Raw genomic sequence first — 57671 nt, forward strand, 5'->3', positions numbered from 1 at the left:
CGCTTTAGGCAGTTCATAAATAAAAAATGAGTTAGACTTACTGTATTTCTCCGCTAAAGACCGTATTGTAATCGAAAAACCCAAACCCAATTCAACAGAAGCAAAAATCCCGTCCCAAGTGCCAACTTGAATTGACCTTGGTAATTGAATATTCTCGAATTGAACCCACTGTTCAAATTTTCTTTTATAGATACATTTTTGCGATACTACAATCAAATCATTTTTACAAATCAATTCTAACTTTCGAGGATCTGGCAATTGTTGACCTGTAATTAAAACAAGTTCATCGTCTATACAAATTTCATGAACAAGTTCATTATTTTTTATAGGGCCATCTACAAAGGAATTAGTCAGTACTACTCCTCGACTGTTTCTGACAAATAAATCTACTTCCAATTCATGTTCCAATTGATTGATTCTAGCTGTCACGTTCGATTGTGCATAATTCAGGTGTTCTGCAGCCTTAGTAATATTTCCAAAAGAGGCTACTGTTTTAAATATTGCTAAATCTTTTATATCCATGTCACACCTCATTGAAATACAAATTATTTAATAGTTCATCCCAAAACCTGCTAACTATAAGCAGTTCTAATTACTCTTTTTTCAGAAACTTTACCGTTATTTTTAAAATAGCAATTCTTAGACTTCTTAACATTATTCTTTTCTTGATTTAACACACAAATTCTGCTCTGTTTCCTTATTTTTTATGCAAAAGGCATTTTGCTTGTCGAATTTTTTACATTCCTTATCCCTTTGCCCACTTTTACAGCAGCCTTGTTTTTCCATTACCGATAAGCATTGCTCAGGTGAGAGCATGTAATCCATTTGATCGATTACCAATGACAGGTAGTGGATTATTACCGCCTGGGTCTTTAAAATCGATTTTAGATATTATCTCCTCCGATATCCTTTCTTCAATCATAGCTTGCTTTATCTTCTTTATATCCGGCATTATAGAACTCCTCTTTTTCTTTTACTGTACGCAGTTTAACAGGTACAAATATGTCAAGCTGCTTATATCCAAGTCCACGGTTCATTTTCTCGCCTACAATCATATGGCACATTGCCCTGTGTCCTTCACGCTCGTCAAGTTCAAATCCACCATTGTCAATCCAAGCTTTAATTCCGGTATATACCCTGCCACTGATATCATCATCACCACCGATAGATACTGTATTTGCGTACAGACCACCTTCAAACTCAATTATTTCGTAGCCGTTTGTATCTTTTTCTGTTATCCAGTCTTCAACGGCAAACAGGCAAATAGCCACATTCCTCTGCCATCCAGTTGAACTTACCACATCTTTCTCATTTGTCAAACATGTTTTGTAGATGAATACTAATTTGTGTGGGTCAATAGTTCCATCTTCTTCAACTCTACCCACTATGACTTTTTCAACAATACTTTCAAATACATATCTATCAAATTTATCTAGTATTTGATTCTGCTCTAAAGTCTTCCTAAAATCTTTCAATCTTCTTTTTACAAGCCATCAATATCAGTCCAGAATTATTCAATGATTCGCTATTCTAAATTTTCAAACATCGGTTCAATATACTCTTTAATAAGTTCTATTCTATCCTTGACCTTTGGCACAAAAAGAGAAGCAATAGAAACTACCATTTTTTTCTTTGTATTGACATAAATAATATTTCCTCCATCTCCCATAGCTGCATAGCCATGCTCTTTATCATTACTAATCCACCACAAATATCCATATGGCAGATTGAGTTTTTCCCATCGGCTATGTTCCTTTGTACTCTCGTCTATCCATCTTGTTGATACAATTTGTTTTCCATTCCACATTCCCCCATCTAAGTATAATTGACCTATTTTTGCCATATCCGTAGGAGAGAGAGTAAGACCCCATCCTCCTGTATTTACTCCAGTTGAGTCAGCAACCCAGCCGCTGATATTTTTAGCTTTATTAAATGCGAGTTGTTCCTCTTTACTATGAAAAATCACATTGCTCTCAACAGTAATTCCCAGTGGCGAGAATAAATTTTCTGTTGCGAAATCAAATACAGATTGCCCAGTTGCTTTTACAAGAATGCCCGACAAAATATCTGGTCCTATGAGGGGAGTGTATCTAAATTTCCCTATCTGCCCCCTACCTCCTAATAAATCAAGTGTAAATTTTACCCAGTCATCACTCGTGAAATACTTTATGTAGGGTGCAAACTTATATTTATACGGGGCCGTCATTGTCAGCAAATTCTTAAGTGTAACATTCTGTATTGTTTTTTCTCTTCTTTTAACTATGTAATCTGGGAAAAAATCCGATACTTTCTGGTTGATACTTTTGATGTACCCTTTGTCCGTGGCAATCCCAATCAATATGGAAATAATACTTTTTGTTACTGAATAAACATGGATTCGGCTAGTAGCAGTGCAATCATTAAAGTAATTTTCATATAGTGTTTTACCGTCTTTTAGTACAACCATGCCTGCAATATTGCTATAATCATTGTTTATTTTCTTTTCCAACTCTGTCACTTTTTCTTGATTCATATAAATTTCTCCTTTATCATTTATTGTCTTTTTAGCTCAATCGTCTTTTCTTAGTTCATACTGTGAAAGTTGAGTAGTCTTGGTTTCTTGGTCTAAATATTTGACGCTTTCTTTTTAACAGGATAATAAATTTCAGTTATAAGTTCACTTTCTTTTGAAACTTGAGAAGGGTCAGTTACATATACTTCATAAAGGGCGTTGTTACATTCATAGCCTTCTTTTTCTGCCCATTCGCGTTGTTTAGTGTATACAGAAGATAGATTAGAATAAGAGCCATACAGAACTGTTTTTAAGCATAGTCCTGGGTAAAAATCTCTTGTACCTGTAACATACTCTTTTACCGGAATAGCAAATTCAGTATCTAAACCAAATAGACTAAATTCTTCACTGTGAAAAAGCACCATTGGTGGAGCAAGTATAGTTAATTTGTCATCTTGAATTTTCTTAAATAATTTACTAAAGCAATTACCATATTCTTCAGCAAATTCGTATTCATGAACCATTTTTCGAAAAGATAGAAGATACATCTTTGGTACTTCTACAAGTTGAACATCAATACTTTCCAGATATGACATAATTGATTTGCCTTGTTTCAAATTTGATATATCATTATTTAATTGGTCTAAAGTTTTTTTAAATTCCTGTACTTGTTTCTCAATTTCTTTTTTCTTTTTGGTAAGTGCTAAGTAAAGTTTTTCGTCCAGTAATTCTTCTGATTTGAGGATTGTTTTAATTTCCTCTAAAGAAAAATTGTATGATTTTAGGCGGTTGATAAATAACATCGTTTCTAATTGTTCAACAGAATAATATCTATAACCATTTTCAGGGTTGATTTCAACAGGTAGAATTAGATCTATTTCAGCATAATAACGAAGGGTCTTTGTAGACACTTTACATATATTTGAAAACTCTCCAATAGATAACATAGATTATCCTCCTTTCAGTGTATCCTATACGCTTACCTTTATCTTACACCTTACCCTAAGGGTAAAGTCAATATAATAAATAAGACTTACTTGTATTGGTATAATCATAATAAGCAATCTTAGATAGCTTATCCTTTCTAGCGTCAACATAGGTTTCTGGAATATAACCAGCTCCACTGGTAGTAAAGATTCCAGACCCGGTACAAGTTCACTTACAAAACAGCAGAGCCAGAACCTATAAAGGTTGTAATCACAGTAATCAGTGCAAGAAGTCCACTTACAATTTTTTGTGTAATTTTGTTTTCATAGTCATTTCTTCTCACTCTATATTTAATTTGGGGTACAAAAAAAGACGCTTCCTTTTACAGAAACGTCTAATATTTTCTAGGTAAAATAATATCATTTACCTAACTATTCTATTTCCATTTGTTGTGTTTCCACACTCTAAGTCTATAACCACCGAAACATTTATATAGTCTCGAATCTCCTTATTTCGTATTTTATCACCCTCACTTGTGAATAACACATGTTTGAAAAAGTACCTAAAATTAAGGATTTTCAGCCTTAGTGTCTTTGTAACAACACTACAGTCTCGACATGCCTTGAGGTGACAATAATGATGTCGTGTAAAAACACTAGTCCCTTGGCAGAACTGTTAATTTCTTATTGCATCTGCGACTAACTCAATTAACTTTAAAGCCTGACTCCCATCAATATCATATAAACCAAAAAATTCAGTAATCTCTATTCCTATCACCCTAGAATCAGTAAGAATTTCTCTTAAAAGGGTTTTTACTTCTTCAATAGAAAGACCTTCTTCACTAGGTGAGTAAACAGCATACATTTCTTTTTTTGCAATAGCATCTAAATCCAAGTGTATTAATATACTACTATCTTCTGGAATACTATCAAGTACTTTTTTTGCTATTAACTCTATTCCTTTCTCCCTAATTTCCCATAGACTATGCATAGTAACATCTTTATTAATTTCAGTCTCTTGTTGATAACCTAAAATTGTAACGTTGCTACCACTAAATCCATTCAACGTATTAAAAAAATGATTAGATTCTAAAAGAAACCATAATCCAGAACCTGCAGCACCTATACATCAGTCTGATGATGGTTTGTATACATCAATATGAGCATCAATTACAACAAGGTGAGTTTTATCCCCATATCTCCTATGTACGCTTTGCATTGTACCTGCCACAATACTGCAATCGCCACCTAAAATCAGAACTAAGTCATCATTCTCAAACCAATTTTCTGACTGTTTATATATTTCTCCCCATACAATACGTGGTCCCGGCCAATTTCTAATAGGCGGAATATTATGTCTTGGTATATAGCTAGGGATATTCACGTCCCCAAGATCTAAAACTTCAATTCCTTGTTTCTCGAATAATTCAATTATACCTGCTTGTCTAAGAATTTTAGGAGTCATTTCTGTTCCTGTGTATAATCCTCCAGAATTACTAGGTACCCCAGCTAACTTTATTTTCAATAATATCATCCTTTCATCCTAATTATTGAATTTCAACATTTATCATAGATAAATTTCCTACTTAGGTGGGCATTTAAAATATCCTGACAGTTAAATCTTCCTTCAGTGTCATGTAGATAAATTTTCTCTTTTTCTTTAGGACTTATATGATTTGTAGAGTTATCTTTCATTTTTTCCTTTAAATGTTTTCCATTTTAAGATTTCAATTACACTAATCTTCTTATTTTAAAGTACATTAGCTGTCTTCGTTCAATTATCCTTAGTTACATCAATTTTATTACATATAAATCTACTAATTCAATTTACCTGACAAGAAAATTATACCACGTTTTCTATATTATCCTAAGGGATTTCTGTTTTAATACCGTATTATTCAGCTTTAAAAGAGCATTGTTCATATTTTAAATCTTAATCTCTTATTTCAAATTTTCTGATCATAATAACCCTCCTCTAAAAATAGATTTTCTTCACTAAACACAGAGGAGTAATAATTCATTTTTAGGCTCTCAAAACCCCGACTTTCATAAAGCACCCCTATGTCATCTATGTTTTTGCTGTTTTTCAACCCTAAACAGATGACATTTTCAATCTAATTCTAACTCATTTTTACCCCTGAAACCATAATATATTGTGTTCAAAGTGCTCTATTTATCGTTTTGACCACAATGCGTTATCTCATTATCATACACTCCACATTCCTTGAGAGTATAATAATGATGTCATTTGGACCTGATTATTCCTTGGTGGTTGTATATATTCAAAATATAAAACATCTTTGCTGTATTAAGATACTCTTTATAGAATATCTTAATTATCCTTTAACTTTATCCCTAATATACCCCACAGCTCCATTACTGAAGTTTGTCTTATTGTTTAAGGCTATATCCTTTGACCAAACAATAATTAATTATATGATTTAAAAATTCTGTTCCTTTATAAGTATCAAAAGTCTATTACAAAGAATATTTATTAGGATTGGGGTTAATATATAAATATAAAAAGCCATATAAGGAGTATGCTATGACAAAGGAAATCATGGAGATAGTTTTTAGAAGTTTCTGTGCTTATATTATTCTATTAATCTTAGGTAGAATAATCGGAAGAAAATTGATATCGAGGATAACATTATTTGATTTTATAGTTGGAGTTCTTCTTGGATCTACTGCAGTAAGAATAGCTTTGGGTTCAAAAGAATCACCATTTTTAGCTACAATTTCAGTAATTGTTATTACTATATTGGTCGTTATTACAGATTATATAAATATTAAAAGTATTAATTTTAGGAAATTAGTTAATGGCAAGCCAATCATGCTTGTGAGTAATGGTAAGCTATTAGATTATAATCTAAAAAAAGCAAGAGTTACTATAAATGAATTATTGGCACAATTAAGAGAGAAAGGAATATTTAATATAAATGATGTAGATATTGCATTCATTGAGACTGATGGAGAATTGACTGTATTGCCAAAAGCCGATAGACAACCTGTAACAACCGGTGATTTAAATATTTCAACTAATTATGTTGGGTTAATGATCGACATAATTATTGATGGTAAAATAATGTATAATAATTTAAAGTACACTAATCATGATGAACAATGGGTTAGAAAACAACTCAAGACTTATAATATTACTGATGCAGAGGATGTTTTCTATGCCGGTTTAAATTCTACGGGAGTTTTATATGTTTCAAAAAAGACAAAGCAATAAAAAGTAGAAAGTGTCTTGTCTATTCATATTTTTCATGCCACTACTCCTAAAAAACCTGCCGAACTATAACTCACTAATATAGTTCTACAGGTTTTCTACTTTCCACTATCAAATAGAACTAAAGCAAACATTTGCTTTTTTTAGTAGCTATTTGAAAGTACTAGATCCTTTTTTCTAAAACACTTAATATCTCCTTGTAATAAATTTTGCAGCCATTCTTTTGCCAATCTTCATAAACTCATACCATAATACAAATGCCCCCGTAACGCCAAACACTGCAAAAAATTGTCTGCCAGTAAGAGGTGTGAACTTTAATATTCCACTGTCCTTATTACCCTGCCTTATTTGCCCTTCAAACCACTATTCATCTTTAGAACTATACTCTCAGTCGTAGAATGTTACCAATCGAATTTCGCTATCACTCATTTTCTTGGAAATTCCTAACATAAGACGTACATCTACTTCTTCAGTTGCTTCACTCCTTCACAAGTAGTGTTATGGATTCAACGTGTATTGTGCGTTCTAGATAGTAGGTACTTTTTAAAAGCTTACTCGGTAATCTGTATTATTTCTTTTTAGCAGTTTGATGTTTTTTATAATAATAAATACCGCCGATACAAACAATTAAACCAGTAATTGCCGGTTTTAATATGGACATTCCAGCTTCTCCACTAAATACAACGCTCCACATAATCTTTAGTACAGCAGCTGTAATAACAACTCCTAGAAGCAGTTTCAAGTTATTTTTCCAAGCAGCTATAATAAGAGCAATAAAGAATATTGGAACAGATAAACTCATTATAATTTTGGGAGCTATCCATACCCCCTTTAAATATTCCATTTCATAGGCAAGAAATGTCATTACCTGAGAGCTACTTGTTTCAGGTGCAGGAAACCAAAACATGCTAGTAAACAAGGCAAATATTGAACCGAATATTCCAGTTAAGTTCTTCTTACAAGCGAATAATATAATCGGAATGATAAACAAAGGCCTTATATACCAACTCAATACATTATGATGTCTAGCATATGCCCAGTTGAAAAATATATCATTTGTTAGAAATAATATTACAAATATCACTGTAGCGACTGCAAAAATTATTCCCAATATATAATCCATTTTTTTAGTCATAATTAATACCTCCTTAATTTTTATATTGGTTTTATTCCATTAAAAACAATGTTAAGCAGTGAATCAACTAGTTTATTAGTATCTTCATTATAATGGGTATGGTTAATATCACCAAATTTGTTTAGCATGTATTCATTTACTGTTTTATTAAGAGATTGCAACATCATACTTAAAGCTAAGGTATCAACCTTACTACTAACTTCGCCTTTTAATTTTGCATGATCAACCATTTGAACAAATAAGGTTTCTGATTGTTTTTCTCCTTCCTTAATAACTGCCGACTTTACAGTTTCATTATTCTCTTTTGAAAATTGTTCTCCTAAAGCAGCATATTGTGGATACTCTTTAGAAAATTCAATACCTTTGATGAACAGTAACCGAATTTGTTCCAGTAGAGTTAATGTTTTAAATTGATCTAAAATTATAGTAAAAAAACTAACTTTTTTTTCAATCACTAGAGTCATTATATAGATATATAGGTCAAGTTTGTCTGTAAAGTACTGATAAAAGCTCCCCTTAGCAATATTTGATTTCTTGCATATTTGATTAATACTAGCTATGTCATAATTAGCAGAGGAGAATACTTCTATAGCTACTGATATAATTAAGTTTCTTTTGTCCTCTGATAAATTGAAAAATGCTGGGTTTGGCATTATTTAACCTCCTTTCGTATTTTTGCGACCATCTAGTCACATGGTTTAAATTTATTATATGACCACATGGTCACAATGTCAATATAATTTTCAAAATAATATCATAGACAATAACACTAAATGATAAATAAATCACTTAGAGCTTCTGGCACAAAAATCCTCTGGAGAATGTCTCATCCAGAGAATTATAAAACTTATTTTACTCCAAAACCGTTCACGCCTGACTAATTTGTCCCTGATATAGACGTTGTATATTGGCTAATGTTGACGGAATAAAAGTCCGATACAATAAATATATTAGCTGAGAACTAGTTTTTTCAATAGCTCCCATTCTCCGGCACCGGCCAGTCTCTGCTGCTAGAGGCTCATTTGGCTGTATTTTCTAAAAAATATATTATCGTCATATTTGTTTTCTTTCATATATAATTTCTTCGCATTAAAGGCAATTCATTCCAGTTACGATTTGCTTCACTCTTTAAAAAACGCTTTACTATAAACCACAGTTCCCGCAATGTCATCAAAACTTCCATCTTCAAGTTCCAATGCTATATACGATTCATCTAGTAAGCCCTCTACTTTTTTCTATTCTGTATCCTAAACCTTATGGTTGTTATCTAATCTATCTCCACAATCCTACCTAATTTTTCACAAGAAAGCACCCTCGATATCTACCGAAGGTTTTGGTCTTATCAATTCTATTATAGGAGTGATAGAATACACACACTCCTATTTTTCTATTTAGTCATAATAGTCAATTTCTTGCTTTGCCACAATCTCCGAGTGAAATTATATCTTAGTCTTGTTTTTCGCTATAAACAAGCTTTTATATTTGACCCATTATATGCTTTAACTAAAATATGTCCATTATAAACTTCAATTTTATCCACCATACTCTTCACTACACCTTCATTGTAAGTACTGTCACAAATTATCTCTGAAAGTTGTTCTTTTAGCCACTCTTCATTTAGCGTAAGGGATAAGGCACACTTGTCCTTGTCCTTTTCAATTCTAGTGGTACATCTCCATAAAACTTTACCACACTCGGTTCTTCTACGACTTTTCTTCTTTGACAGGTTATATCCTTCTCAGCTCTTTCATATCAATCTCTTTTCTCAATTAAGGATACAAGAAAGCCGTGAGCATATTTCAACTCACGGCTTTCGCTAATTTTTATTCTATTTTATCTCTCAGCCCGTTGCAACAGGCATACAACCTCACAATGTGCCGTATGCGGAAACATATCCATACATTTAACTTTTTCAACCTTATATCCATGTTGCTCTAGTTCTACTAAATCTCTAACTAAGGTTTTAGGATTGCAGGAAACATATACAATTTTCTCTGCATCAAATCCTATTATATCTTTTAAGGCTTGAGGGTGGATACCTGATCTTGGAGGATCTAATACGATAATATCCGGCTTATCTTTAAGCTCCTTTACCTTTTCCTTTACATCCCCTGCTATAAACTTACAGTTATCTAACCCATTTAACTTTGCATTTTCATTGGCAGCACGTACAGCATCCTCTATAATCTCTATACCTATTACCTTTTTAGCCTTTTGTGCCGTTATTTGTCCAATAGTTCCCGTCCCACAATATAGATCGAATAGAGTTTTATCATCTGCATCTCCTACAAAATCTCGTACTATGGAATACAGCTTTTCTGCTCCCAGACTATTTGTTTGAAAGAAGGAAAAGGCAGAGATTCTAAACTTTAAGCCTAATAGTTCTTCTACTATATAATCTCTTCCAAATAAAATTCTCGTTTCATCGCTTTGAACAACATCAGCTAGGTTATCATTTAATGTATGCAGAAAACCTACTAGTTCTCCTTCTAAATCTAGTCCCTTTATTTCATCCACTAGATCTGTAAAATCTAAATCTATTTTGGTTGTAGTTACAAGGTTTATAAGTAGCTCTTTTGTATAGTGTGCTTTTCTTACAACTAAATGTCGTAAATAACCTTCATGGGATCTAGTATTATAATAAGGAATATTTTTCTCCTTAAAGTAATTAAGCATAATATTTAATATATTTCTGAAGTCCTTATCCATTATGCCACACTCATTTACAGTTACAATGTCATAATGTCTACCCTTTTTATGCATTCCAAGTGTTAATGGGCCTCCTTTTTCCTCATCTCCAAAGGAAAACTCCATTTTATTTCTATATTCAAAAGCATTAGGACTCACCTCTACAGGTAAGTATTCATAATCTTTTATATCTGCTTCATCAAATAATCTTTTTACTTGCATATCTTTCATTTTTGTTTGATTTTCATAGGCTATGCTTTGATAAAGACATCCGCCACAATTACCAAAATGAGCACAGGTTGTTTGATCCTCTAATGGAGATTTCTCTACAACCTCATATATTTGGCCTTCTACATTGTTATTTTTAGTTTTAGTTATAAATACCTTTAATTTCTGCCCCTTTATTGCACTTTTAACTGTTACTTTTGTTCCTTCGAAATATCCATAACCCTTTCCACCAAATTCATTTTCTTCTATAGTCAAATCTATTATTTGTTTTCTCTTCAGCACGAAATTCACTCCTATGTATTCTATTAAATTATTTAAGTTCTTTTATCTGTTCTAATTCTTCTTCAGTAAGTTCTCTATACTCTCCTAAGTCTAGATTATTATCAAGCTCTAATGGCCCCATCGAAAGTCTTTTTAAATATATAACTGTCTTATCTACTGCCTGAAACATTCTTTTTACTTGATGAAACTTTCCTTCATATATAGTTAACTCTATTTCAGATATTTCATCAGAATTTAATATTTTAAGCTCTGCTGGCAAGGTTTTATAATCCTCATCTATAAATACACCTTCCTTAAACCTTTCTCCATCTTCTTCTGTAACTACACCTTCAACTTTAGCATAATAGGTTTTAGGTACTTGTTTTTTGGGAGAAAGTAATTGATGAGCTAGCTGTCCATCGTTAGTAAGTAGTAATAGTCCTTCTGTATCCTTATCTAATCTGCCTACTGGAAATACATCAAATGGTCTATAGGATTCATCTAATAAATCTACCACTGTTTCATCTCTATTATCTTCAGTAGCTGATATTACTCCTTGAGGTTTGTTCATCATAATATAGATAAATTCACGATAATTTACAACTTCATTACCTACAATAATTTCGCTATTTTCAGGATCTATATGTAAACTACTATCTTTAATTATCTTACCATCTACCTTCACTAATCCATCTTTACAAATTTTTCTAATATCTCTGCGACTACCATAGCCTAAATTTGCTAATACTTTATCTATTCGTTGAGTTTTAGCCATAATTATCCTCCACATTATTCTTTGTTATATAGATACAATATATTATTTGTTCTTCAAAATATTATATCCTACTTTGTGTTTTATCACAATTTACCGATAAAAAAATTCGTCTAGTGCTATCCTAAATAGTTAAAAACTTTATACTTTTTTATACAAACAAAAAAGACTCCCTAAGGAGCCTGATTTATCTTTTCTTTAATTTAATTTTTTGACTTACCATTGAGTATGAAAGAAACATCATCATAAATATAAGAAAATATGTACTTGTATTATAGTTCATTGAGTATAAGTTTACTAGAGCAACAATACCACCACTAACAGTAATAGGTATACCCATATATACTCCTTCAAATTCGGTTACATTATATCTTGCTAAGCGATAAGCTCCTGCAATTGGAAATAAAATAATAATAGCCATTCCTATTACTCCATAATTAATTAAGTGGCTGGCCCAAATTAAAATAGCCGGAGCAACACCAAATGAAATTAAATCACATAGCGAGTCCAATTCTTTTCCTAAGTCACTTTCTGCATCAAACTTTCTTGCTAATTTACCATCAAAACGATCCATTAAAGCAGCTAATAAAATAAGTAATGCGGCTAAAAAGTAATTTTCTGCTAATATATTAATAATTGATAAAACTCCCAAGGACAAATTGAACAAAGTAAACATATTAGGTATATGGGATTTAACTCTCATTATATCTCCCCTATCTATTTTTATATTACTATAATTCCATAATTAGCAAATATATATTTATATAATAGCCGTTCGTTGCAGATATTTTAAAATAATTATATCATACCTCCTGATTGTGTTAGTATATTTTTAACAAGCCTTTCTACCATTTTACTTTATTTTACTCAAAATTGATAGTGACAAATTATAAAAACTTGGTTTAATTTGTTATATCAAAGTTCTTCTATATAAAATAGACTTTAATTTATGATTATTATTTGAATATATTTTTTCTATAGGTTTAACATATTAATATATAGTTGGACTACTTTTAACCCTAATTGACGATACATAGCCACTATGATAGAATTAAGAAAAATACACATATTATTGCACCAAAATTACATATAGGAGGAATCACTATGCCATTAATTACAAGTACAGAGCTTTTTAAAAAAGCATACGAAGGCAATTATGCAATTGGAGCATTTAATGTTAACAACATGGAAATAATACAAGGAATTGTTGAAGCAGCTAAAGAGGAAAGGTCGCCATTAATCCTTCAAGTTTCTGCTGGTGCTAGAAAATACGCAAATCCAATCTACTTAAAAAAGTTAGTAGAGGCTGCTATTGAAGACTCTAACTTACCTATTGTATTACACTTAGATCATGGAGAAGATTTTGAAGTTTGCAAGCAATGTATAGATGATGGTTTTACATCTGTTATGATCGATGCATCCCATTATGAATTTGAAAAAAATATTGAAATTACTAAAAAAGTTGTTGAGTATGCGCATAGTAAAGGTGTTGTGGTAGAGGCTGAGCTTGGAAGATTAGCAGGTGTAGAAGATGCTGTAAATGTAAGTGAAAAAGATGCAACATATACTGTTCCTGAGCAAGCAGCTGAATTTGTTGAAAAAACTGGTGTAGATTCGTTAGCTATAGCAATTGGTACAAGTCATGGTGCTTATAAATTTAAAGGTGAGCCTTCATTAGATTTTGAAAGATTAAAGCAAATTCAAAAATTATTACCTAACTTCCCACTAGTATTACATGGTGCATCTACTGTATTACCTGAATTTGTTTCTCTATGCAATGAATACGGTGGAAATATTCCAGGTGCACAAGGTGTTCCAGAAGAAATGATTCGTCAAGCAGCACAACTAGGAGTATGTAAGGTAAATATAGATACAGATTTACGTCTTGCTATGACTGCAGCAATTAGAAAAGATTTAATAGATAATCCAAATAACTTTGATCCAAGAAAATACTTAGGTGCAGGTAGAACTGCAATTAAAGAAATGGTTCAGCATAAGATTAAAAATGTATTAGGATCTAACAACGCAATTTAATATAATAAAAAGGTGGCTATTAATAGCTACCTTTTTATTTCTATCATTTCAAACTCAGCATAATCACAGGATGTTAAGTAGTAATTAATTCCGTTATGGATTCCCTTTAGACCAGCACCATAGGATGTTTCTCCATGTAAGTGCCCATATATTACATGTCTTACATTATATTTCTCTAAGACTTCAGTAAATAAAGAGGGCTCTAACTTATCATTTGTAGGTGGATAATGGAGCATAACAATGATATTATCATATCCACTTTTTTTAGCAGTATTTAAAGACATCTCTAAACGACTAACTTCTCTTAAATATATTTTTTCGTCATGATTGGTAAACTTATAATGATTAGGGCAGTTCCAACCCCTTGTTCCACATATTGCATATTCTCTATATGTAAAGAAATTATTTTGTATAAAGCTCATAGAATCAAATAATGAATTCAATCTTGTTATTGAACCCCACCAATAGTCATGGTTTCCTCTAATTAAATACTTTTTACCAGGCAAATCTGCAATCCACTCTAAATCTATCATTGCCTCTTCTAAAGTCATCGCCCAAGATATATCTCCAGGAATAAGAACAGCATCATCATTATTAACTTTTTTTAACCAACTATCTCTTATCTTATTTGAATGGTCATTCCACTGAGCCCCAAATATATCCATAGGTTTATCAGAATAACCACTTAAATGTAAATCTCCTATAGCATAAATCGCCATATTATCACCCTATTCCCTATTACAATAATATATTATTAAGGTTCTTGATTTTCAATAAAAACATGTACTTCTTTAGCAAAATTTCTTAATTCTCTAATATCACCCTGATCCCATAGCTCATTAAATTTTTCTTGTAGCTCCGTTGCCTCTGTTATTCGTCCCATAGCATACAGGGAATAAATATCTCTTAAAATATTAGAAACAGTATTAGATTTTATTTCAAACATTTTTTGTGCCTGACGTATTTCATGCCTAATTTTAGACATCTCTTTGTCTAACATAAATGCCGCATCTGCTGCTTTTATTAGTCTTTCATTAATATGTTCTGGTATATTATGCTTGTACTTATATCTTAAGGAATGTTCTATTGTACCCCAAAAATTCATTGCCAAGGTTCTAATTTGTACTTCTGCTAATATTTTTTTAGGTCCCATGGCTGTTTGAATAGGATATCTAATAACAATATGATAACTTCTATACCCACTAGGCTTAAAATTATTAATGTAGTCTTTTTCATATACAATTTCTAAGTCATTTCCATCACGTTCACGAATATAGTCTACAACAGTATATATATCTTCGACAAACTGACACATTATACGGATACCAGCTATATCTTCAATTCCTTCTTCTATATTATCTATTTCCACATCTAGTTTTTTTGCTTTTTCTAATATACTAGAAACCTTTTTTACTCTTCCTGTTACAAATTCAATTGGTGAATACTCTCCAATAGTTCTTAATTCGCTGCGAATACTTTTAAACTTTACTTTTAATTCTTCTACCGCATTTTCATATGGAATTAAAAACTTCTTCCAATCTACTTGTTGATTCATAGTACCACCCCACTACTTAGATTTCCAATAATTTTTCTTAAATATTTATATCCTTGATTTATTTCCTTGATTTATTTCCTTTTATATTATATCATTATTTCTAATTTTAGCCTATTTATCTATATTAAAGTTACATTATTTTAAGAAAAAAATAAAATTTAAATATAGCTATCCACTTTCTAGCATAGCTATATAGGCACTACCTAGGCCATTACTACTATCCTATCTATTTAAAAACACCCAAAGATTTCAAAGTGTATAGTTTCCTATATATTAATAAAGTAGACCTTTCATTTGAAAGGTCTACTTTATTAATATATTAGATTATAATTTTAAGTGTTTTAAAATTCTATAGTCCTTTTTTAGCTATATAGTTAGCTAAATCAACAATTCTATTAGAATAACCCCACTCATTATCATACCATGAAATAACTTTTAACATTTTGTCTCCTACCATCATGGTTGATAGAGCATCAACAATTGATGATCTAGGATCTTTTTTAAAGTCAATAGATACTAGAGGTTCTTCAGTATAGCCTAAAACTCCTTCCATGGAACCTTCAGCTGCTTCTTTAAGCTTTTGATTTACTTCTTCTGCAGTTGTATCTTTGTTTAATTCAACTACTAAGTCAACTACAGATACAACAGGAATAGGTACTCTCATAGCCATACCATTTAGTTTACCTTCTAAAGAAGGAATAACCTTAGCTACAGCCTTAGCTGCGCCAGTTGTAGTTGGTATAATAGATTCAGCGGCTGCTCTCGCTCTTCTTAGGTCTTTATGAGGTAAATCTAATATTCTTTGATCATTAGTATAGGCATGAACAGTTGTCATTAAACCACTCTTAATGCCAAAGTTATCTTCTAATACTTTAGCTACTGGAGCTAAACAGTTTGTTGTACAAGATGCGTTGGATAAAATATGGTGTTTTTCTGGGTCATACTGTCCTTCATTTACCCCCATAACAATGGTTAAATCTTCTCCGGACTTTGCTGGTGCAGATATAATTACTTTCTTTGCTCCGCCTTGTAAATGTTTGGAAGCATCTTCCTTTGTTAAAAATATTCCTGTAGATTCGATAACTATGTCTACTCCCATTTCCCTCCATGGAATTTCGGCAGGATCACGGAAAGCTGTGAACTGTATCTTCTTTTCTCCGACATAAAGTGCATCTTCTGTAGCTCTAACCTCTTCATTCATTTTTCCATATAATGAGTCATATTTAAATATATGTGCATGTTTTTCCGGACCACTGGTGCTGTTAATAGCAACAACTTCAACATCCCAATTATACTCTAAGGATGCCTTCAATACTGCTTTACCAATTCTCCCAAAACCATTAATTCCTATTTTTGTCTTCATATGTATCCTCCTTATTGTGTTAAATTTCAAACCAATTATACATCATTAATACTAATTATAACATACTTTTTAAGAAAATAATCAATATATGATTAATAAATAGTACTTTTAAAAGTATAATTTCAAAATAATGAAAAACTGTTTCTTTATTATTTAATAGGGTAAAATAGTAATAGAAATTTTCTATAGTGCATATATTATCTATAAAAAAAGACTATACTTTGGAGGTTATATTATGGAAAATAAAAAAATTAGTATTGAATACTGTACTGGCTGAGGCTATGTACCGAAAGCCATGGAATTGGCTGAACATCTTTTAAGAACATATAAAAATGAAATAGAATCACTTACTATTATTCCTTCGTCTGGTGGGGTTTTTGAAGTTATATCTGATGATAAATTAATTTTCTCTAAAAAGGAAATGAAACGCTTTCCTGAAATTGATGACATCGATAAGAACCTCTAATATTGATAACATATTTACTTTTTTAGGGCAACAAAAAAAGCAGCTTGGCTACTTTTTTGTATTTTATCCAATTATTAAATACTTATTCAAAAATTGTGGAAGGTTCTCTTTCTCAGAGCTTATAGTTATTACAAAATTAATATTATATTTCAACTCAATATTATCAAGTTTGCAGAAAAATTCCTCCATCTTATCTAGTTCTCTATTAGTTATGTTATATAATCCATCGATATAAATTGTTTCTATATCATAATTGGATGCGATAATACCACATATAAAACCATAAAAACTTTCTTCATCCTGAATTTCATATTCTCCTATATTAATAAATCTAATTTTATAGTCTACTTGCAACATACGTGTATTACGATGATCAATATAGATTAAATGCCCCCTTGCTTTTTTCACATCTTCGTTAGCTATTTGACTTAATATCCTAGTTTTTCCTCCACCTGCAGGGCCAACTATAAGCTTTATCATAAGACAAAACCTCCTAGAAATATTTTTATATATTTTAAATATTCTATAAATTCTTTCTTTTCCCTGCATAATAAAAATATTATTTTAGTGCTTTTCCACCTAAATAATTTGCTTTCTTCCCTTGATATCTTTCTTCTGTAATCATTTCATCATGAATTTCATCGCGAATTTTCCACCAGCTCCTATTCCAATTAACAAATAAACTATTCTCCTCTGGTGCTCTGCCTATTAACCGTTGAACAACGATTTTAGGAGATAAATGTTCTAAAAATGTAATAACCCTCTCTTTATATTCTTCAACTGAAATAAGTTCTATTTCTCCTCTTTTGTATTCTGTTCCCATTATTGTATTTTCCATTATGTATAAAGCATGTAGCTTTACTTGTTCAACATTAAGTGCAGAAATAACTTTTGCATTCTCAATTACATCATCCATGTTATCCCAGGGTAAGTTAAGTATTAGGTGCGTACATATACCGAACCCATATTTTTTTATAGTTAATACGGCATCAATAAATTCACCTAGAGTATGGCCTCTATTTATTTTATTTAGTGTGTGATAATTAACAGTTTGAAGTCCTAGTTCAAATGATATTTCAATTCCTGTCCTTTCCCCTAATTCCTTTAAAAACTTTAAATACTCTTCCTCTATACAATCTGGCCTAGTTGAAATAGCGATTTCGACAATTCCTTCCATCACCGCTTCTTCCATATATACTTTGAAGACATCTATAGGCATATATGTATTTGAAAAGTTTTGAAAGTAGGCAATGTACTTGCTTGCTTTATACTTTTTCTTTATATGCTCCCTAGTTTTTGTCAATTGATCTTGAACTGAAAAGCAATTTGATAAGCTTTCGAATCCAGTACCTACATCAGCACAAAATGTACAACCGCCTTTACTCAGTTTACCATCACGGTTTGGGCAGGTTAATGGTAAATTAACTGGAAGCTTGTACACCTTTCCACCATACTTCTCTATTAAGTATTGTGAGTAGGTTCTATATAAAAGTTGATTTTTTTCCATTTATACTCTTCTCCCTTACTACTGTTTTAAGGTAATACAGCATAAGTAACAATATATTACCCACTAATTTTATTTTAACATTATACACTTCATTGTTAGCAAAATTCTATTTATTATTATCTGTTTTCTTATACATTTATAAATAATAATAGAGATTTCTATTTTTATAGAAACCTCTATTATTTAATACTATAATTTTAATAAGTCGAAACTACTTTTATTTCAATATTTTGCCCTAGCTTTTTAGTTAACTTAGAAATAATATTATTGTCCTCTGAAACCTCTGGAGATTCACCCAATACAATAATGGTAATGCCGTTTTTTTCACAGAAGTCAACAATGGTCTTAACAACCTCTGATGACCTCAATACTGTCATATCTGCTCCTACTGCCTTTGAAATTTCAAATAAGTAATCCAAGGCTTCTCCTTCCTGAGAGTTACCTAAAAAGTTCCACCCTGTAGGTGCAACATGGACAACAAAAAGATCTCCATCTCTTTGTTCCTTAATTTTAACCCCAGACTGAATTAACTTTTCACAGGTTTTTTGTTTTGTTACACATACCATTATATTGTTTTCATTGTTCATATCCCGGGCCCCCTTCTTATCAGTTATACCATTATTAAAAAATTCTCTGTGCGCCCTTAAATCTTACCTTCTATATTATACTATACTTTTAAGTATATTTCTTCTCAAATAAAAAAAAGACCCATATAAAGGTGCATAGTAATAGGGACAATTTAAAACCTAAACTATAAGCAGATATGGAAAAGAGAAAGAGCAGATGCCATTATGGCATCTGCTTCTTTGGGTTAAAGTCAAGTCTCGTCAGTTGAGAAAAAAAATTTATTCGCTCAGTGTTCCCAAAGTGCTTTTGGAATATATCGCAATCATACAAGAAATCAAAGCGGCACCTAAAACTACAATCCATGGTATTGAGTTAAACTGTTGAAACAGAATGCCATATAGTGCCTGACCAATAGGTTGGGCACACATGGAAAGTGCCAGCAGACAGGAAATCACCTTGCCAACAAGCTGTGGCGGCGTCTGTGCCTGCACAAATGAAAGTATTTGTACGCTGAACATAGTGGATGCTGTCATTAGAAAAAAGCTCATAGCAGAGATAATCAGATAGCTGATAAAGGGCGGACTTTGGAATAACAATGTCAGTCCCATAGGCAGCACGCCACAAGCACACATAAGCAAGAGTAAATGTGATTTTTTCACATCCAGCTTATTTCCCAAAAGTCCTGCTAAAATCCCCCCTGCAAGTCCGCCTGCTGCAAGTGCACCTTGGGAGTATCCAAACAAACGGTCACTCATTCCCAATGTTTTCGTTATCAATACCGGCAGACCAATGATCAGCATGGCACTTAAAAAAAGGTTGAATAAGACTAGCAAACCCATTACACGAAAAAGCACTGGTTTTTCTGTCCTAATAAACCGCAGGCTATCGGTTAAATCCTCACGTACAATAGCGAGTACACCCGTCTCGATGGGTTTTTTTTGGTGTGGAATGCGAATAAAAATTTCCATTACAGCAGACAATATAAAGCAAATACCGCTTATAAGCAAAATAGGCGAAAGTCCCCATGCACTAAACAGAATACCACCAATAATAGGACCTAACAGATTTGCCAGTGCATTCACCTGATTGATCACGGCATTGGCTGACATCAATCGTTCCATAGGAACAAGCAGCGGAATGCTCGCTTGTACTGCCGGCTGATATGCTCCCTGTATGCCGTAAAGCATCATAAGTATTACGATAAAAAGTGGTACAAGCGGAAACACTTCAAGTGCGGAACTAAACGCAAAAATTAAGACGGCTGTGAAAAAGTCCAGAACAACCATAATGTTTCGCTTGTTGACACGATCTGCCAGCACACCACCCAAAAGGGATAGGACGATCATTGGCAGAAAGGAACAGGCCGTCACCATGCCGAACAAAGCGGCAGATCCTGTTTGCCTTAATAAATAAATAGGCAGGGCAAATCGCAAAATAGAATTGCCAAACAGGGATATGATTTGGCCAATGACTACTAAGGTGAAATCTTTTTTAAATAAAGCTGTTTTCTTCATAATTATCATTCCTCCAAAAAACTTTCAATAAAATTATAGCACCTCCATGCGGTTTACCATTCTTGTCAGACCTAAAAAAATCACAAAGCCGATGGTCAATAGGAGTAGCATGGTTGCAAGCATAACGGTAATAGAGCTATCCAAAAAAAATGAGAACAGCTGTGAACAAGGGCTTACCAATATAACTGCAGACACAATAGTGATCGGAACGGATTTTTTCCAAAAACCAATTCGTAATGCAATCAAACCAATGGCTCCAGATAATAATGAGAGAATCAGCGTTGTAGTAAGCAAATGGGTAAAGGTCGTAATCGTAAACGGCTCTGAAATAATTTGGAACAGATTGGAGCAAATACCAAACAACGTGATTGCTGCCAAATTACACAGAAACATCATGCCGGTTGTAAACCAAAATACAAGACTGCATTTCGCCCACAATATGCGACTACGCTTTATGGGGTAAGAAAAAAGCAAAATAGCTCGCTTGCCTGTGTATTCGGTTACAATAAATCGGGCGTGCATTACTGTAGAGAGCACCGCAAAGGAAGCCATTGAAATAGTGGACATCATTGCGATTAAATTATTCCAGCCTGAGAACATGGCAACCTCCCTTGCTGGGAGAATATCCCCTTGCGATTCTACAATGGCAGGCATAAAGGCAAAGAGAAAGCAAAATGCCAAAGTCACGAGAAAAATACATCCGCTGGCTACTTGGTATCCTTTCAATTTATTTCTTCGCAGTTCTAATCCAATTAATTTCAACATAAAATCCCTCCATTCATAACTCCAATAAGATAGTTTTCTAAATCATTGGGATGCTGCTGTTTCAAAACAGACATGCGTTCTTCTAAAATCAGTTGTCCATGTGCTAAAATTCCTACACGGTCTGCGGTTTGCTCTATCTCGCTTAGAATATGACTGGATATGAGTAGCGTCATACCCCTAGCCTTTAACTGCCCAAACAGTTCACGCATTTCACGAATAGCAATTGGATCAAGTCCATTTATAGGTTCATCCAAAAGCAATACCTGTGGACGATGAATCAAGGCACGGGCAATCCCTAGACTCTGACGCATACCAAGTGAAAACTGTGCCACTGGTTTAGTGCCGGTGCCGTTTAGTCCAACCTGTTTTAGTGCGTCTTGAATATCACCCGAAGTGCCCATATATTCTAAATGGATAGACAGATTTTCAGATGCTGAAAGATGCTCGTAAAAGTAAGGTGTTTCAATAAAAATACCGGTTTGCCTTAGCAGCTGTGCTTTTTGGCTACAGCTATCCATACCCATAACCTCTGCACTGCCTTCAGTGGGCTCTAAAAGCCCTGCGATCAGCTTGAGCAAAGTGGTTTTACCTGCCCCGTTTGCTCCAAGAATACCATAGATCTCACCCTGATTTACACAAATACTACATCTTTTCAATACTTCTTCACCAGAAAATACTTTTGTAAGGCAGTTTGTATGTACTGCCAGTAACTTGTTCATGTTATATCCTCCTTTTTACATACCTACAGTTGGTATGTATAATGTTAAAAATAATCTGCTCTCTGTGAGCAGTTATTTTTGCAGGTCACTTGTGATTTTTATCTTCATATAACTTGGCATATTTGTAAAAGCGTTCCAGCATTCCTTCATCAACTAGATCAATCCCTAATCCCAACAGGATTTTTTGAAAAAACCGGCACTTACTAAGCATCTCCTTTGGAGAAACTGCAAAAATCATAGGGTTTAACCATACATTGGCAAGCAGCATCAAAATCTCTGCAAGCTCTTTGGGATATTCTGTCTGGATGGATCCGTCTGCAATACCCTGTTCAAGAACTGGCTGAATGTAAAACGGCGCCGCCTCATCAATGGAGCTTTGCAATTGAAGCGCCAGAAATTGTGGATTTTTTAGCAGATTTGGTGCAACAGAAAACATTTTATCTTGTGTTGAACTCTCCAGAGAAGAATCGAACATCTTCTGTAATTTCTGTAAGCCATTCAGCTTTTCATCATCACGAATAGCAGCCATGCGTGTCTCTGTTTCCCTATGAATATCTTCAGTGACTGCTAAAAAAATCTCTTCCTTAGACTTGAAATGGTGATATATGGCGCCCTTTGTCAGTCCACCCAAATCATTGATAATATCTTGAATAGAGGTATATTCATAGCCTTTTTCCATAAACAGTTTGAGAGATACTTCCTTAATCCTGTTTACAGTTTCCTCTGGATATTTATTTCTTGCCACAGAGCTTCACCTCCAATACATACTTTTGGTATGTATTCATATTAACAGGTATTTCGCCGCTTGTCAATGTAAAAATAAATTTTTAATCACCTCATGCACAGCCGCCTAATCCTTGAGTCCTTTTGTTTTATTAATCTATTTATCTACTAACAGTTCTAAAATATCTCTTTGTATTTCTCCAATCCTCCAAACTGATATTCCTTTAATGCCATAGTATTTAGCCAACAAAATTTTACTTTCTATACTTTCTTTATTTTCATACTTAATGATTACATCTTTACTTTCAGCGTTATCAACTACACTATATTCAAAGAATGGTGTCATAGTGCTAGGGTTAAAATTTATCCTACCTTTAATATCACTACTATTTAACCTATTGTAAACACTAGACATAGCAGGTGTATATATCTGATCCGATGGATAAATAGTACCATTACCTTTCCTAAATATCCATTGTGTAGCTCCTGCTACTTGTAGACCTAAAATGATCTTTTCTGGATTAACGCCTTCAGTAATTAAACTTTCCAGTGCCTCCTTCACCTTATAAATAGGTGCATGATCCGTTGGTGTTGTTGTATTATTTCTATCATAATAATCATAAGCCATTAGTATTATTTCATCAGCTACTTCAGCAATTCCACTATAATCGTAACCATCATAATATCCCATAACATTATTTGGCTGCACTGCAACGGACAAACTATAATTGTTAGATTTAAGTTCTTTATTTAATTCAATTAAAAACTCTAAGTATAGTTGTCTATATCCTTGTTCTCTATTACGTATATTTTCAAAATCTATTAGAACACCTGTAAAGTTATGATATCTTAAGCCCTCTACTATTTCTGTAATAGTAGTATGCCAGAAAGTTTTATTTTCTAAAAAAGGATATATTAAAGAAGTTCTAGCTTCTGTTATCATTAAGGTTTTATTCACACCTGCTTTTTCCACTAGGTGTAATGGTTCTTCAAAACCTGAAGGTCTTTTATAATCACTTTTACTATCAGCCATACTAAATATTATATCTCCATTTTCTAATGCCTCTAGAGAACCCCAGCCAAAAGCTATGTCATCAAATATGTCTCCGATTTCAAGCTCTTTTATCTGCTCAAAAGATTTAACTGCATAGAACCCTAGTTTTTTCAAGTCCTTCTTATTGTGTAAAAATCTATGTATTATTATAGCTGCCTCCGCCCTTGTAGCCGTATCATTAGGTCTAAATATATAGCCTTCATTTACCTTTGACCCCGTAATAATTCCTTTACTCCATGCTATATTAATAAAAGAAGCTGCCCAGGCAGGAATTTCCGACTTATCTTTAAACTCAAAGTCATCAAATTCTATTTGTTCACTATCTAAAATATCTAATGCTCTTACTACCATAATTGCCATCTCTTGCCTAGTAACTGGTCTAGACGGCTCAAAGTTTTCTATATAATCCTCAGGAATAATAATACCATTTCTTACAGCAGCTTCTATATACGGATATGACCATAAATTAGGATTAACATCTCTAAATCTTTGGACAATACCTTTATTTTCTATAGAGTATCCAGCTGCCACAACTAAGGCCTTTACAAATTCCTGTCTACTAATTTGCTTTTCAGGTCTGAAGCTATTATCCTCAGGATATCCTGTTATAATACCTAGATGTTGCAAAGTATATAATACTTCTTTAAAATCATTAATCCAATGATTTTCTATATCTTTAAGCATAACTATAGAAGTATTTCCATAAGCAAGTAAATTAGAAGTAACTAAAATGGAAAATATTATTATGTAAGATATAATCCGTTTCATATGATCCTCCTTATTAAGTACGTTTTTTCTAAATTATACCATATATTTTCAACGAAAACCAAGACAAAAAGACCCTATAATTTCACACTAAACTATAAGGTCTACTTTGTATAGTATTACTTAATTTGTATTCTCCTAGGAGCATGCTGGAGAATCTTGATAAATATGTGGTTGTGCTGTATCTGTACATGGAATGCATATTCGTTGCCCAATCATTATACGACTTGGATCGCTAATTTGTGGGTTTGAATCTACTAGTATTTGAAGTCCTGTATTATATCGCACTGCAATCCTGTACATAGTATCTCCTGGACGAACTATGTATATTCTTCCATTGGTACCACTAGGGGGCTCCGGCATAGGCTCGCCCATCATATTAGATAAGGTATACGAATTCCTATAATTATATGACATAGTGCACCTCCTTTTTTATTCACATTACTATTATATGCAACACTTCTATTTTAGTTATAAAAAATTTTCCTGAAATATTTCAGGAAAATAAATATTATTTCTCTATTAGCTTAAAGGAAACACTATATTCCTCTTGTTTAACAATTATTGCATATTGTTCATAATCAAGTTCAAAATTAAGTAGATGAGATAGTAAATCTATATTTTTTAGAAAATGAATGCTACATCTATTATTATCCTTACTAGTATTAAACCTTATAACTATACTTTTAACTTCGGATAATTGTATTCTAGACATATTTTCCTCTTTAATAAAAGGTAAAAATAAGTTTACCGTTCTATATTCTATTGGAATAAAAAGATCTACATCGCCATTTTCATCCTCTTGTCTGATTTCTCTAACTTCAAAGTCGCTTTTCAAAACAAAATTACTTTTTTTATACATTTTATTTTTCTATCCTTTGACTAATATCCTCTTTTTAAATTAACTACATTAATAAGTTCTTCTTCTTTTATATACCTTTCCATATTTTCAAATATAGTTTTAAACCTTCTTTCATCTCTCATTTCAGACATCCAAGAGTTATGTGGAGTAACAATTACATTTTCCATATTCCACAGAGGATTTTCTGCTGGCAAAGGTTCTTCCTCAAATACATCCAAAGCAGCTCCTAGTAGATTACCTCCCTTTAGGTGGTCTATCAGATCCTTTTCATTTATAATACTTCCTCTAGAAACATTAATAAGCACAGCATCTTCCTTCATCTTATTCAATTTATCTCGATTGATTAAATGATGAGTATCCTCGGTATAAGGTATAGTTAAAATAACTACATCGCTAATAGCCAAAACTTTATCTAATTCATCTATAGAGTAACACTTATTAAAGTAATTGGTTTCTGTTCCCTTTGTATTTATTCCAATTACATTCGCTTCGAAACCCTGAAATCTTTTGGCAGATTCTACAGCAATACTTCCCGTACCAATAAAAGCTATATTTTTTCCACAAAGCTCTAAAAGCTTAGTATTCATCTTCCACTTTTTGGCTCTTTGCTGATTATAAAGATCTACACTCTTTTTATATATTTCCAAGGTTTTAAGCACAACCCATTCTCCCATTGGAATGCTATATCCACCCCTATTATTAGTTAAAATAATATTGTTTTTTAATATAGTCTCAGCCGGAACCTGATCAACCCCTATGCTAGAGAGCTGAATCCATTTAAGATTTTTCATTTTAGTAATATCTAGCGTAGAAAAAGGATTATAGCACACAAAAACTTCTATATCCTCTATATCATCACTATACTCAATATTTTTTTCATCCTTTAATATAACTTCATAGCCTAAATTTCTAATAAGATCCATTTTTTCGTTCCCATAATTATATGTAAACAAAGCTTTCATATAGCCACCCCTATTCTAAATTATATATTCTTTAAATTATATAACCATTATACTCAAAACTAAACTGTATTCTATAATAATTAATATAAAAAAAGCAGCATAGACGCTTTCTCTAAAGTTTTATGCAGAATATATTAATTTCATAAAAAAACCTACTATTTAAGCAGGTTTTTCTATATTTTCTAATGGTACTAACCTCATAATTTATATGGAGTATTAGTACTATATTTATTTTTTACATAGGCTATTCATATGACTAACTATAGGAGAGTTTACTTTTTGTTTAATTAAATCTACTGCCTTGTTTAATTCTTCTATATTTAAATTAATATCTACTCCCATTCCCATAAGCATATTTGCTAAATCTTCTGTTGCACAGTTTCCTGATGCTCCTGGAGCGAAAGGACAACCTCCAAGTCCTCCAGCAGCAGATTCAAATACTTTAACTCCATGGTTCATGGCAACAAGTGTATGGGCTAGACTCAGGCCCCTAGTATCATGTAAATGCATACATATTTTGTCCATATCAATATACTTTTTCATTTCACCTAGTACTCTATCCACTAAAGCTGGATTTCCTAAACCAACGGTATCTGCTATTAATATACTATCTGCCCCTAGTTTTAATCCTTTTTCAGCCATACTTATTATTTTTTCTGTTTTTATTTCTTCTCCAAAAGGACACCCTAAGGCCGTTGCAATACCCAGCCTTACCTTCATTCCTTTTTTATCTCCTACAATTTCTTCAAATTCCGCCATAGATTGTTCTACAGTTCTATTTACATTTGCCATATTATGTTTTTCACTTACAGATACAACATATGAAATCCAATCAATACCAGTGGCCTCAGCATTTGTGGCTCCTCTTTTATTCGGAATCAATCCCATTAGTTCTACATCTTTATCTCTAGTATAATTTTTTATTTCTGCAACTACATCAGCAGCGTCAACCATTTGAGGTATCCATTTAGGATTTACAAAAGATGTAATTTCTATTTTTTTATATCCAACATCAACTAGCTTTTTAATAATTTCAATTTTATCTTCGGTTTTAATAAAGTCCTTCACATTTTGAAACCCATCCCTTGGGCAAACTTCAATTATTTCGACATTTTTAGGGATATTCATAATTTTCACCTCTTATATTTTTTGTAATACTACTTAATGATTCTATATCCTCCCAACAGTCCAATAAAAGCAACAAGAGCTAGTGAAAATACTGACCAAATAAATAATTCAACAAATATTTTATTTTGCTCTTCTTTACTGCACTCGGTATTAGCAACAATTGCTGCCAATATCAATGCACCGCCACTGGAAGCTGGACTTAACCCTGCAACTGAAGCCGCAATACCTATAGTTGAGATTAACTCCGTTGCGGTAACAGAACCACCAACTGTTTCAATAATTGTACCTACTGTAGGGATCAATGTTGGATAAACTACACCTAGAGCAGAACTAAACCAAGACATCATTCCCCCTGTGATTCCCATAATAGGCCCTGCTGTACGTGGTCCCATAATTGATGATAGTGCAGTTGCCAATATATTAATACCGCCTAATTTCACAACAATTTCCATAAATAATCCAACACCGGTAATAAGTAATATAACACTCCAAGGTATATTTTTAATAGACTGAGCTTCATCAGCAACATTTAGAACCATAAGAATTGATCCTATCAAGAAAGAAGCAAGTCCAACATTTATTTTTAATATTAGCACTATAAACAGCATTGCTAAAACACCTATAATTGTAATGATTTGATTCTTGTTGAACTTAGGTAATTCGCTTGCTTTTAAAATATTTTGATTTTTAGGTTTATATCCTTTATAGTAAACGTAAACAATCACTGAAAGTATAATAGAAGTAAATGTAGCATTTAATAATAATGGCTTAATCACACCAGTAACTCCCTGCTTTGATGCTAAGTCGGCAATAAGAATACCTTCAGGTGTAATGGCCGTCATTCTACCACCGAAGAGGCCAATTACTCCAATTAATCCTAACATAATAGGTTCGACGCCTATTACAAGTGCTAAAGGCACTGAAAACGCAGGCATGATAGCAAGTGCTGGTACAGCACCAGGACCCACCGCTGGAATAATAAATCCAACAATAAATACTACTATTGGTATTAACCATGTTCTTTTTCCAACTACGGATACAATTTTCTTAGCTGATAATTCTAAGGTACCATTAACATTAACTATACTAAATAAATATGTTACACCAGCTAACATAATAAAAAGCGAAGAACTAAAACCTGATATAATTTCTTTGTCTGTAATTCCAGCTAGTCTACCAACTATTAGTGATGCTGCTATAGCCAGTATACCTACATTTGTTTTTCTTAAAAATCCAATAACAATTACTACAAATAGTAAAATCAATGATATTAAGCCCATGTTTTCCACAATTCTTAAACCCCCACTTTAGTTTATTGGTTATATTCGATATCAAAGGTTGAAAAGCCTATTATATTATTCCATTATTTTTTAATTCATCTAATTGCTCTTTGTTTAAGTTCAATATATTTTTATAAACTTCTTCATTATCCTGACCTAATGTAGGTGCTGCCCATTTAATAGTAGGTTTTGTATCAGAAAGTTTCACATGGCATCCATTAACTTTCATATCTCCTATAATTGGGTGATGAACATCAACAAACATTTCCCTTACATTTGCTATATGGTCATCCTCAGTTAATCTCTTCATATCATAGATTGGTGCTGCAGGTACTCCAGCTCCTAATATTGTATCGACTGCTTCATCTATAGTAAAGTTTATTGACCACTGTTCTATTATTTCCTTTAATTCTACATGATTTTGGTTTCTATCCGCCATAGTAGCAAATCTTTCATCTGTGATTAATTCTGGTTTCTTCATCACCTGACATAAAATCTCATACAGCTTTTGGTTTCCACACCCGATAACAAAGAAACCATCTTTAGCTTGGAATGAGTCATAAGGATAGGCAGCTGCATATCTATTTCCAAGTTTTTCTGGTATTTCACCTGAAGCAAAATATCTTTGTGTTCCTGTTTCTAAGCTTGCTACAACTGAATCAACTAATGAAACATCTACCCTTTGTCCTTTTCCTGTAACATGTCTTCCATTAAGAGCTGCTAACACACCAATTGTAAGTGATAGACCACCTAAAACATCTCCCATTGCATTTCCAACTCTTGTAGGATTCCCTCCTGGCCAACCAGAAATAGCCATAAGACCACCCATTGCTTGTGCGATAATATCATATCCTGGTCGGTCTGAATAAGGTCCATAGCTTCCAAATCCTGATACTGCAGCGTAAATAATCTTATCATTCACTTCTGAAAGAACATCATAACCTAAGCCTAACTTATCCATAACTCCTGGCCTATAGTTTTCTACTACTACATCAGCGTTTTTAACCATTTCTAAGAATAATTCTTTACCTTCAGGTTTTTTTAAATTTAATGTGATACCTTTTTTATTTCTGTTTACATTGGCGTAATATAAACTTTCACCATTTTTATATGGTCCAAAGTTTCTCGTGTCATCGCCTTTACCTGGTATTTCTATTTTTATCACCTCGGCTCCCATATCCGCCAACATCATTGTGCAAAATGGTCCTGCCAATACTCGAGTTAAATCTAAAATTTTAATTCCTTCTAATGCTCCTCTGTTTTCCATAATTACCTCCTGAAATTTAGCTATCATTTAATTTTTAGCTTTATATTTTTTACTCATTATTTATTAAAGCAATTTTCATGCCAATATATATTGTATGAATTTTGTTGTTTTTTCAGAAATAATTCTATTTTGAGTATTCTTTTGTTTATTTTTGTATATTTTCGTTTCATTTTGTATTATTTATGGTATGCTTAAACTATACTCTATTCTAAGTAGGTGGGATTATGATAAATATGAATTCAAATAAAAATGATTTTAAAACCAAACTTGATTTAGAAGTATTTAAAACTGTTTTAAATTTTTCTTACAGCGGTATTGTAGTAATTAATAAGGACAAGATTATAGTAAATATAAATAAGTGGGCCGAAGAATTTTTAAATATGCCTATTCCAGAAATGTTATACAAGGAGACAACGGATTTTTTTCCTGATTCTGACTTGGTTAAAGTTTTACAAACTGGGGAAGTACACAAAAACAGACTAGCTATAAGAAATAACAAGAAAATAATTATAAACAGGATTCCTATTTATAGTGATGATGAAATTATAGGAGCAGTAGCATTGTTTCAAGATGTTAATAAAATACAGGAAAATGAAATGGATATCAGAAATAAAATTATAGATACAGGATTTTTTGCTAAATATAATTTTGATGATATTATACACAAGAGCCAAAACATAGCAGACGTAATTAAAATAGCTAAAATCTATGCAAAAACATCATCAGCTATCTTGATAAATGGCGAGAGTGGAACTGGAAAAGAGCTATTTGCACAAAGTATCCATAATTATAGTGATAGAAAAAACTGCCCTTTTGTTGCTTTAAACTGCACCACCTTACCTGAAAGTATTTTGGAATCAGAACTTTTTGGATACTCTGAAGCCTCCTTTACGGGTGCCCAGAAAGGGGGCAAAATGGGTTTATTTCAGCAAGCACATAAAGGTACAATATTCTTAGATGAAATAGGTGAAATACCTTTGCCAGTTCAGGCTAAATTATTAAGGGTTCTTCAGGAAAAGCAAATTAGACCAATAGGAAGCAATAAAATAATACCAGTAGATGTTAGGATTATTTCCGCTACAAATAAAAATCTAATTGAAGAAGTTGAAAAAGGGAATTTTAGATTGGATTTAATGTATCGTTTAAATGTCTTAAACCTTAAAATACCTCCTTTAAGAGAAAGAAAAGAAGATATAATTCTCTTTTCTATTAACTACTTTACAAAAGTCAATCATGCATTATATTCAAAAAACAAAAAAACAATAATGAATATTTTAAATTTACTTTCTAACCATGATTTTCCGGGAAATATAAGGGAACTTGAAAATGTTCTTAGTCGTTTAACACTTTTATTAGAAGCAAATTTATTAAAAGATGATTTAAATATGGTTATTGATCAACTTATTGATAAGTATTCCTCTTCATCAATTCAAAACATTAATCATAATGTAAGTTTAACTCTTGAGAACACAGAAAAGCAGGAGATTATTGATTTACTTATACAAATGAAGGGATCTAAAAATGATGTTGCTAAACATATGGGTATAAGTCGCTCTACATTATGGAAAAAGATAAAAAAGTATAATATTAATTAATTTTTTAATAAATACTAAATGTCCCTAAAATTAAATTTTAGGGACATTTAGTATTTATTATATAAAGAAATCATTAATGTGAAATTAAAAGGTAACTATTTTACAGAAATTTCCTTTAATGTAGCATTAGGATTACGCTCTGCTACTCTCTGTATTGACCATTCATTTTGGAATAATAATACTGGTCTTTCTTCATCATCTTCTACAATCAATGTATCGGTTGTTGTCTTAAATGTATCTGGGTCAAAGTCCTTCATTTCTACCCAACGAATATATCTATAAGGTAGTTGTTGTATTTTAATATCTACCCCGTATTCATTTTGAAGACGATATTCCAATACCTCAAACTGAAGTACACCAACTACACCTATTATTAATTCCTCTGTTCCAATGTATAACTGCCTAAATACTTGAATAGCACCTTCTTCTGCTAGCTGTGTAATACCCTTTAAAAATTGTTTTCTCTTCATAGAATCCTTTGCATATATCTTGGCAAAATGCTCAGAAGCAAACACAGGAATCCCCTCATATTTGGTCTTTGATCCATCTTGACACAATGTATCTCCGATATTAAATATACCTGGGTCGTGAATACCTATAATATCTCCAGGATAAGCCTTTTCTACTACTACCCTATCTTGTGCTAAAAACTGTTGGGGTTGTGATAATCTTACCTTTTTATTTATTCGTACATGGTCAACTTCCATACCCTTTCGGAATTCTCCAGAACAAATACGAATAAAAGCTATACGGTCACTATGGGCTGGATTCATATTAGCTTGAATTTTAAATACAAAGCCCGTAAAATTTTCAGACTCTGGAGTAATCTCTCCATGATTACTCATTCTACCGGATGGAGAATTTGTCATTTGTAAGAAATATTCTAAAAATGGCTTTACTCCAAAGGTAGTCATCGCACTACCAAAGAACATAGGAGTTAGCTCACCTTTTAGAATCTTGTTTAAATCATAATCATCTCCAGCCATATCTAAAAGCTCAATTTCTTCCATCAATCGATTGTGTAAATCTACACCTAGTAAATCTCTAAAAGCAGGATCTGTTACATCTCCAGCTGTGGATTCTACTACACTTTGACCATGATTCTTTTCATGAAATACTTCTATTTGTTGTTTTTGACGATCGAATACGCCTTTAAAGTCACCATCAGTACCTATTGGCCAGTTCATAGGGTAAGATCTAATACCTAATACCTTTTCAATTTCCTCCATAATCTCAAATGGATCTTTACCTGCACGGTCTAGCTTATTTACAAATGTGAAAATAGGTATACCTCTCATTTTACATACTTGAAATAGCTTTTTTGTCTGTGGCTCTACACCTTTAGCGCAGTCAATTACCATTACAGCACTATCCGCTGCCATTAATGTACGATAAGTATCCTCACTAAAGTCTTGGTGACCTGGGGTGTCTAGTATATTAACGCAATAGTTGTTATACTCAAATTGAAGTACACTGGAGGTAACAGAAATACCTCTTTGCTTCTCGATTTCCATCCAATCAGATACTGCATGTTTTTGCGCTCTCCTAGCCTTTACAGAACCAGCCAAACGAATAGCTCCACCATAAAGCAATAGTTTTTCTGTCAAGGTTGTTTTACCCGCATCGGGATGTGAGATAATCGCAAAGGTTCTTCTTCTATTAACTTCATTTAAAAAAGATGAATTTGCATTTGTCATAATTGTTCCTCTTCTCTATCCTCTAAATTTATTATTTATTTCCATTCAATGCCTTTTATAACATATAGGAAATTATTTACGTTTAAAAATTTTAAATCAGCAATAATTTTTGTAGTATATTTCAAAAATTTAACTTTAAAATATTTATTACAGACTTTTTTATTTTAACTTTTTATCTAGATACTGTCAATTATATATGTATACAAAAAGTTATGAAAGTAGTTCGATAATATATTATATAAAAAAATTCGTCTGATGCTATCGCATTGACTCATGGCGCACTTAAAATATTACCAATATCCTACTTCTTTAAAAACCTTAAATAGTAAAAAAGTTTATACTTTCTTACACTATAAAAATAACGATGGAGAAATTTCCCCATCGTTATTTTAACACATATTGCTTAAAATATTTAGTTTTTTTAAGAGCAATACCTATTGGTATGAATAATAAAGCTCCTACAAAACCTTGAACTAAATTTGCTGGTATACTAGTTGCTGAAACAATAAAGCTTCCCTTCATAATTCCTCCTGCAATAAAGTAACCAAATACCATCCAACTAGCTCCAAATACTAAAGCACCACTATTTCTAAAGTTAATTATATTATCATTTTCTTGATCTGAAATAGCACCAATACCACATCCCATTAGACCTTTAATAATAAGTGTTGGTAATATCCAATGAGTATACCCAAGAAGTAAATCTGCCATAGCGGATCCTAATCCCCCAGCAATAGCACCTTTCTTTTTACCAAACATAATTGCTGCTAGAAAAATCATACTATCCCCTAAATGAATGTAGCCTTCCGTAGCAATGACTGGAATTTTAATCATCATTGTAGATACAGCTACTAAAGCAGTTAAAAGACCTAAGATTGTTAAATCTTGTATCTTATTAGATTGTAATTGTCTATCCATGGTTAAAATATCCCCCTTATATTATGTAAATTGTATCGCAACGTCGTTACACTTTTATTGTACCACGAGATTTCATTCCTGTAAAGTGTGTATTTAAAGTAATTTAGCGATAGTGTATCGATACAGTTTCCATAAATAGTAGGGATAAAATAAATTCATCCCGCCACCCTCTATAGATTATTAATTCCTTCTAATTAAATTCTCTATTATAATATACTCTTGTTGATATTATAGCAGAAATAATTACAAGAATCATAGAGGCAAATAAAGCTATTCCAGCAATAGCAATAGGGCCCTTACTTGCCATAAAATTCAAAATAGACTCCATAGATGAACTACCTATATATTTTTGCAAATAATTTTTAGCGAACATTGGACCGAAGAAGAAAATGAAAAATATAATCATATTAAATGCTTTTGCTTTTATATATCCAAATTTAAAGTAAACAGGTAAATAGATGGCTGCAAGCATCCAAGCAATTGAAAGAATAGCAACAATGTTTTCTAATTCTATTATTCGAATATAAGTGAAAGACAATTTTAAAACTAACATTCCTGCTAATCCTACTACAATAACAGACAACATGGAAAATAGCATTATAGCTCCATATTTTGAAAGTACAATTTTTTTACGACTAATAGGTAAACTGTTTAATATTTTTTCACTTTTATTCTTATCTTCAATAGCACATGAATATTGGATAAACATATATACAATCCCTATGGCTGCTGCCATATAAGCCGACTGAGCCATATCTGACGGAGATATTGAAAATGCTATAAGCATAAAAAAACTATATCCAAGTAATAATAAAAAATATTTTTTTTGAATCATAAATTCTTTTTTTATTAAATTAATCATTTTTTATTCCCCCTAACGGTATATAACATAATATCTTCCAATGTAGCATTCTCAATTATTATTTCATTCTTTAACTCTTTTTTTAATAGTAAACTGTTTATTGTTAAACCCTCAAAACCGCAATTGTGTTCTTTTACTCCTATAAGTTTTTTTCTTATGTCAGAGCTTAAAGCCTCTTTTCCACCCTTTACTACCTTATATTGATTCATTATTTCATCCTTTGGCTTACTAAACAGCATCTTACCATCGTTAATAAAGGTAATATAATCTGCTATCTTATCTAAATCTGTAGTGTTGTGGGTAGAAAATAAAATCCCCTTGTCTTCATCTTGTATAATGTCATACAATATTTCTAAAAGCTCATTCCTTATAATAGGGTCTAAGCCTGATGTAGGCTCATCCATTATAATTAAATCTGCATTATGTGATAGGGCTAAGGCTAGTGAATATTTCATTTTCATCCCCTTATATAATTCTTTAATTTTCTGCTTTAAAGATAGGTTAAACTCTTTAATATATTTTTGGAAAGTTTTTTCATCCCAATTTTTATAAAAAGGTGCAATAATATTCTTCATGCCTAGAAGACTTAAATCTTCATAAAAATAATTTTCGTCGTATACAAAGCCTATTCTTTCCTTTATCGCAATTTCATCCTTCTTATAATCCTTGCCAAAGATTTTAATTTGTCCTCCATCTTTTTTTATTAGGTTCATTATAAGTTTAATAGTTGTGCTTTTTCCAGCTCCATTAGGACCAATAAATCCCATAATATATCCTTTTTCTAAATTAAAGCTTATGTTATTTAATTGAAACTCCTTATACTTTTTTGATACATCATTTAATTCTAATAAATAATTCATTATCTATTCCACCTCACTATAAAGTATTGTAAGCATTTCCTTTAGCTCATCAATGGTCAATCCTAGTTGCTTGCCTTCTACAACTGCACTTTGTAGTTTTTCTTCTATTATTTGTAGCTTCTTTTCTTTAAGAAGTTCTTTATCCTGAACTGCTACAAATGATCCTTTCCCAGCAACGGTTTCTATAAAACCTTCTCTTTCTAGCTCTTCATATGCTCGTTTAGTTGTAATAACACTTATTTGCAAATCTTTCGCCAAACTCCTTATAGAAGGTAACTGTTCTCCATCTGATAATTGACCATTTAATATTAAAGTCTTTATCTGATCTGTAATTTGATCATATATTGGTTGGCCTGATCCATTTTGAATAATTATTCTCATTTTCCTTCCTCCGTATATATAATTAAAAAATAATCAAAATAAAAAACTCCACAGCTAAAGGTGGAGTTTTTCTTCCATAAAGATTCCCTTTTTTCCCATACTTTAATTACTGCATTCTGATTTGAAACACAATGTGCAGTATAAATTATCAATATACTCCTAATTTTCCATGGTTTTATCCACAATTTTCTTAATATTATATTAAATTCATTCTTTTAAAGGCTTAATCAATCCACAACATCCATAGGTCATGTGTGGGTACTCCTCTACAGGAACACCTCTGTCTTTTGCTAGTAATAAAATATGCTTTAAATTATCGCTTTCATAATCACGAACTAATACTTTCCAAGGCACTCTACGCAGAAGTACCCTTGTGGTTTCCCCTATACCTGGTTTAATTAAATTAATATCTTCTATTCCAAAGGCCGTTTGTATTATTTCAATATCTTTTAATCCTTTCCAAGTAACTTCATGTGAAAGTTCTTTATGAAGATTTATCTCAGCTTCTATTTCATCTTGAATCAAGGAAAATTCTTCTGTAATTCTATCTATAAATATATTAGATACATCATCATCCATCATTTCCTCGTAAAACTTGGCACCATGAAAATCATTAGGCCCTATTAAATCTTCACGGTGTACTGTACGGCTAACTAAACCTGAAACCGTTGAATTAAGACAAGCACTCGGAATAAGAAAATCTTCTCTAGTACCAAAGGTTGTTGTACAATATGCAGGGTCAGCTAATACTGCTAAATCAGAATTTAAATCTACTCCTAAGCTTTCTTTAATCTGCTTACAAGCTTCTATCAATACTTTAGTAATAGCACCTTTACCTGTCCATCCATCGATAAACTGCACTTCTTTTCCTGGATGATGCTTTAAAATATAAGCGATCGCATTCTCATCTATGCCCTTACCCCTAATTATAGAAACACTGTAATGTGGCAATTTAATACCATAATTATTTTCTAAGTATCTTTTAATCAATATTCCAATAGGTGTTCCTGCCCTTGCTAAAGAAACTAAAACGATATCCTTCCCTCTATTACTTATAATTTTTTCAGAAACTACAGCTACAGCCAAGGCAACCTTTCTAGCTGATTCGTCTAGGGATTTATGAAATAAATTTATATAATTCTCAGTCGGTTTATATTCAACAGGTAACATTTCAGAATAATGGACCCCAGACTGTATAGCTTCTTCTTTATCTTCTGTATCTGTTTCTATTATAGAATCACTAATGTTTTTTAAAAGAAAAACTACATCATTCTTACTGTAACTTCCAGTAAAGGGCTTGTTCTCTGCCGACAAACAATACACAATAAAAATTTTAGGGATACCTAACATCTTTAATGTACCTACCATAGAGTCTAATCTATTAGGAGAAACTTCCCTTTCTAAAATTAAAAATAGCTCATCATATCCTTCATATGGAATATTATATAAGTAATTTATAACACCCGATCCCCCCGGACTTTCAAAAGAGAATCCATTTTTAGCACCATACTCAGCTTTATTTAATGGATATATAGGACTTCTAGTAGTAGAGTGATATTTAACCCCTTGCCCCATATGGGCTGCTATCATCATTGGAATATACATAAATTCCTCTGTTCCTAAGCATAGTGTTTTATCACCTGTTCTTTTTGAATTAAGTAATTCTCCTATTTTAGCTATTTCGTTACTAATATGGTTTTGCTCACTGCATGATATACCAAATCGCCCTGTTTCTTTTAAATATGGAGTTATATGCTCATTGCCTTCTCCATCAAGAGAAGTATAACTGAGTGGTTTATCAAAATAATCATCTAACATTAAGTATTCTATACTAACATCAGATTCCTCTACACATATTGCTACTTCTTCGTTTTGCTTTATACAATTTATATTTGCACTTCCTTCTATTTCAATATTACCTGACACTAGGGAAATAACTTTAATAGAGATTCCCATATCCCTCTCTATTTCATTAAATTTATTAATATCATCATCGCTTCGCCAGTCCAAAATCGATAATACAGCATAGGTTTTGCGAGGATATTTGCTTTGCAGAGCCTTAATAATATTTAAAATTGTTTTTCCCGTAGTAAGCTCATCATCTATTAATACAATTGGTGCATCTGACTTTAAAACTTCTTCACTTAAACCATAACAATTGTGATCCTTAGCATGGGAATGCTCTTCTTCAAAGGCTATATTAAAATCATTGTTTAAAACTATATCTCTTGTAGTATGGGTATAAAATCCTTTACCTTTAAAATAGCTAAATATCCCTTGGGCTATTCCTGTAGCAGTTTCAGCAAATCCAATAAAAATATTAGGCTCTGGCAATGCATATGGAGTTTGAATTGCTTTTTTGTACATATCTTCACAATTATTCTGATCAATAAAACCACTAACGAGTTCTTTAATCCTAGTCTCATCTTTTATATTGTAAACTTCATCCATATATTTAGTAGCTAATATAAGATTTGCTAATAATGCACTGTAAGGATTAATAGGAATATGCTTTCCTAAAACTTTACTTACAAATAAAAAGCTGCGTTTGGGATTTTTCCGTGCAGCCATAGTAAATAAAGTATTGAGTGGAATATTGTAGTGGTTATCTTTTACTCTAATAATCATATTCAATGCATCAATGATATTATATTCATACTTATTACTTTCTTGACAATAGGTCTTTGTAACATTTGTTTTCATTGTACACCCCATAAATATATGATTTTTTGATTATCTTTTTTGCCCAATTTAAGTGAGGCTTAACTTCATTCATTTTATTTTTATATATGCTACTAACTACACCGTTATTTTCATTTTCATTATATATAATAGCATAGGCATCCATATATTCTTCGTAAGTAACTACTTGAAGTGATTGGATAGGAATTATTTGGCTAGGATGTATTACGGTTTTTCCAAATAATCCGTTTTCTTTATCCAGCTTTCCTTCCCTAATTAATCCTGCTATAGGCTCTTGCAAATAGTAGTTTTCATCATCTGTGTTTTTAGTAAAGTACTCCCATACTGGTCCTGATATTGCATAATTATCTTCATATCTTCCAAATATATTAATAATACTACTTAAACAATCTCTAATAACAGAAATATCATATATCGCATTATTAATATTTCTTCTTATACCAAACAAACTTGAAAAATCAGTTGCTCCAATACGAATATTTAATATTAAGTGTTTATATTTATCGAATAACTCTTTTAAATTTTTAAGATGCTCTAATCTATTATCTAAATATAAAATATCCTTAGTTTCAAGTACAGGCATAGCATATAATGAAGTATTCCATTTACTATTTAGATTTTCTATCTCCTTAAAATAATCTTCTCCATTAATATAAGAAAACTTAGGAATAACAAAACCAGCTAATAGATTTATTTTTTCTCCTAAAGCCAAGGAAATAGATTTAATTTGCTCTAGGTTTCTAACTCTTATAAAAATAAGTGGTACTTCTTCCTTTAATATATTTCCTTCTTTTAACGCATCATCTATTTTTTTTAATTGGATAACTACATTTTTTAATCCATTTTCAACAGTACTATCTCCTATAGAATCTTCAAGGCAAATAATTACAGACATTATACCTTTTATCTTTTTTTCTATAATATCTGCCCCTATTCTATCTCTTATACCTGGCATATATAGTGTTGCTCCGAGGGCATAGGATAATATATCCTTGTCTTCATTTTTTGTAAAATTTTGTGGTTCTTTATAAAAAAGGTCTTTTATTTCTTGCTCTGATAGATAATTAAAATATTTCAACCATAGCCCTTCTTTCATTCGTAATATAATTTTTACAAGGTATACAGCTTAAATCTATATGACTATTTTATATGAAAAGTGAAAATAATAACAGAGTATATTTTCCCAAAGTTTTCAACAAAAAACAGCAAAATATGGCTTTTGGGCATAAGAAAAATGCTATGCTTTTATAATTATATAGGAAAGTATACTTTCTTAGACAATAAAAAAGCCAGTAGGAATATCAAACTCCTCCTACCGACTTATTACTAACCTATCTACTAGCCTACCTGTAATCCATAGTTGGAACAAAGTGCAGCTAGTCCACCTTGAAATCCGCTTCCAACAGCGCTAAACTTCCATTCATTACCATGACGATATATCTCACATACTACTATAGCTGTTTCTATAGAAAATTCCTCTGCTAAATCATATCGTAATACTTCTTCATCAGTATCTTGGTTTACTAAACGAACAAAAGCATTAGATACTTGTCCAAAGTTTTGTGCTCTTTGCAGTGCATCATGTATAGTAACTGTAATAGCAACCTTGTCTACGTGTGCAGGAACTTTGTCAAATTCTATTATAAGTTGTTCGTCATCTCCTTCTCCTTCACCAGTCCTATTATCTCCAGTATGAATAACCGAACCATTGGCTCCCTGTAGGTTGTTATAAAAAATAAAGTCCTTATCATTATTTACTTTTCCATTTGCCCCTACTAAAAAGGCAGAAGCGTCTAAATCAAAGTCATATCCTCCAGAGTATTTGTTTGTATCCCACCCCAACCCTATAATAGCCTTTTTAAGTCCAGGGTTAGTTTTAGTTAAGTCTATTCTTTGACCTTTAGATAAGTTAATTGTCATATAGTACTTCTCCTTCCTATTAAATGATTTTATATAGTTTAGAACTTTTTAATAATTTCTCCCAAGGAAGTGTCTTGGGTCCCCTCTCCAATAGCCCCGAATTTCCACTCGCTACCGTGTCTATATATTTCTCCTACCATCAATGCTGTTTTGCCACCATAGTTTTCTGTTAGATTATATTTGATAAGCTCTTGATTGTTGCTTGAATTAACTACACGGATATAAGCATTTTCGATCATTCCAAAGTCTTGCTTTCGTCTAACACAATCATAAATATTTACAACAAATAGAAGTTTATGTATATTTGCAGGTATTTGGCTAAGTACTGCGATGATCTCCTCGTCATCTCCATCTCCGTCTCCAGTTAAATTATCTCCAGTATGCCACACACTTCCGCAGCTACTTCTTAAATTGCCAAAATATATTAGATTTTTATTTGATACTAATTTATTATTTTCATCCAGCATTAATACAGAAGCGTCACAATCTATTTCAGCCGCCTTGCCACCACCTAAAAGCCCACCAAAAAGTCCACCTTTTTTTTGCTCAACTGGGTCCCAGCCTAGTCCTATCATTATTTGAGATAAGCCAGAATTTCCCTTTGTCAAATCTACTCTTTGTCCCTTTTGTAAACTAATCGCCATATTGCTCCCTCCTCTCCAGTTATTTAATATAAATTAAGTATTGAAATTATTTATATATTTATTTACCTGATGGTATGAATTGTCTAATCCAAGCACCAAAACCTCTAGGATTTCTAGTTTGAATTAGCACTGTTCCAGGACCTCTAAATCTACACACTAAGCTTTCACCAGATGTCCAGCTGGATATCCATCCTGAAGAAGCTTTTTCTATGTTATATTGCATATAGTCTGGCCAAGCTACTAGGTGACTATTATCTATTATTACCTCTTCTCCTGCTTCTAAGTTAATTGGATGTATAGCCCCATAGGAGTTAATAAAAACCGTACCTGTACCACGTACTTTTAGTATAAAGAAACCTTCCCCAGAAAAAAGTCCTCTTGTTAGGTTCTGCATTTGAGTATCAACAGATATAGAGTCTGAAGCTGCTAAAAATCCATCCTTTTGCACACATAGACCGTAGCTTCCATCTAGCTCTACATCTACAATTCCACCTGGAACAGAAGGTGCAAGGAGTGCTTCACCAGGTCCTCTATTTGCCGCAAGAGTTTGAAAGAAAAACTTTTCCCCCGCAAGCATTCTACCTAAACCTTTAAAAAGTCCACCCTCTAGCTTTCCATCTAAATCAATTGTACTTGACATAGACACCATAGCATCGGATTCTGCTTTTATTCTTTCTCCTTTTTGTAAATTTATCTTTACAATTGGAAAAGCGTTTCCATACAAGATTTCATATTTCATTTAATTTTCCCACCTTATTTTTAACTAGTTATTATCCTACATTTACTCCAAAATTCCTACAAAGGGCAAAGAGACCACCTTGGAAACCACTTCCAATAGCATTAAACTTCCATTCACCTTGATGTCTATATAGTTCTCCTACAACTATAGCAGTCTCGATACTAAAATCTTCACCTAAATCGTATCTAATTAATTCCTCTTCATTTTCTTCTTTAAATACACGGATATAAGCATTAGATACTTGTCCAAAGTTTTGTGCACGTTCTTCTCCATCATGGATAGTTACAGTAAATGCAATGCGCTCTATACTAGCAGGAACCTTATCTAATTCTATTCTTATTTGCTCATCGTCTCCATCACCTTCACCAGTAAGGTTGTCTCCTTGGTGAATAATTGAACCAGACTTATCCTTTAAATTGTTATAAAAAATAAAATCGTGATCTCCACTTACCTTACCATCACTTCCTAAAAGAAATGCTGCAGCATCTAGATCAAAAGCACTGCCTCCATCATATTTATTTGTATCCCATCCAAGACCTACTACAACTTTAGATAACCCTGGATTTCCCTTAGTCAAATCTACCTTTTCACCTTTTTTTAAACTAATAGCCATCACTATCCCTACTTTCTTCGTTTTTATTATTCTTAAATAAACATTCATGATCTTTAGTATTTATTATTTAAAACTTAAAATATTTAATATTAAATTTAATTTTATTAATTTTAGTCAAATTTGTCAAGTAAGGTATTATTATCTTTTACTCTCTAATTGATGTTGAAGCTCTAATAGCTTCTGTCTACTTGCATCACGATTTTGCCTATTTTCTTCTTCTATTTGTTTAGTTTCTTCAATACCTCTTACTATAGTTTCAAAGGTTTTTTCAAGAGTTTCAATTTTAATGCTAGACCCTGATGTTAATCTTGCAATATCTACAGATTGACTAGCAATATTTTGAGCATTTCTCATTAGCATTTCATTTGTTTTATCGTCTAAAGCTTTCATTGCATCTGCTTGTATTTTTTGTCTCTTTATAGCAATTGCCTGTATAAGCCCTGACTTAAACACAGGGATAGTTACTACAAATGCACTTCCGATTTTACGTAGTAGATTATAGTTACCTCTTTGAATTAGCTTAATTTGAGGTGCTGTTTGTAATGCAACCATTTTAGCCATTTCTAAGTCATATACTCTTTGCTCTACCATTTCAAGTGCTTGTAGTCCATTTTGTAGATTAATTGCTTCCATTTGATCTCCAGAAGCTGCTCTTTGCTCTAATTGTGGTATAATTTGGGTTCTCATATTATCAGTTATTATATATCCTGCTTGAATATATTTTTCAAGATTTTCATAGTACTCTAAATTTTTTTCAAACATTTCTTCAAGCATATTATTTGTTTTTGTTATTTCATTTTCATATTGCTTAATTTCTACATAAATTTTTGAAATTTCTTTATCCATCGTCTGATACTTTTCAAGCAATTTGTTAATATCATCTTTGACTTTGTTAAATATTTTTTCAAAAAGTCCTGGTTTTTTATCTTCAAAATCCTTTTTATCAAACTTACCCATTATAGAGTTTAATTGCTGTAACATCTTCCCACTATCTTCTACGGAAGAGTTACTAATAGAAGCCAAAATACGATCACTAAATTTTGAAATTTCAACAGCAGTGTCTTGTCCAAAAGACATAATAGCTTGAGCATTTCTTATATCCAATTGAGTTGCTAATTTTTGCACCTCTGGAGAGGCCTTTACTTTTACAGCGACTTCATTAACTTTCTTTTCCAAATCAACTTCCTGCATCTCAAAGTTTCCATTAATTTCGTTCATTATAATTCCCCCTATGCTTTAAATATTTAAGCTTAACTATTGAAAAAACCAAAAGAAGCCTTTCTTCAATGTACTTTTGTTTTCTTCCTGTTTGTTTCTTTGAGGTCTTAAATCAAATTTAAAATCCTCTAGTTTATGAATATCATAATAATACTTATCTATACCATTCTCAATATTATTGTAACCAGTTGGGGTTAATATTACTATATCGAATCCAACAAGATGAAGAAAAGCAATTATTATTATATCCTCATCACTAAATATACTTTCATTACCATCAAAAATAACTAATTTAGGTATCTGGAGTGGGTAATCAAATTTTTGTAGTAAATCTAAATATATTTTGTCTAACCCTAAAATAGTATATAAAGCTTTAGTTTTAAAATCATTAGTAATTTGAAATGTAAATAAATCTGTTGTAACCACTAATTCATCTATTTTATCTAAAATTAAATTTTGCACTGAAGTTCTAAGATAGCCAAAGCGATATTCACGAATACTCTTTACCTTTTCTTTATTAAGACTACCATCTAGATTAAATACACCCTGAGTTACAGCAAATCCCCTTGGCCTATTAAAAGGTATTTTTTCAATTAAAATTGTTGTATCTTCTTTAGCCATTAATTTTTCAAAGTTATCCCAATACTCATTTAAATCTATAGTTGTTCCGCTAATCTTTGCAAATATATTTGGTATATATACCCTACCATCCCCTACTTTAAAACCTTCTCTAAATCTTGCTTCTTCTTTCCATAGTATAAACAGCTCTTCATGAGTTGTTCTAAGAGGGCGGGATACAACTTCATAATCTTCAAACTGCCAAGGCCTATAAACTCCACTGTCTTCTGTATGAAGAACTTGGTCTATTTCCCTAGAAGCTCTATATGCCACTGTCTCTCTACGTATTGCCCTAGGTGCATTAGGAAAAGGCCTCAAAGATTCTCTATATGGGTATTCCACCAAATTTGAATATACATCTATACCTTCAATCTCATTAAATCTACTTCCATCATTTGTGTGAAAATATAATACATCGAATCCAAGTAATGAAAGAAATATTAAAAAATATACTTCATCTCTTTGAATATCTCCATAAAATAGAACCTTCGGATTGGTATTCCCATATTCATAAGCCTTTAAAAGATTAATAGCATATTTCTGAGTCCAATACAAAAACTTAATATAGAAGTTTTTAACTATATTCATATTCGTCTGATTTCTCATAAATATATCTAATAATATTGTAAGTTTATCTTTAATTAACTGGTCTTTAACTAAATTAATAGATGAAATAACATCACTTTTCAAAGTAGATTCTACAATAATTTTAGCACTAGACAAGCCAGTTTTTTCCGCATTACTCCAATAATGATTAGTCTTTTGAATAAATCCATTATCAATAAACTTATCAAAACCTCTATCTATTTTTAAGTAAATATCTCCTAATTCTTTTAATTTACTATGAAGCTCAAGTAGCTTTTGTTCATAGGTATTTTTATCTTCAATTCCAATTATTCTATAGAAAAAAACAGGAGTAACCATAAGTCGTTGGTTAAAAGCAAAACCCCTTCTTTCCTTTGGAAGTGTAAAAATATCCTCATATACATTATCAGTTTTTCCACTAATTGTATTTATAGCAAGTTGAGCAAATTGTACTTGTTCCATAAGCCCAATTTTCTCCTCCAGTCATTTAACATATTATTTATTATAATTTTTCCTATACTTATAAAGTATACAGATTATTTAATTATAATTGTATCATAATTCTAATTTCTACGTTTACAAAATGATTCCTTTATTTAATTTTATAATCATTTATTTTTACATATATTACAATTTGATTACATTTTTAAAAAATAGTAGTATTTTTTACCATAAATGTATATACTACATATGTAGCGTTAATCATTTTAAATTATGAAAGGAGGTCGTGTCATGAAAAAGCGACAAATCATAGATTTATGCAATAACTATTTACAATTTAATAAGATATACACACGGCCTGTCTTTAACGTAAAAGACTAACATATTTTTATGTCCATATATTAAAGATCTTTTTATAATGTTAGTTAAAACTATAAAGCAAATATTCATGCCATAGGTTGTGTGTATAACATACCTATGGCTTTTATAATTTACATAAAAATTAACGGATAGTTTCTTTATTACTTCGTGCCCTTAATTATTTATGTCCAAAAGCAATTTATTCTAATAAGCCATAGGTAGGATTACCTATGGCTTATTATTTTGAGCACTTGTGATTCTAAGCAAAGCTTAGAATTGAGTGCGACATAAAGTTTGTGAGTGTGAACGAACAAATTTTATTTTGCTTTATTAAAAATCACATTGCATTCTATATACACATATAGATAGAAATTGGGAAGGGAGGAAATTTTAATGAAGGTGATTTTAACTTTATAGTAGCACTAATCAATTTAAATTTATTAAGAAATGGAGAGATGTAATATGATTCATTTAAATGAAAAAAATTATTCAGATATTTATCGTTTGGAAAAACAACAATATAATTTAGGAGGTAGAGTTTTCATGTCATTACTGAGTTTATCCTTAAAGCTCGGCTATTTTAATGTAAATATTAGCATTAATAGAGATGAAGCTAAAAGAAAAGAGAAAGCTGCTAATGCACTTAGGCATGAGCTATTAGTTCAAGAAGCTATTGAAAGAAGAGCTAAAGCACAAGCAGATTATCATTATATAAATAGTTTTATACAATTATATAAATAGTTTTATACAATAATTTGATTTAGAAACCCCAGTAGGTAGGTAAATTGCCTATCTACTGGGGTTTTATAACAAAACCATGTGTAAAGTGAATTTAACGATTCCTTTATACATGGTTTTTGTCTATTCCTATTTATGACTTTCAAATGTAGCAAGCTATCTTTTATTTTTGTTTATATTTGTTTAACTCTAATAGTATACTTCCTGTAGCATTTCTATTTTCCTCATATCCTTCTATTTTAATAATTATAGATTTTATTTTTTCATCTAAAGTGTTCTTCAGTTTTAGTTCTTCTAATTTTTCTTCTTTGGTTTCATATTCGTAATAAATTACAGAAGCATAATTTACCATATAGCCCTCTGTAGGGTAATCTTTAAAAACTTGAGCTGTATTATTTGAAAGAATATCGTAGCTTAATACTTGTCTATCTTGGGAATCTTCTGGAAATAAAGGCTTTGTCGCATACCGTGTCTCTGTATATTCCTTATTATTTATAAAAGTCCCAAACATTAGTTTTTCAAAATATTTTTCGCCTAAATTATCCATTGAAACTCTAATAAGATTTTCGTCACCTTGAACATTGTTTACTCTAATTTTGCTATTTAAATACTCAAAATCCTGTGGGAAAGGTTTATTTACATCTATTTCTAATGTTCTCTGTTCTTTAACAGCAATCTCATATCCATCCACGGCTATTTTAATTTTCTTTGGTATTTTAAAGTACATAGTATCAAAGGATATACTACCTTCAGTAGGAGCAAATTGGTTTTGCATAGTGGAACCTTTTCCAAAACTTCCCATTTCACTATAAAGCTTTCCATCAGCTTCTATGGTAATATTTCTTAAAGACTTCAATATATACTCTGGGTCCTGCCTTTTATTAAATTCATAGGTCAACGTCATCATCGTTGGGGATACGATCAGTTTATCGAAGATAATTTTATGTCCATCTAGGTTCATCTCCTCATGAAGATCAAAGATTACAGACCTTGAAAGCTGCACAGGAATCTTGACCTTCCATAGCCCATCAACTATTCGATCCCGATGCTTATCGTAATAATACTGGCCTCCAATGGCATGGGGCAAGGATATTTCTTCATCTGAAATGATTTCTAGGGCGTTAATAACTAATTCTATCTCTTCATAATCCGAAGCTACAGGACTAAAGGCTACTATTGCTCTAGTGATGTTTTTTTCTGGCGAATGAAGTAAAAACGCTCCTTCAATTTTAGATTTATCTGTAGATATCCCTGATTTGCTTGGAAAAAGATAACTAAAATTGCCATTTGCAAATGTGCTTTGATTCCATCGTATGGGCGCATATTTTTTCTCCCCCTTTAAATCCTCAACTTCGATTAGAAGAACGGTATTCATATCATCTGCGATAATGCTCTCTACAGTAATTTTAATGTCTCTATCTTCTGTCGTTAAATTTAATTTTTCACCATATCCATCTGCAATAAGCTGTTCTATTGACTGGCTCTCTTCTAAACTTTTTCCCTTCCATATTTCAAAGTAAGATTTTATTCCTTCATCTGCAAAAACACTGGCTATTAATAAGGTTACTAGAACAGATACTAAAGCGATATATCCTATTTTTCTATTTGGTCTCTTTCTTAGTTTTTTATTGTTCTCTACTTTATTTTTTACACTTTCCATAAAATTCTCAGGTACTATTACGGTATTTTTCATCGATTCCATATAGCTTATACTTTCCCCAAGCTCCTTTAGGTCATCTTTACATTTACTACAAGCCTTAATATGAGTTTCAATAGCTAAATAACTTTCTTCATCTAATGTACCATCTATATAATCTATTATTTTCTCCTCTACATCCTTACATAACATAGTTATTCCACCTCCTCTATATTACTTCTTAGCTGCTTTAGACCTCTATATATTCGTGATTTTACTGTACCTATTGGTATATTTAATATTTCTCCTATTTCCTCTTGAGAATATCCACTAATATACTTTAAAGTCAATACCTCTCTATGGATATCCTCCAATCTATCTAATCCATCTTTTAACTCTAAATAAATATTATGCCCCTGTTGTACTTCAGTTTTATCCAAGTCCTCTATTATGCTAATTTTTTCTCTATTTCTTAATATTCTTTTACATTCATTTATGAATATTGAAGTTACCCATGTTTCAAAAAATCTCTCTTCCCTTAATTGACTAATGTTTTGGTAAACCTTCATAATAGTATTTTGGAACACATCTTCTACATCATAATGATTGTATAAGTAAGCCCATCCTATTTTATAGTATTTGTCCTTCCTATTGTTGAACCATTCATACAAAGGCTCTAAGTTATTCTTTCCTATCTCCCTTTTCAGGGTTTTAAAGGAATTATTTATATCGCTACTATTCGACATGGTAGCAGTGGATATTCTGGCCAGTTTATCTATATTCACTCTTTCCACCCCTTTCATATAATTAGAGTTTCTAGTTATAGATAAAGTTCCCTTCAATTTATAATTCCATATAAAAAGAAAAACACCTACCATAATAACAAAGAGCTTAAGGAAAAATTACAAAAAACAATCTATGCCAAATTACCGGAAATCATTGAATATATCCTATAAAATTTGTGTGGTATATTTTTTATATTTATAAAAGATGGGTATATAATCAATGATAGGATAAGCTGAACCCATAAAACGGGGCAGCTTATTCTATTTTGAAAATCCATCAGCTATATAGATAGGAGGTGTGGAGATAAGTAAAAAGTTAGAGGTTGGAAAAATTACGCATTGGGGCAAAAGAAAAAAGTCTAAGAATAAAAGAGAGGAGAAAAAGCTACAAATTCAGAAAGCTTTTTCTGAGTCTGTCAGTGTGGAGGTTATTCCAGCCCTAGAATCTTATTTAGTAGAAAATAACCGAATACTTAGAGTAGCTGCTTATTGTAGAGTCAGTACTTATGAAGGATCTCAGGCAGGTAGCCACGAATTACAAGTTCAACATTATAAGGAAATGATAGAAAACAATCCCAAATGGGAGTTTGTAGGAATTTATGCTGATGAAGGTGTTTCTGGAACATCTACTCGTGGACGCATAAATTTTTTGCGCATGGTAGACGATTGTTATTCTGGGAAAATCGATTTGATACTTACAAAAAGCATCAGTCGATTTGCTAGAAATACTCTTGACTGTCTTGATACCATAAGACGGTTAAGGTTACTACGTCCGCCGGTTGGTGTGTTTTTTGAAAGTGAAAATTTGAATACACTTGAAAGTAAAAATGAGTTTACTCTTGGTGTTATGAGCTTGGTAGCACAAGGTGAAAGTGAACAAAAGAGTGCTGCTATAACGTGGTCGATTATTGAACGGTTTAAAAAAGGGATCCCAATTATTCCCACTCATAATCTTCTTGGTTTTGATAAAAATGAGTACGGTCAAGTTGTAGTTGCAGAGGAAGAAGCCGAAATTATCCGTTATATCTATGACAGTTATCTTGATGGTGCAAGTCCCAGTGAAATTGCATGTTCTCTTACAAATGCCCGTATTCCAACAGTAATAGGAAATGAAATATGGAAAAGTAGCAGTATCCTCCGCATTTTGAGAAATGAAAAATATTGTGGTGATGTATTGATGCAAAAAACTTTTACTGTTGATTGTTTTACTCATAGGAAGATGCATAATACAGGTCAGCGACCACAATATCTTTTAAAAGATGGTATTCCTGCTATTATCTCTAAAGAAAAATGGGAGAAAGTGCAATATCTACTAAAAACACGTAGATATTCTTCTACACAGGTAACAAAACCGGAAACAGGAATTTTTATTAGCAGAGTCAAAAATGGTGCTTTGAAAGGATTTATTCACATTAATCCAAAATGGAATAAAGAAGAAATTAAACAAGTAGTTGAAAAATTTAAAGATGAAAGGAAGATTTAAATGTTTGATCAGATGAATTTTGAAGATTTTCAATTTGAAATTATCGATATTGAAATAGCCGGCACACCTGATATGCATATTACACAAAATGGTATTACATTTACCCGTCGCTTGATTGAAGATATGGGATATCCACAATATGTGCAACCTATGGTAGACATCAAAAATAAAGTTTTTGCTTTAAAAGCATGCAAAGCGGAGAGTGAAAGGGCTATTCGATTTTCAAAACCAAAAGGTGAGCAGAAAAAAGCTTTATCCACTTCGAATAATACCATTCGGTATATGCTACGTAATATTATGAAAGATGAGTGGAAAGAAGAAAACAGATATCATATTACTGGAAAATGGTTTGCTGATGCTAAAGCAATGATTTTTAATTTAAATTCAGCAAAAGAATTACCTCCGTTTAGTGTTCATAGAAAAAATGATATAACCCAGAAATAGTTTATTTCTATGGGAGTATGGATATCTATACTCCCATTATCTGTTATTAATCACAAATTACTTTACACTACCGAAAAAAACAAGTGTAGTATGAAACTACACCTGCCATGACAGAAATATTAATGCTGCATTATATGTCTCTACCTAGAATAAATGTTCTTATATTAATATTAAATTACTCCTTGATTGAATAATAGCAACGCTTCGGAGAAATTATTTTTTCATCCTTTTTTAGCTCTTTAATAGCTTTATCCACTTCTTTTTTATCAATACCTGCTTTCTCTGCAATTTCTCCAGCTTTTAAAGGCTCTCCAGATTCCTTTAATGTTTTTGCTACTGCTTCAATAATATCCATTGTAAAACCTCCCTGTATATTCTTTAGTCTATAATAAAGCAATAATATATATACCACATTATTTTAAATATACACATTACTCATAAGCGATTTTTAATATTTCTAATATATCTTCTCTATATAGTTTTTTAATAGCACCTCGAGGCACCTGCATCGCTGCGTTATCAGCAATTTTATCTAAATCCTCAAATTTTACACCTATTTCTTTTAATGTAACGGGCGCATTTAAGCTACTAAAAAACATTTTTAATTCTTCTATTCCTTTTAAAGCCTTTTCTTCTTTTGTACCTTCTTTTATATTAAATATTTGCTCAGCGAATCGTTCAAACATATCTATGTTTTCTTTATATACATATTTCATCCAAGCAGGGAAAACAATTGCAAGACCTGCTCCATGTGCAACGCCATATAAAACACTTAAGCTATGCTCTATACCGTGGGAAGCCCAATCTCCACCACTTCTTCCGACACCGTTACTTCCATTTAACCCAAGGGTTGCACACCAAGCTAGTTGTGCTCTTGACTGATAATTCGTTGGATCTTCTAACAATATTTTTACATGTTTCATAGTTGAACGAATAATACCTTCAGAGTATTCTAATAAAACATCCACATCTTCTGTTCCGTCAAAGTAAAGTTCGAAAACGTGAGCCATTGTATCGATGGCAGTATTAGCCGTTTGATTAGGGGGTAATGTTGCTTGTACATTTGGGTCTATAATACTTACTTTAGGATACATAACAGGTGAACCACAGCTCCATTTTTTATCTTCGGCTTCGTTTGTAATTACAGAACCCATATTCATTTCTGATGCAGTGGCGGATATAGTTAATACACCAAAGAAAGGCATCGCACTTTTCGGCTTTGCTGTCCCTTCATAAAAATCCCATACACTTCCGTCATAGTGGCATCCAATAGCAACTGCTTTTGTAGTATCATATACACTTCCTCCACCTATCGCTAGTAAACCTTCTACTTTTTCTTCCTTCGCCTTATTTATAGCTTCTTGGACCTTGCCTAAAACTGGATTAGGCTGTACTCCAGATACTTCTACATAACCCACATCATGTTCCTTAAGGGATTTAGTAACCTCTTCATAAACACCATTTTTAAGTATTGATCCACCGCCATAAATAATAAGCACCTTATTTATACCATGGTTTTTTATTTCTTTTCCTATTTGGTTAATAGTTCCCTGTCCAAATATAATCTTTGTTGGATTCTGATATACAAAATTTTTCACTAGATTTCTCCCCCATTTAATTTTTTATAACCAATAGGAATTTATACGGCTTATACTCTTGTATATAATTTCCTATTGGTTTTACAAAAGTTATCCTATAAACTCTAATAGAAAACTTTTTATTTCCATATGCTAAATATTATATTTCTATAGTCTATAAAGAAAATCCTCTAAATCGCACAATACTTTGGAAGGATTATTTTCGTAAAATAAAATATAATACCCAGCAAATAATAAACCGCTGGGTATTTATATTATGACCTTATCTCATATTCAGACTATAGAAAATCCTTTTTGAATTCTTCACATCTTTACTTAAACTTCATTAAGTTTAATCAAAATAAAATATATTTATATTTCTAACACAAATATTATTCGTAATATATTGTTATATCTGCGGTCCATGTTATATTGTTTGCTCTCATTGGATTCCCCACTGCAAATAATATATCCCATTTTTGTCTTACATTCATGTTACTGTCTAAATTGCGAACATTATCGAAAATTTGTTGAGTAAAATATGATTTCCCATTATCATAAGAGCGAATACCCTTTTCTATTACAGAAAAGTTGCTATTATTATCACTTCTCATATTCCCCGACAACTCTATTCTCGTTACTTTAGCATTTTGAGGTATTCTACTATTATTTGTTAAATCTATTATTTTAGTAGCGTAGTAAGGACTACCTGCACGATAAACCAGTTCTACCCCTGTGATATGAACATATCTGCTCTGTACATCTATGTTCATGGCATATGCACTTAATGAAAACATAAATACAATACTTAGTGTTATGACTACACTTATAATCTTTCTCAACTGTTTATTTTTCATCTATTCCTCTCTCCTTTTTAAATCTATAGCCTCCCTGTGTAACTATAGATATATTTAAGTGATTTTCAAGTCTGATTAAAATAAAGTCTGTATGCTATGCTTAATTTTTTCTAAATAATTCTGATGCTAAGTCAAAGAGTTCTTCATAGTAACAAAGACTGTTATAAGCTTCTTCCGTTAGTTTTTCGTTTTTTAGCTCCATATTCACGGTTTCTTTACATAACTGAAATATCTTTGTGTAGTCTTCATTTGATAGTTCTGTAATATTATTATCTTTTTTATATTGTTCAACGCTGTTATTCAAGTAAATGCTAACAGTTTCATAAATCTTATACAGATCTTCATTAGAACTGCCAATCGGTATTCTTTTTCCAATAGCTTCTTGACAGGCTTCAACCACATCTGGTGGTAATTTTCCGAACCATTTATTCAACATCGTATCATTTGAATTGATTTCTTCTTCCTCTATATTTTGAATTCTTGTAGCAAAATAGGAGCTCTTTACTTTCTCGTTATCCATAATCATTTTTATCGGTGTATTCTCTAATGGAGGCTTTAAATTAGATAGAGGTTGAGTATTGTCATTTGAATAATCTTTATTATCTCTTTTTGAAACTTTAGAATTAGCACCTAAAACATTTGAATTATTTGATACATAATAATTATTAATTCGCAAGTTCATCCCTTCTTTCTTAAAAAATTAGTTTACTGAGTATGTACCAGTAAGTTTTATATACTTATTATTGTTATCGGTTAAATAAGTAAGAACCTCTATAGTCTTATATAGTCTTAAAAAATTAATGTCAAATTATATTTTTATAGTCTATGAAGAAAATCCTCCAGATTGTACGATATTTGGAAAAGATTATTTTCAAATCTAATTAAAAAATGAAGTTTATATGCTTAGTTTAATAATCACTTTTAAGTAATTCTGATGCTAAGTCAAAGAATTCTTCATAGAAACAAAGATTATTATAAGCTTCTTCCGTTAGTTCTTCAGTTTTTAACTCCATATTAACAGTTTCCTTGCATAACTGAAATACCTTCGTATAATCTTCCGCTTTTACATTTAGTCATCAACAGATAATTTATTTGTTATACCCTTTTACTTTGCAGGTAATTTTAAATAACTCTTTCGGACTTATTGCCCTCATAATAACAAACCATTCTAATATGTCAATGTAAATTGCAAAACTGGTAATTAAAATGTAATAATTAGCAGTTAAATGTAATCTTGTTCTTCTATACATTATAAACAAATTCATCTAAGCCTTCCAATATTCTAGAAGGTTTATTCTCATAAAATATATCTACATTATGAAGTCCTCTAGTTATAGCTATATAAAGAAGCTTGATATCTATAGAATTAAGATTATAATTCTCTTCATTTACATTCCACAATATAACCCCGTCAAACTCTAGCCCCTTAGATAAATAGCTAGGTATTAGTAATACACCTTCTTTAAAGTCTGTTGTTTTATCTGTAAGCAAGTATACTTCAGGTAGCTTACCTTTTATCTTTTCATATACCATTTCAGTAGATTTTAAATCCTTACAAATAACCGCTATAGAAGAATGGCTTTCATTTTTTAACATTTCAACTTTTTTAACGACTTTATCAACCATCTCTTCCTCATTTATACATCTTGATAAACCTGGCTTATCTCCGTGTCTAAATATAGGTTCAGCTAAAATCTTTTCTAGATTATCGCACTTTTTAATAATTTCATTAGCTAGATTTACAATTTCTACAGTGGATCTATAGCTAGTTGTTAAAACATGATAATCATAACTTCTTTCTTGAAACACCTTTTTCATTACATTAGACCAGCTATTAATGCCTTTATATGAATAAATGCCTTGGGATAAATCCCCTACGAAGGTGAAGGAATCATTTAAAGATATTTCCCTCAATATACTGATCTTAAACTCATCAAAATCTTGGGCCTCATCAACAACTATATGTGTATATTTATTTTTATTCTCTAATCCAAATAATTTAATATGAATGTATGCAAGAGGCGCTAAATCTTCATTACTATATATTTTATTATTTAGCTCACTTTTGCATTTGTTAACTATTTCATTAAAAAGCTCTGGTGTCATTCTTGTTTTAAAGGCTAGGCTAAGCTCTTCATCCTCAAAAACAGAAAGATAAAAGTTAAAAATATCTAGCTTCTCTATTTTATTAATATATCCATTGACTGATGAGGAAATATTTTTTTTAATTTGTTTTACTTTCTCGTCCCTTTCTTCATACAACTGTATAATTTGTGGTCTAATTGAATCTATATCTCCTACTCCATTTTTTAGATAATCTATTTTCTTCTTATAGATTGAATCAATTTTCTCCTCTATACTGTGAATTTCATTTTTTAATCTTATCTTTAAATACTCTCTTAGCTTAGCTATTCTTTCGTTAAAAGATAGATGTAAATTACTAGTCATAAATATTTCTTGCAGCTTTTCATATTCAAGTACAGAAACTTCCTCCATACTTAAATCCGCTTTAGGAAGCAAGTTTTTTTCTAACATTTTCAAATTATTATCAATTACCTTTTTTAATAAAATAGAGCCCTTCATTTTAGCTAAATTAGCAACTACTCTTCTCTCTTCATTTTGCAAATCCATTAAAATATTTAATTGATCAATACTTTGAGTTATTTTAATTTTCTTTTTTATAAGTTTTAATGCCCAATCTTCAAAGGTTGTTTGAACAACTTCATCTACTCCTAGGTCTGGTAATATTTCTGATATATAATTTAAAAATAGTCTATTAGGTGCAATAACCATATAGTTAGCATCAGCTATATTTCTTCTATTGTTATACATTAGATATGCCATTCTATGTAGAGCTATAGTTGTTTTACCACTTCCCGCAACCCCCTGAACAACAAGTGGTCTAATCATATCACTTCTAATTACTTTATTTTGTTGATCTTGTATTGTAGCAACAATTTCCTTTAGACGCCCTTGATTAGATTTATTAAGGGCATCTATTAGGAACTCTCCTTTTCCCTTCAAACTATCTTCTATTCTATCCTCTGATCTTTTTTCATCAAAAATTTCCTTTAGTTGTCCGTCTCTAATTTCATATCTTCTCTTTAAATGCATTTTTCCATTTATTTCACCATAAGGAGCTCTATAGGACACCTCTTCACTATGTCCACTATAATATATATCTGATATAGGGGCACGCCAATCAACAACTACAGGTACTTCTTTCTGTCTATCATGCAGCCCATGCTTTCCTATATATATTTTTTCTATTTCATTTCTTCGCTCTTCTTGAAAATCAATCCGTCCAAAGTATGGTATGCTCTGTGCTACAGTTAACTTTTTTATATCCTTTGTAGTGAATTGCTGTAACTGTTGCTTTGCAATTAATCGCTCATCCATCATATGGGTAACTGTTTTTCTAATATCAGCTATCTCCTTATTTAACATTGCTTCGTAGTTCTCTAAATACTCCTTTTCCTCTTCTACCCACTTTAATGTTTTTTTAAGACTTTCCTTTTCCTCGACATAACTTAGATGGGCCTTTGCGTTCATAGAATCCCTCCGCTCCAATATTTTAATTATATTCATAGTCTTTTCCCTGTTAGTGTATTCCAATTGTAATGTAAACCAGGTTTTTATACAAACCATAAATATGCTATTGTAATGTCTGCTATTGTTCTTTAATTTACCTTACATATTTTTTCTTCTATTTTCAACTTTTTCCTTGCCAAGT

At 31.7% G+C, this 57671-nt stretch carries 54 protein-coding genes and 1 pseudogene (1 of these 55 only partly in view); 7 read left to right on the plus strand and 48 right to left on the minus strand.

Going from position 1 to position 57671, the window contains the following annotated elements:
* The 6 genes and pseudogenes from HYG84_RS00300 to HYG84_RS20200 all read right to left on the minus strand — a co-directional run.
* Positions 1–522 carry the 5' portion of a LysR family transcriptional regulator gene (locus HYG84_RS00300; RefSeq protein WP_212379647.1) on the minus strand. 123 nt of this gene lie to the left of the window's left edge, so 522 of the gene's 645 nt are visible here — the first part of the coding sequence; its start codon is at positions 520–522; the stop codon falls past the left edge of the window.
* Positions 523–802: 280 nt separating this feature from the next.
* On the minus strand, positions 803–952 hold the full coding sequence (locus HYG84_RS00305) for a hypothetical protein (protein WP_212379649.1): 150 nt from the start codon (positions 950–952) through the stop codon (positions 803–805).
* On the minus strand, positions 915–1475 hold the full coding sequence (locus HYG84_RS20580; RefSeq protein WP_330655526.1) for a hypothetical protein: 561 nt from the start codon (positions 1473–1475) through the stop codon (positions 915–917). Before HYG84_RS20580 ends, HYG84_RS00305 begins: the two co-directional genes overlap by 38 nt.
* 50 nt (positions 1476–1525) lie before the next feature.
* A complete protein-coding gene (locus tag HYG84_RS00315; protein WP_212379651.1) occupies positions 1526–2512 on the minus strand; it encodes a serine hydrolase domain-containing protein in 987 nt (328 codons plus the stop codon).
* A gap of 92 nt (positions 2513–2604) precedes the next feature.
* Positions 2605–3438 carry a MerR family transcriptional regulator gene (locus HYG84_RS00320; RefSeq protein WP_212379653.1) on the minus strand — a complete coding sequence of 278 codons (834 nt, stop codon included), beginning with the start codon at positions 3436–3438 and terminating at the stop codon, positions 2605–2607.
* A 655-nt stretch (positions 3439–4093) separates the two neighbouring features.
* A pseudogene (locus HYG84_RS20200) lies at positions 4094–4951 on the minus strand (arginase family protein).
* Positions 4952–5962: 1011 nt separating this feature from the next.
* Here HYG84_RS20200 and HYG84_RS00335 point away from each other — a divergent pair.
* A complete protein-coding gene (locus HYG84_RS00335; protein WP_212379660.1) occupies positions 5963–6652 on the plus strand; it encodes a DUF421 domain-containing protein in 690 nt (229 codons plus the stop codon).
* Between the two features lie 565 nt (positions 6653–7217).
* Here HYG84_RS00335 and HYG84_RS00340 read toward each other — a convergent pair.
* The 5 genes from HYG84_RS00340 to pssA all read right to left on the minus strand — a co-directional run bounded on the left by HYG84_RS00340 (position 7218) and on the right by pssA (position 12436).
* The gene (locus HYG84_RS00340) at positions 7218–7784 is read right to left on the minus strand and encodes a hypothetical protein (protein WP_212379662.1); all 567 of its coding nucleotides are present in this window, start codon (positions 7782–7784) and stop codon (positions 7218–7220) included.
* 20 nt (positions 7785–7804) lie between these two features.
* A complete protein-coding gene (locus HYG84_RS00345) occupies positions 7805–8437 on the minus strand; it encodes a TetR/AcrR family transcriptional regulator (protein ID WP_212379664.1) in 633 nt (210 codons plus the stop codon).
* Between the two features lie 1180 nt (positions 8438–9617).
* Complete coding sequence (gene rlmD, locus HYG84_RS00350) at positions 9618–10982, minus strand: 23S rRNA (uracil(1939)-C(5))-methyltransferase RlmD (RefSeq protein ID WP_330655527.1); 1365 nt, start codon at positions 10980–10982, stop codon at positions 9618–9620.
* 28 nt (positions 10983–11010) lie between these two features.
* Complete coding sequence (locus HYG84_RS00355; protein ID WP_212379666.1) at positions 11011–11736, minus strand: pseudouridine synthase; 726 nt, start codon at positions 11734–11736, stop codon at positions 11011–11013.
* A gap of 184 nt (positions 11737–11920) precedes the next feature.
* Positions 11921–12436, minus strand: a complete 516-nt coding sequence (gene pssA, locus HYG84_RS00360) for a CDP-diacylglycerol--serine O-phosphatidyltransferase (RefSeq protein WP_212379668.1) — start codon at positions 12434–12436, stop codon at positions 11921–11923.
* Positions 12437–12837: 401 nt separating this feature from the next.
* On the opposite strand from pssA, the gene fba reads away from it, so the two are divergent.
* Positions 12838–13767, plus strand: coding sequence for a class II fructose-1,6-bisphosphate aldolase (gene fba / locus HYG84_RS00365; protein WP_212379670.1), 930 nt, complete (start codon positions 12838–12840; stop codon positions 13765–13767).
* Between the two features lie 26 nt (positions 13768–13793).
* On the opposite strand, the gene HYG84_RS00370 is transcribed toward fba, so the two are convergent.
* The 3 genes from HYG84_RS00370 to gap all read right to left on the minus strand — a co-directional run bounded on the left by HYG84_RS00370 (position 13794) and on the right by gap (position 16685).
* A complete protein-coding gene (locus HYG84_RS00370; protein ID WP_212379672.1) occupies positions 13794–14486 on the minus strand; it encodes a metallophosphoesterase in 693 nt (230 codons plus the stop codon).
* A 35-nt stretch (positions 14487–14521) separates the two neighbouring features.
* A complete protein-coding gene (locus HYG84_RS00375) occupies positions 14522–15322 on the minus strand; it encodes a GTP pyrophosphokinase (RefSeq protein ID WP_212379674.1) in 801 nt (266 codons plus the stop codon).
* 349 nt (positions 15323–15671) lie between these two features.
* The gene (gap, locus tag HYG84_RS00380) at positions 15672–16685 is read right to left on the minus strand and encodes a type I glyceraldehyde-3-phosphate dehydrogenase (RefSeq protein WP_212379676.1); all 1014 of its coding nucleotides are present in this window, start codon (positions 16683–16685) and stop codon (positions 15672–15674) included.
* A gap of 235 nt (positions 16686–16920) precedes the next feature.
* Between gap and HYG84_RS00385 the strand changes: the two genes are divergently transcribed.
* On the plus strand, positions 16921–17151 hold the full coding sequence (locus tag HYG84_RS00385) for a SelT/SelW/SelH family (seleno)protein (RefSeq protein WP_212379678.1): 231 nt from the start codon (positions 16921–16923) through the stop codon (positions 17149–17151).
* A gap of 63 nt (positions 17152–17214) precedes the next feature.
* Here the strand turns inward: HYG84_RS00385 and HYG84_RS00390 are convergent, their stop codons facing one another.
* The 14 genes from HYG84_RS00390 to HYG84_RS00455 form a co-directional block, all read right to left on the minus strand.
* Positions 17215–17631, minus strand: a complete 417-nt coding sequence (locus HYG84_RS00390) for a hypothetical protein (RefSeq protein ID WP_212379680.1) — start codon at positions 17629–17631, stop codon at positions 17215–17217.
* 79 nt (positions 17632–17710) lie between these two features.
* A complete protein-coding gene (locus HYG84_RS00395) occupies positions 17711–18658 on the minus strand; it encodes a TIGR01212 family radical SAM protein (RefSeq protein ID WP_212379682.1) in 948 nt (315 codons plus the stop codon).
* A gap of 197 nt (positions 18659–18855) precedes the next feature.
* The gene (locus tag HYG84_RS00400; protein WP_212379684.1) at positions 18856–19245 is read right to left on the minus strand and encodes a universal stress protein; all 390 of its coding nucleotides are present in this window, start codon (positions 19243–19245) and stop codon (positions 18856–18858) included.
* 258 nt (positions 19246–19503) lie between these two features.
* On the minus strand, positions 19504–20739 hold the full coding sequence (locus HYG84_RS00405) for an MFS transporter (RefSeq protein ID WP_249168680.1): 1236 nt from the start codon (positions 20737–20739) through the stop codon (positions 19504–19506).
* 33 nt (positions 20740–20772) lie between these two features.
* Positions 20773–21504 carry an ABC transporter permease gene (locus tag HYG84_RS00410; RefSeq protein WP_212379688.1) on the minus strand — a complete coding sequence of 244 codons (732 nt, stop codon included), beginning with the start codon at positions 21502–21504 and terminating at the stop codon, positions 20773–20775.
* On the minus strand, positions 21498–22223 hold the full coding sequence (locus HYG84_RS00415) for an ABC transporter ATP-binding protein (RefSeq protein WP_212379690.1): 726 nt from the start codon (positions 22221–22223) through the stop codon (positions 21498–21500). Before HYG84_RS00415 ends, HYG84_RS00410 begins: the two co-directional genes overlap by 7 nt.
* 85 nt (positions 22224–22308) lie before the next feature.
* Positions 22309–22968 carry a TetR/AcrR family transcriptional regulator gene (locus tag HYG84_RS00420; RefSeq protein ID WP_212379692.1) on the minus strand — a complete coding sequence of 220 codons (660 nt, stop codon included), beginning with the start codon at positions 22966–22968 and terminating at the stop codon, positions 22309–22311.
* A 135-nt stretch (positions 22969–23103) separates the two neighbouring features.
* Positions 23104–24768 (minus strand): glycosyl hydrolase family 18 protein, encoded by a 1665-nt coding sequence (locus HYG84_RS00425; RefSeq protein ID WP_212379694.1) that lies wholly within the window; start codon positions 24766–24768, stop codon positions 23104–23106.
* Between the two features lie 135 nt (positions 24769–24903).
* Positions 24904–25182: a LysM peptidoglycan-binding domain-containing protein gene (locus tag HYG84_RS00430; protein ID WP_212379696.1), complete on the minus strand. Its 279-nt coding sequence runs from the start codon at positions 25180–25182 to the stop codon at positions 24904–24906.
* 94 nt (positions 25183–25276) lie between these two features.
* Positions 25277–25627 (minus strand): hypothetical protein, encoded by a 351-nt coding sequence (locus HYG84_RS00435; protein WP_212379698.1) that lies wholly within the window; start codon positions 25625–25627, stop codon positions 25277–25279.
* Positions 25628–25647: 20 nt separating this feature from the next.
* Positions 25648–26589: a phosphoglycerate dehydrogenase gene (locus tag HYG84_RS00440; protein WP_212379700.1), complete on the minus strand. Its 942-nt coding sequence runs from the start codon at positions 26587–26589 to the stop codon at positions 25648–25650.
* Between the two features lie 228 nt (positions 26590–26817).
* The gene (locus HYG84_RS00445) at positions 26818–27717 is read right to left on the minus strand and encodes a hydroxymethylglutaryl-CoA lyase (RefSeq protein WP_212379702.1); all 900 of its coding nucleotides are present in this window, start codon (positions 27715–27717) and stop codon (positions 26818–26820) included.
* A 29-nt stretch (positions 27718–27746) separates the two neighbouring features.
* Complete coding sequence (locus HYG84_RS00450; protein ID WP_249168733.1) at positions 27747–28997, minus strand: SLC13 family permease; 1251 nt, start codon at positions 28995–28997, stop codon at positions 27747–27749.
* Between the two features lie 70 nt (positions 28998–29067).
* Entirely contained in the window at positions 29068–30264 is a 1197-nt protein-coding gene (locus HYG84_RS00455) for a CaiB/BaiF CoA transferase family protein (protein WP_212379706.1), read from the minus strand.
* A 224-nt stretch (positions 30265–30488) separates the two neighbouring features.
* On the opposite strand from HYG84_RS00455, the gene HYG84_RS00460 reads away from it, so the two are divergent.
* Positions 30489–31859 carry a sigma-54 interaction domain-containing protein gene (locus tag HYG84_RS00460; RefSeq protein ID WP_212379708.1) on the plus strand — a complete coding sequence of 457 codons (1371 nt, stop codon included), beginning with the start codon at positions 30489–30491 and terminating at the stop codon, positions 31857–31859.
* A gap of 95 nt (positions 31860–31954) precedes the next feature.
* Here HYG84_RS00460 and HYG84_RS00465 read toward each other — a convergent pair whose 3' ends face one another.
* From HYG84_RS00465 to HYG84_RS00525, 13 genes are all read right to left on the minus strand, one after another.
* Complete coding sequence (locus HYG84_RS00465; RefSeq protein ID WP_212379710.1) at positions 31955–33556, minus strand: peptide chain release factor 3; 1602 nt, start codon at positions 33554–33556, stop codon at positions 31955–31957.
* Between the two features lie 384 nt (positions 33557–33940).
* Positions 33941–34474, minus strand: a complete 534-nt coding sequence (locus HYG84_RS00470; RefSeq protein ID WP_212379712.1) for an ECF transporter S component — start codon at positions 34472–34474, stop codon at positions 33941–33943.
* 190 nt (positions 34475–34664) lie between these two features.
* Positions 34665–35336, minus strand: a complete 672-nt coding sequence (locus HYG84_RS00475; RefSeq protein ID WP_212379714.1) for an ABC-2 transporter permease — start codon at positions 35334–35336, stop codon at positions 34665–34667.
* Positions 35333–36196, minus strand: a complete 864-nt coding sequence (locus HYG84_RS00480; RefSeq protein ID WP_212379715.1) for an ABC transporter ATP-binding protein — start codon at positions 36194–36196, stop codon at positions 35333–35335. The genes HYG84_RS00475 and HYG84_RS00480 overlap by 4 nt, the downstream gene beginning before the upstream one ends.
* A 3-nt stretch (positions 36197–36199) precedes the next feature.
* A complete protein-coding gene (locus tag HYG84_RS00485; RefSeq protein ID WP_212379717.1) occupies positions 36200–36577 on the minus strand; it encodes a GntR family transcriptional regulator in 378 nt (125 codons plus the stop codon).
* Between the two features lie 207 nt (positions 36578–36784).
* Positions 36785–39280 (minus strand): phosphoribosyltransferase, encoded by a 2496-nt coding sequence (locus HYG84_RS20585; protein ID WP_212379719.1) that lies wholly within the window; start codon positions 39278–39280, stop codon positions 36785–36787.
* Positions 39240–40358, minus strand: coding sequence for an HpcH/HpaI aldolase/citrate lyase family protein (locus HYG84_RS00495; RefSeq protein WP_212379721.1), 1119 nt, complete (start codon positions 40356–40358; stop codon positions 39240–39242). Before HYG84_RS00495 ends, HYG84_RS20585 begins: the two co-directional genes overlap by 41 nt.
* Positions 40359–40618: 260 nt before the next feature.
* Positions 40619–41200 (minus strand): TerD family protein, encoded by a 582-nt coding sequence (locus HYG84_RS00500; protein ID WP_212379723.1) that lies wholly within the window; start codon positions 41198–41200, stop codon positions 40619–40621.
* 38 nt (positions 41201–41238) lie between these two features.
* Entirely contained in the window at positions 41239–41844 is a 606-nt protein-coding gene (locus HYG84_RS00505) for a TerD family protein (RefSeq protein WP_212379725.1), read from the minus strand.
* Positions 41845–41902: 58 nt separating this feature from the next.
* On the minus strand, positions 41903–42583 hold the full coding sequence (locus tag HYG84_RS00510; RefSeq protein ID WP_212379727.1) for a TIGR00266 family protein: 681 nt from the start codon (positions 42581–42583) through the stop codon (positions 41903–41905).
* Positions 42584–42614: 31 nt separating this feature from the next.
* Positions 42615–43196, minus strand: coding sequence for a TerD family protein (locus HYG84_RS00515; protein ID WP_212379729.1), 582 nt, complete (start codon positions 43194–43196; stop codon positions 42615–42617).
* 138 nt (positions 43197–43334) lie between these two features.
* Positions 43335–44414: a toxic anion resistance protein gene (locus HYG84_RS00520; RefSeq protein ID WP_212379731.1), complete on the minus strand. Its 1080-nt coding sequence runs from the start codon at positions 44412–44414 to the stop codon at positions 43335–43337.
* A gap of 36 nt (positions 44415–44450) precedes the next feature.
* Positions 44451–46079, minus strand: coding sequence for a YceG family protein (locus HYG84_RS00525; protein WP_212379733.1), 1629 nt, complete (start codon positions 46077–46079; stop codon positions 44451–44453).
* Between the two features lie 801 nt (positions 46080–46880).
* Between HYG84_RS00525 and HYG84_RS00530 the strand changes: the two genes are divergently transcribed.
* Positions 46881–47159, plus strand: a complete 279-nt coding sequence (locus HYG84_RS00530; protein ID WP_212379735.1) for a hypothetical protein — start codon at positions 46881–46883, stop codon at positions 47157–47159.
* A 160-nt stretch (positions 47160–47319) separates the two neighbouring features.
* On the opposite strand, the gene HYG84_RS00535 is transcribed toward HYG84_RS00530, so the two are convergent.
* Together HYG84_RS00535 and HYG84_RS00540 are read right to left on the minus strand one after the other, a co-directional pair.
* Entirely contained in the window at positions 47320–49005 is a 1686-nt protein-coding gene (locus HYG84_RS00535) for a DUF4179 domain-containing protein (RefSeq protein ID WP_212381992.1), read from the minus strand.
* Between the two features lie 2 nt (positions 49006–49007).
* Positions 49008–49577 (minus strand): RNA polymerase sigma factor, encoded by a 570-nt coding sequence (locus tag HYG84_RS00540; RefSeq protein ID WP_249168681.1) that lies wholly within the window; start codon positions 49575–49577, stop codon positions 49008–49010.
* Between the two features lie 298 nt (positions 49578–49875).
* Here HYG84_RS00540 and HYG84_RS00545 point away from each other — a divergent pair, with 298 nt between their 5' ends.
* Positions 49876–51060, plus strand: a complete 1185-nt coding sequence (locus tag HYG84_RS00545; protein WP_212379737.1) for a recombinase family protein — start codon at positions 49876–49878, stop codon at positions 51058–51060.
* Entirely contained in the window at positions 51061–51504 is a 444-nt protein-coding gene (locus HYG84_RS00550) for a hypothetical protein (protein WP_212379739.1), read from the plus strand.
* Between the two features lie 175 nt (positions 51505–51679).
* On the opposite strand, the gene HYG84_RS00555 is transcribed toward HYG84_RS00550, so the two are convergent.
* The 5 genes from HYG84_RS00555 to helD all read right to left on the minus strand — a co-directional run bounded on the left by HYG84_RS00555 (position 51680) and on the right by helD (position 57490).
* Positions 51680–51859 (minus strand): HTH domain-containing protein, encoded by a 180-nt coding sequence (locus HYG84_RS00555; protein ID WP_212379741.1) that lies wholly within the window; start codon positions 51857–51859, stop codon positions 51680–51682.
* Positions 51860–51935: 76 nt separating this feature from the next.
* Positions 51936–53102 (minus strand): iron-containing alcohol dehydrogenase, encoded by a 1167-nt coding sequence (locus HYG84_RS00560; protein WP_212379743.1) that lies wholly within the window; start codon positions 53100–53102, stop codon positions 51936–51938.
* Between the two features lie 371 nt (positions 53103–53473).
* Positions 53474–53938: a hypothetical protein gene (locus HYG84_RS00565; RefSeq protein ID WP_212379745.1), complete on the minus strand. Its 465-nt coding sequence runs from the start codon at positions 53936–53938 to the stop codon at positions 53474–53476.
* Between the two features lie 100 nt (positions 53939–54038).
* The gene (locus tag HYG84_RS00570; RefSeq protein ID WP_212379747.1) at positions 54039–54614 is read right to left on the minus strand and encodes a hypothetical protein; all 576 of its coding nucleotides are present in this window, start codon (positions 54612–54614) and stop codon (positions 54039–54041) included.
* A 566-nt stretch (positions 54615–55180) separates the two neighbouring features.
* Positions 55181–57490, minus strand: coding sequence for an RNA polymerase recycling motor HelD (helD, locus tag HYG84_RS00575; protein ID WP_212379749.1), 2310 nt, complete (start codon positions 57488–57490; stop codon positions 55181–55183).
* Positions 57491–57671 lie beyond the last annotated feature (181 nt).

The organism is Alkaliphilus sp. B6464, from assembly GCF_018141165.1.
Taxonomy (GTDB): domain Bacteria; phylum Bacillota; class Clostridia; order Peptostreptococcales; family Natronincolaceae; genus Alkaliphilus_B.

Bases quoted from the DNA above. Each gene is read 5' to 3' on its own strand.
- HYG84_RS00465 (WP_212379710.1), bottom strand. From the start codon at position 33,556: ATGACAAATGCAAATTCATCTTTTTTAAATGAAGTTAATAGAAGAAGA.
- HYG84_RS00515 (WP_212379729.1), bottom strand. From the start codon at position 43,196: ATGGCTATTAGTTTAAAAAAAGGTGAAAAGGTAGATTTGACTAAGGGA.
- HYG84_RS00550 (WP_212379739.1), top strand. From the start codon at position 51,061: ATGTTTGATCAGATGAATTTTGAAGATTTTCAATTTGAAATTATCGAT.
- HYG84_RS00375 (WP_212379674.1), bottom strand. From the start codon at position 15,322: ATGAATCAACAAGTAGATTGGAAGAAGTTTTTAATTCCATATGAAAAT.
- HYG84_RS00505 (WP_212379725.1), bottom strand. From the start codon at position 41,844: ATGGCGATTAGTTTACAAAAGGGACAAAGAGTAGATTTGACAAAGGGA.
- HYG84_RS00355 (WP_212379666.1), bottom strand. From the start codon at position 11,736: ATGGCTAAAACTCAACGAATAGATAAAGTATTAGCAAATTTAGGCTAT.
- HYG84_RS00450 (WP_249168733.1), bottom strand. From the start codon at position 28,997: ATGGGCTTAATATCATTGATTTTACTATTTGTAGTAATTGTTATTGGA.
- HYG84_RS00415 (WP_212379690.1), bottom strand. From the start codon at position 22,223: ATGAACAAGTTACTGGCAGTACATACAAACTGCCTTACAAAAGTATTT.
- HYG84_RS00470 (WP_212379712.1), bottom strand. From the start codon at position 34,474: ATGGATAGACAATTACAATCTAATAAGATACAAGATTTAACAATCTTA.
- HYG84_RS00315 (WP_212379651.1), bottom strand. From the start codon at position 2,512: ATGAATCAAGAAAAAGTGACAGAGTTGGAAAAGAAAATAAACAATGAT.
- HYG84_RS00520 (WP_212379731.1), bottom strand. From the start codon at position 44,414: ATGAACGAAATTAATGGAAACTTTGAGATGCAGGAAGTTGATTTGGAA.
- HYG84_RS00345 (WP_212379664.1), bottom strand. From the start codon at position 8,437: ATGCCAAACCCAGCATTTTTCAATTTATCAGAGGACAAAAGAAACTTA.
- HYG84_RS00530 (WP_212379735.1), top strand. From the start codon at position 46,881: ATGATTCATTTAAATGAAAAAAATTATTCAGATATTTATCGTTTGGAA.
- HYG84_RS00425 (WP_212379694.1), bottom strand. From the start codon at position 24,768: ATGAAACGGATTATATCTTACATAATAATATTTTCCATTTTAGTTACT.
- HYG84_RS00455 (WP_212379706.1), bottom strand. From the start codon at position 30,264: ATGGAAAACAGAGGAGCATTAGAAGGAATTAAAATTTTAGATTTAACT.
- HYG84_RS00370 (WP_212379672.1), bottom strand. From the start codon at position 14,486: ATGGCGATTTATGCTATAGGAGATTTACATTTAAGTGGTTATTCTGAT.
- helD (WP_212379749.1), bottom strand. From the start codon at position 57,490: ATGAACGCAAAGGCCCATCTAAGTTATGTCGAGGAAAAGGAAAGTCTT.
- HYG84_RS00565 (WP_212379745.1), bottom strand. From the start codon at position 53,938: ATGAAAAATAAACAGTTGAGAAAGATTATAAGTGTAGTCATAACACTA.
- HYG84_RS00440 (WP_212379700.1), bottom strand. From the start codon at position 26,589: ATGAAAGCTTTGTTTACATATAATTATGGGAACGAAAAAATGGATCTT.
- HYG84_RS00555 (WP_212379741.1), bottom strand. From the start codon at position 51,859: ATGGATATTATTGAAGCAGTAGCAAAAACATTAAAGGAATCTGGAGAG.
- gap (WP_212379676.1), bottom strand. From the start codon at position 16,685: ATGAAGACAAAAATAGGAATTAATGGTTTTGGGAGAATTGGTAAAGCA.
- HYG84_RS00410 (WP_212379688.1), bottom strand. From the start codon at position 21,504: ATGTTGAAATTAATTGGATTAGAACTGCGAAGAAATAAATTGAAAGGA.
- HYG84_RS00500 (WP_212379723.1), bottom strand. From the start codon at position 41,200: ATGACAATTAACTTATCTAAAGGTCAAAGAATAGACTTAACTAAAACT.
- HYG84_RS00335 (WP_212379660.1), top strand. From the start codon at position 5,963: ATGACAAAGGAAATCATGGAGATAGTTTTTAGAAGTTTCTGTGCTTAT.
- pssA (WP_212379668.1), bottom strand. From the start codon at position 12,436: ATGAGAGTTAAATCCCATATACCTAATATGTTTACTTTGTTCAATTTG.
- HYG84_RS00475 (WP_212379714.1), bottom strand. From the start codon at position 35,336: ATGATTAATTTAATAAAAAAAGAATTTATGATTCAAAAAAAATATTTT.
- HYG84_RS00390 (WP_212379680.1), bottom strand. From the start codon at position 17,631: ATGATAAAGCTTATAGTTGGCCCTGCAGGTGGAGGAAAAACTAGGATA.
- fba (WP_212379670.1), top strand. From the start codon at position 12,838: ATGCCATTAATTACAAGTACAGAGCTTTTTAAAAAAGCATACGAAGGC.
- HYG84_RS00435 (WP_212379698.1), bottom strand. From the start codon at position 25,627: ATGTATAAAAAAAGTAATTTTGTTTTGAAAAGCGACTTTGAAGTTAGA.
- HYG84_RS00445 (WP_212379702.1), bottom strand. From the start codon at position 27,717: ATGAATATCCCTAAAAATGTCGAAATAATTGAAGTTTGCCCAAGGGAT.
- HYG84_RS00480 (WP_212379715.1), bottom strand. From the start codon at position 36,196: ATGAATTATTTATTAGAATTAAATGATGTATCAAAAAAGTATAAGGAG.
- HYG84_RS00460 (WP_212379708.1), top strand. From the start codon at position 30,489: ATGATAAATATGAATTCAAATAAAAATGATTTTAAAACCAAACTTGAT.
- HYG84_RS00485 (WP_212379717.1), bottom strand. From the start codon at position 36,577: ATGAGAATAATTATTCAAAATGGATCAGGCCAACCAATATATGATCAA.
- HYG84_RS00430 (WP_212379696.1), bottom strand. From the start codon at position 25,182: ATGTCATATAATTATAGGAATTCGTATACCTTATCTAATATGATGGGC.
- HYG84_RS00395 (WP_212379682.1), bottom strand. From the start codon at position 18,658: ATGGAAAAAAATCAACTTTTATATAGAACCTACTCACAATACTTAATA.
- HYG84_RS00305 (WP_212379649.1), bottom strand. From the start codon at position 952: ATGCCGGATATAAAGAAGATAAAGCAAGCTATGATTGAAGAAAGGATA.
- HYG84_RS00525 (WP_212379733.1), bottom strand. From the start codon at position 46,079: ATGGAACAAGTACAATTTGCTCAACTTGCTATAAATACAATTAGTGGA.
- HYG84_RS00320 (WP_212379653.1), bottom strand. From the start codon at position 3,438: ATGTTATCTATTGGAGAGTTTTCAAATATATGTAAAGTGTCTACAAAG.
- HYG84_RS00405 (WP_249168680.1), bottom strand. From the start codon at position 20,739: ATGAAGAAAACAGCTTTATTTAAAAAAGATTTCACCTTAGTAGTCATT.
- HYG84_RS00400 (WP_212379684.1), bottom strand. From the start codon at position 19,245: ATGAACAATGAAAACAATATAATGGTATGTGTAACAAAACAAAAAACC.
- HYG84_RS00340 (WP_212379662.1), bottom strand. From the start codon at position 7,784: ATGACTAAAAAAATGGATTATATATTGGGAATAATTTTTGCAGTCGCT.
- HYG84_RS00535 (WP_212381992.1), bottom strand. From the start codon at position 49,005: ATGTTATGTAAGGATGTAGAGGAGAAAATAATAGATTATATAGATGGT.
- HYG84_RS00510 (WP_212379727.1), bottom strand. From the start codon at position 42,583: ATGAAATATGAAATCTTGTATGGAAACGCTTTTCCAATTGTAAAGATA.
- HYG84_RS20585 (WP_212379719.1), bottom strand. From the start codon at position 39,280: ATGAAAACAAATGTTACAAAGACCTATTGTCAAGAAAGTAATAAGTAT.